Genomic DNA, 57,671 nt, shown 5'->3' with positions numbered 1-57,671 from the left:
TGCTGCCGGTAATAAATTTGCACAGGGTTCCTTCCGTGTAGCCGACATCCGTTCGTATGAAATAAGTGCTGACTTTTTATTAAGATATAATAAGAAAATCTCCAAAGATTTTCAAGTGACCGCTAGTGTAGGCGGTAGCCAAATGAGAAACCAATATAATAAATTAGAGAAAAGAGCCGATGGATTAATTATTCCAAATCTTTATGATTTAACAAATAATCAGAATCCAGTGGTATATGTTCCAGATACAGCGCAATTTAGACTGAACAGTTTTTATGCACTAGCTTCTTTAAGTTATAAGAATTATCTTTTCTTAGATATCACAGCCCGTCAAGATTGGAACAGCACTTTAGCTACTATCACCAGAACTGATAATGTTGGTTTTTTCTATCCATCAGCAAGTTTGGCTTTTATTGCTTCGGATTATTGGAAGCTACCTAAGATGGTAAGTTTTGCCAAGTTAAGAGCTTCAATTGCACAAGTAGGTAGTGGAAGCACTGTTCCTTACAGAACTGCCTATAATTATTTGTATGCAAGCGACGGAATTTATCCGGATAGTGCGATGAACAATCCTCGTGTGTTGCCAAATCCTGATTTAAAACCGCTTATCACTACAACGGTTGAAGTGGGTATGGAAGTAAAACTATTTAATAATAGATTAAATTTTGATTTTGCTGCATACAGCGGGAATACTAAAAACCAAATACTCAGTAGAATTATCGACAAATCTACAGGTTACAACTTGCAGGTTATAAATATAGGTAGAGTAGATAATAAAGGTATAGAGTTGGCTATTAATGGAACACCACTCAAATCAAGAGTTTTTAAATGGGAAGTAAATGCAAATTTTTCGGCCAATAGAAATAAAATTAGAGAGTTAGCGGATAGTTCAGTTGTATTACGCACTGGTGCCCTAGGTGGTGGCCAGGTGGTAGCCAATGTTGGCGGAAGCATGGGAGATATGTATGGAAGAGGTTATTTAAGATCTCCAGACGGTCAAATCGTATTTAACCCGCAAACGGGTGTTGCCCTTGAAAATCCAAACTTATTGTATTTGGGTAATACGTTACCACAATTTAGATTTGGTTTCGGATCAAACATCTCCTACAAGAATTTAAGTCTTGGCGCTCTGTTCGATGCACAGTTAGGTGCAGTTGGGCATTCGTTAACATTTTCTAGAATGGCATCATTGGGTAAGCATACTATCACTTTACCAGGAAGATACAACGGTGTTGTTGGTGACGGCGTTCTTTTAAATCCAGATGGTACTTATAGAAAAAATGATGTAGTGGCTACTGATATGAACGCTTATTACGAATCTATATATGGTAGCGGCCAAGCGGAGGGAAGCGTTTTTAGAACTGATTATTTGAAATTCAGGGAAGCCAATTTAACCTATAATTTTGGGCAAAGAGTGCTTAAAGGTCTTGGTTTTACCAAACTAAGCTTAGGTGTTTATGGCCGTAACTTATTTATTTGGTCGCCTTGGCCTGCATTCGATCCAGAGTTTGGAACTTTAGCAGGATCAGATATTGTTCAGGGATTTGAAACTGGGCAGTTGCCTTCAACCCGTACCTTTGGCGCCCGTTTAGTTGTTGGACTTTAACTTTATTTATCATGAAAAATTATAAACTTAAAATAACGTATACATTTTTGGCCATTATCGGTTTGGCGGTATCATCTTGTACAAAAGATTTTACGGAGGTAAATACTGATCCTATTGGCAAAAGTACAACAAGTGCAAACCAATTACTTGCGCCGGCGCTGGTAGGCGTATTAAATACTAATATGGTCAGAAACTGGAATTTCAACAACCAGTTAATGCAAGTTACCGTTGAGATTAATGATTCTGAGGGTCGGGTTTTTAGGTATGATGTACGCAGAACGCTTGCAGATTATACCTGGAACAATTGGTACCTATATCTTACTGATTTAAAAGATATTTACAATATTGCGAGCAAACCAGAATCACTTAATAAATCTTATCAAGGCATATCATTGATAGCACAAACTTGGGTATATCAATTACTCACCGATACTTATGGAGATATTCCTTTCAGCCAGGCGAATATGGGGAAAGAAGGTAATGTACAACCTGCATTTGATAGGCAAAAAGATATTTATACTGCGATGTTCGCTCAACTGGAGCAAGCAAACCAACTTTTAAAAGAAGGAACTCCTATTGTTGCTACTAGTGATCCTGTTTTTCAGGGAGATGTTTCTAAATGGAGGAGGTTCTGCAATTCTCTATACTTACGGCTTTTGTTAAGAGTATCGGCCAAAAGTGAGGTTTCAACAAGTGTTATTGCTAAGATTAAACAGATTGTGGATACTAATCCTGCAGAATACCCGATTATGCAAGACAATACGCATACCGCTAAAATACTATGGAATGGAACCAATAGCAGCACAGCAGTTTATTCATCGCCATTCATGGTAAATATACGTGCCGCCGACTTTAGAGGTATCCCTATCTGTGATTTCTTTTTAAGTAAATTAGTTAGTTGGGGTGATCCAAGAATGAATGGAAGTTTGGGAACAGGAAATGTTAATCGCTTTTGCATAGATCAAGCTCCAAATGGAGGTTTTGTAGGCGTTCCAAGTGGTTACGCACCTGGTTCTGGTGTTACTGTTTTATCACATTTTAATTCAGATGCTGATTCGAATAAACCAACATTACAAACCGATCGTTTTACAGGAATTATCATGAACACGGCGGAAGTTGATTTCATTTTAGCAGAAGCTGCTGCAAAAGGGTGGATTAGCGGGCCTACTGAAAAATATTACTATAAAGGAATGGTTGATGCCATTAACTATTGGCTGCCAAACTACATCAGTACCCCAACTGATAGTAGATTTATCGATTATATCACCGCTGCCGATTTGGAATGGGACCCAACATTGCCTCTAGATAATACAACTTTAGGCAATACGAGCCAGCTGGAAATGATCCACATTCAAAAATACTATGCCTTGTTTTTGGTAGATATGCAACAGTGGTTTGAGTTTCGAAGAACTGGCCATCCAATTCTACCTAAGGGACCAGGTTTAGTAAATAACCAAAAAATGCCAGCCAGGTTAAATTATCCGTTGGTTACCCAATCTACAAACCCAACAAGCTACAGTAATGCGATAGCCATACAGGGACCTGATGATATTAATACGCTAATGTGGTGGCAAAAGCCATAATCATAAAAAATTCATTTGAAAATTATGAAAAAGATATTAAAAAATGCGCTGTATGCATTAGTTTGCATGGCCGTTATAATAAGTTGCAAAAGAGATTCCGATTACGTAATTTCTACTCCAAGTTCATTTATCCCGAACTTCGATTTGCGGAAGATATATACTAATGCTGATGTAAGTTTAAACCTCGAAAATATGCGTGGAGCAAGTATGGTTAAGGGGCAGGTAATCTCCGATCATTCCACTAGAAATTTACCTTCAGGTTTGCTAATTATTCAAAATACCAGAATTGTTGGAGGAGCAGATTCTTTAAGAGGAATAGCTATTAATATTGGTGCCGATGCGGCTAAATATGTTCCAGGAGATTCAGTTCACGTTAAAATTGAAGGTGGTGTTTTAAAGCGTGTAGATGGCTCGTTGCAAATTACCGGTAAATCGGGTGCAGATGTAACTAAAATCGCTTCAGGGAAAACATTGTTCAATACACGTGGATTCGGAAACTTAATTACCACCTATCCTGATCGATATGACTGTACTTTACTTACGATCTACAAATGTACATTTAACCCTACTTTGTCGAGTTCTGAAACATTGTCTGGTGAAAAAACAATTAATGATGGTACAGCAGATTTGACACTAGCTACCGATCCAAGCGCAACATTTGCGAATGTAAAACCGCCTTATTCTGGCAATTATAGGGGTATTATCATTAATAAAATGGTTAATGATAAGATCGTTCCACAGCATCGTTTGGTCAATCCTAATGATATAAGTCCTTTAAGTTCAACTGTCGATGCTCCTGAATGTATCATTAGTGGTTTTATCAGCGACGTTAATGGAGGCGATGGTAATAATGAATATGTACAGCTTCGGGCAACTAAAGATATTAATTTTGCAGTTACACCTTTCTCGTTAGTTGTAAGCAATAATGCAGGTGCATCTATTCCTACTGGTGTGCCGGCACAAGGTTGGGCAACTGGGCAACAAAGAACTTACAAAATTAATCTTACATCTGGAACAGTTGTAAAAGGAGAATTCTTCTATGTTGGCGGTATTAATAAGCTCATAAATGGTGCAAATTCAACCTCTATTGCATCCTCAAAATGGATAAGAGCTTTAGATTATAATAAGGTAAGCGATAGATTCAATTCATCAAGCACTGTAACCGGAAATGCAACAACTGGGCTATTTGCAAACAGTGGGAACGCGTTTGGTATGGCATTGTTTAGAGGAATTGAAGTTACCCAAGCCACCGCACCTATTGATGTATTATGGGTTCATAGTGGTGGAAGTTTGTATCAAATTGGCGCAGCGCCAAATTATGGTGCTGGTTATAGAATTGGAAACACAGATGTTTACGATATCATCAACCCACAAACCTTGGTGCCTCAACCTTATTACAGAGCAGGAACAAATACTCAATCTTTAACTTATGCATTGCCAGCAGATGCAGGTTTCTTCTACGTGTTGGGTGGTGCTTATGATACAAAATTGAATAAGTGGGTAAAGGCACGTACACAAACCACAATTATCTTAAGCAAAACTTCTACCATAGCCGAAATAGAAGGCGCAAATGCCACTGAGGTTAGGTAGTGGATTTACATAATCTTGAATGAAAGTTAAAATGTTTACGAGAAAATTCCGTTGAATTTTCTCGTAAACATTTTAAAAAGGCAACTTCAAACTCTAAATATCTCCCATTAAATTTTCAAATCACCAATACATATTCATCCCAAATGAACAGAAGATCGTTTATCCAAAAAACTGGATTACTTACCACAACCTTATTTGTAAGCTTAAAATCATACTCAGCTTTTTCTCTTTTAGATATTGATAATAAAATTAGCGGCAGGGTAACCGCTAAAGGGAAAGGTATTGCAAATGTGGTGGTATCAGATGGTTTTAATGTAATCCAAACTGACAAAAATGGCAAGTATACGATCGAAGTAAATCCTTTAGCAAAGTTTATTTGGATTAGCACACCATCAGGTTACGAGTTTACGACCGATAGTCATTTGGCAAAGTATTATGAGCAGCTTAATGCCAAAACAGATTTAAATTTCGAGTTGAAGGCGATGAAACAAGATGATAATCGCCACAATTTTATCATTTGGGCCGATCCGCAGGTGAAGAATAAAAAAGATGTCGAGAAAATGATGACAACATCGGTTCCTGATACTAAAAAGGTAATTCAATCGATGGGAAACATTCCGGTACATGGAATAACGGTTGGCGACATTGTTTGGGATAACCATGAATTATTTGTCGATTATAATCAAGCAGTGAAAGAAATGGGTATTCCATTTTTTCAATGTTTAGGTAACCATGATATGGACTACAGAATGGGTGGCGATGAAACCTCGGATAAGACATTTCAAGAGCATTACGGACCAACTTATTATTCTTTCAATCGCGGTAAAGCACACTATGTAGTAATGGATGATGTACGTTATCTTGGAGAAGAACGTAAATATGACGGCTATATCTCTCAAGCTCAACTAGATTGGTTGGCGAAAGATTTAAAGTTCGTAGATAAAGATGCGCTGGTTATCATCAATTTGCATATTCCAGTGCATAATTCAGTGAAAAACAATACAGATTTATATGCGGCTTTAAATGGTTATACCAATGTTCACATCATGTCTGGCCATACGCATTACATGCGTAATGTTATTATTGATGGAATTTTCGAACACAATCATGGTGCAGTTTGTGGTGCCTGGTGGACTGGCCCAGTTTGTGAGGACGGAACACCAAGAGGTTATGGTGTTTACGAAGTAAATGGAAAAAATTTAAAGTGGTATTATAAATCAACAGGTTTAGATAAAAAGGAGCAAGTACATATTTATGTGGATGAATTGACCAATCAAAAAAGATTGATCGCTAATGTATGGAATTGGGATCCGAAATGGAAGGTGGAGTATTTTCTGGATGGGAAAGCAATGGGAGAGATGGAGAACCAAAAAGGTTATGATCCGCAAACGGTTACTTTATACAAAGGTGCAACGCTACCTGCAGGCAGAACTTTTCCCGAACCGCATTCTACCGAACATTTATTTCTTGCTCATTTTCCACCAGCTGTAAAAGCAGTAAAGGTGGTAGCAACAGATCGTTTCGGCGAAAAATTCGAAGCTGAATTCAAAGCTTAACCTAGAAGGCAGATAAATTATAGCATTCAAAATAATTAATATGAAGTTCAAAGTAGCAGTATCATTTTTTTGCGGCGCAACCTTATTTGCGTCAGTTGGATATTCTCAGCAAGCTAAATTTCCGGAATTCAGCGCAGAAGCTCATCGGGGAGGTCGCGGCCTTTACCCTGAAAACACCATTACGGCCATGTTGCAAACCATGAAAATTGAGGGAGTAACTACTTTGGAGATGGATACGCACATTACTAAAGACGGCAAAGTGGTGGTCACCCATGACGATTATTTAAGTCCGGCGTTTATGCTTACGCCTAAGGGAAAGGAGATTCCTGTTACAGATGCGAAAAAATATCCTGTTTTCGGAATGAATTATGATGAGCTACGAAAATTCGATCTTGGAACTAAATATTTTGATCAGTTTCCAAAGCAGCAAAAATCAAAGCAATATATTCCATTATTAAATAGTTTGATCGATTCTGTTCAAGCCGAAATCAAGAAAACTAAAAACAAGCAATTTTTCTACAACATTGAAACAAAATGTAGTGAAAAAGGCGATGGAGTGACCAATCCAAATCCCGAGGTTTTTGTTAAACTTTTAATGGATGTTATTGAGAAAAAGAAGATCATGCCTTATGTTGTTATTCAATCTTTCGACAAAAGAACGATTCAAATCATCAATAAAAAATATCCGAAGGTGAAGACTTCATTTCTGGTAGCCAATAAAAAAAGTTACGAAGAAAATATAGCTGATTTAGGTTATAAACCGTTTATTCTGAGTCCGGTTTGGCAAATGGTTAACGAAGAAATGGTTGCTAAGGCACATATTGATGGCGTGAAAATTGTGCCATGGACAGCCAATACAGCAGAAGATATTAAAAAGTTGAAAGCTCTTAAAGTTGATGGAATTATTTCTGATTATCCAGATATTTTAGTGCAGACAAAGTTGTAGCTTCAAGCCTTTAAAAATCATTCACTATGAGAAGAAACTATCTCACATTATTAGTTATCATCATTATAACCGCTCTACAAGGATTTAATGTTGCAAATGCCCAAAGCGTTAAATGGGACAGTACTTATCGGCCCGGCAAATATGTAGAACTTGTAAACAGGTTTAAAGCAGATAGCAAATCAAGGAAAGATTTTGTGTTTTTGGGCAATAGCATCACAGCTGGAACAGATTGGGCAAAATTGTTAGATCTACCTCAAGCAAAAAACAGAGGTATTTCTGGTGACATTACCTTCGGCGTACTAGAGCGGCTGCAAGATGTTATAGATGGTAAACCAGCAAAAATCTTTATCCTTATCGGAATAAATGATATTTCGAGAAATATTCCAGATAGCGTGATTTTAAAGAATTATAAAACAATGATTTCCCGGGTTAGAAACGGATCGAAAAGAACTAAAATTTATTTCAATACGCTGCTACCGGTAAATAGTTCTTTTGCTAAGTTCAAAAACCATTATGGTAAAGATGAACACATTCTCTGGTTAAACGAGGAAATTAAAAAGCTTAGTTCTAAAAATGTAACTGTTATTGATTTGTATTCAAATTTTACGGATCAAGATAAGCATTTGCGTGCCGAGCTGACTAAAGATGGACTTCATTTAATACCAGAAGGTTACAAAGTGTGGGCAGACTTTTTGAAAAGCAAAGGCTATCTCAATTAATGGGATTTCGATTTTCATGGAAACGAAAAAAGCGTCCAAATTAATTGGACGCTTTTTTTATTTATCGAATATTTTATTAATTCTTAACCTTGTGAAGGAGGATTTGAAACTACTGGCGCTTTATCTCTTTTGCCTTTACCCATTCCTTTTCTCATTCTATCGCCTTTCTCTCTTGCTTCCGATCTCATGGCTTCCATTTTGGTTTTTTGCTCTGCTGTTAAAATGCCATCTATTTTGGCTTTCTGAGCTTGCATGGCTTCCTTGCGTTCTTTCATCTTGCCTTTCATATCACCTTGATCAGCAGATCTCCAAGTTTCTACCTTTTTAGCATTTTCTAGCTCAACGGCATAAATTTTCGTTTTCTGATCAGCGGTTAAGCTTAATTCTTTCTCTAATCTAGCTGTTGCCTTTTCCGCCCGCTGTTCTGCAGTCATTTTTGGCATTTGTTTTCTGGCTTTTTTAGTAGTGTCCTGAGCAAATGCAGCAGTGAAACCCATTACTGCGATTGCTATTGTTAAAACTGCTTTTTTCATGTCTATGTTTTTTTATGTGTTTGTTTTCTAATAGATATGAAATAAGGCCAACGGTTTAATCGCGATAAGTTAAAAAGTGTTAATTTTTATTAAGCTGAGAAATGGATTTCTGCATTTGCGACATCATTTGGGTTAAGGTTTCCATCGTTGGATCGGGAGTTGGTTCAGGCAATGATGTCGAAATATAGGCCTTTGCTTTCCAGATTTCCAGAATATCATCAGCCGCAATGGTATAAGGGTCGTATACTTTGTTATCTGATATCAACTTTAAATCTTTGTTTTCTTTAAATCGGTTACCCGCTCTCTTATAAACAACGCCTTCGTTTTTACTGATCACGATGTAGGTTTCGCCGGTTTTAACTTCATTCCAATTATCCAAATACTCGCCAATTATTACACTGCCAGGTTGAACAGGCAACATACTATCGCCCATAATTTCAAAAGCACGAAAAGTACCTTGCCTTAAAGCTGGGAGCGGCAGTTGGAATTTTGGAAGATCGCTGATATATTGAGGGTCAGAAAAGCCGTTCAAATAACCTGCACTTGCTTTCACAGGAACCAATTCTATATTTTCTCTGTCGTTCTGGTCAACAGAAATACTTAACACTCTCAAGTTTGAACCAGAACTTTTTGGTTTAGGTTTCCAACTATCACTTATCTTTTCATTGATAAATTCATCAATAGTAAGATCGAAATACTCTGCTATTTTTTTTAGCAAATCGTATTTTGGTTCTGCCCGGTCTTCCTCGTATGCACCAATAAGCGAACGCTTAATCTCCATAACATCGGCGAAATTTTGCTGTGTATGGCCTTTTTTCTTCCTGAGGTACTTTAAATTATTTGAAATATTCGACATAAAAATAAATTTTAAAATAAATTTGGAATTACTAAAATAGTTAGTAATTTTATGCTCATAAAGTTAGTAATATTATTTTGAATTGCAAGAGGGTATACTAAATAGTTTAGTTTTAATGTTTAAATCTATTATAATGAAAAAGTTTGTTTACATCGTTACCGACAGAAATCGCACAAGCATGCATGTAGGCATGAGTTCTGATTTGATTAAGACATTGGATTTTTACAAGCAAATGCCTAACTTATTTTTCGATAATGGAAAGCAGTTAACGCGTTTAGTTTACTTTGAAGAATTTAAAACCGAGCCACAGGCATTAGCTCGTTTTAAGGTAATCAGTCGTTTTACCCGCATGCAAAAAGAAAGATTGGTAAGATCTTGTAATCCGGATTGGATTGATTTAACTATTGGTTTAGATTTCGAAAATATTTTGTTGCACAGAAATATGACTAACCAGGTTAAACTAGCATTTACTAGTTTATCTTAACAGTTATCAAGTTTAGACTAGTTTAATGTCTAAAATTTAGATTCTCTTTAGATGATTACTGCTTAATCTTTTTGAGAAAAATATTTTCCAAATCTTTGATATTTTTAAAATAGGTTGCTTTATCAGCAAATGCATTCGGATTGTAAGCAGCTCCAGATTTACGTTTTTCATGAAGATTGAACTGACTGGCGTGGGAGGCCACCCATAAATCGAAATCGATTTTTTTCATTGCTTGAAAAGTTTTGGCATAATCATTTTGAATGCCCGGATAATCTTTTACTTCAGAAAATTTTCTATCAATAATGATGGATGGAAGATTTGCTATTAATACCCTGTAAGTTTTTTTACCGTCATTTGTGTTGAAAATGAAACTACATGAACCTTTTGTATGCCCAGGCTGATGCAGCATAGTCAAGGTAGTATTGCCTAAAGTTATTTTCTCATTATTCTTGAGCAGACGATTGGATTTGACGGGTTTAAAAGTTATCCCATATTTACCCATTTCGTAATCTGATTTGCCACCTGATATAAGTGCAGCTGCATCTTTTTCATCAATATAAAGCTTAGCGCCTGTTTCAGCTTTGATGTCAGCCATTGCACCCAAATGGTCAAAATGGGCTTGAGTGATTAATAGGATTTTGATTGCTTTATAGTCAAATCCCAGTTTTTTGATATTCTCCTTAATTATCGGAAGCGAATTGGCCAAACCTGTGTTGATTAAAATGTTACCGTTATTGGTCACAATTAAATAGGAGGAAAGATCGTAAGTACCTACATAATATAGGTTTCCGGCAATTCTAAACGGTTCTGTTTTTTCAGACCACTCTTTAGGATTATTCTTCGGCTCATTTACTTTTTGCCCAAAGATTGATCCGCTGAAAAATAATGCAGCGATTAATACGATATACTTAACAGCAGAAATCATTTCAAACTCTTTTAATATTAAGCAAAGTGCTTTACCATCCAGGAGCGAAAGTTAAACCAAATACACCTCCTTTAACATCCTTACGTTGGAAGGGAATTGCATAGTAAGGCTCCAAAACAAAGTATCCAAATACATTCACTCTTAATGAAATTCCAACACTCATTGCAGGTACACGCTCATTTGTAGCTTGATAAGTAACCTGATTTCCTTTGCTATCCAAAACAGGGTTTCCGTTTGTGTCTTTTACCACTTCAGATGTGTAAGTCGGCTCACTCTTGAATTTAACTTTTGTATCATTGGTCCACGCTAACCCGGCATCAAAGAACAAGTTTAAATCACTAAACAATAATCCAGATGGTATCGCCGCTAATTTTTTAGGCCCGGTAAAAGGTAACCGTAATTCAAAATTGAAGACTGCAATCTTGCTTCCTGTTAATTGGTTAATGTCAAAAGACTCTGAAGATTGTGCTGAAGTGGTTTTGTAAATTGAGTTGGATTCGTAACCCCTAATTAAATAAGGATAGCCAACATACATTGGATACAATCGATCGGCATCTTTCCCAATTCTAAAAGTGTTGTAAGACCTCGCTGCAATTGTAATGGGTTTCAATCTCCAGTATTTTCTTAAGTCGGCAGTTGCGCCGGCAAAATTATAAGTACCGAAATACTTCTCACCACTTACGCGATATCTAAAACCATCTAATGGTCCGGTTAAACCGAAAATAGAATTATCGCCAACAAAGCCAGCGTTTAACTGATAAAGTGTAAATGAATTAAACGGAACGCCATAGTCTAAGGTAGCTTGTTCGTTATCGAGGCGTTTTCTATCCGAGCCTATGTAATAACCAGCGGTATTATAGTAATTGCTGTACCGGTCAATTCTATAGCTATATCTGGAGAATGCTCCCCCAACTTCAAACCGGTGTATCTTGCTAAAAGGGTAGGCACCAAAAAGCTGCACCTGATCTTCAAAAGTTCTGATGATATCCGTTCTTTCATTTAATGCATCTACTGTGGTATTATTATCAGCAGGTAGTTTTTCGTACCCGTAAGAACTAAAACCTGATACATAAGGGATATGCGAAATTGCTGCACCCCAATTTATTCGGCTTTTCTGATTGATGTAACCCACCAAACCACCAGCATCGTAAATCTCTCCGTTAACGGAAATGTTGGCAATAATTTGGTTGGTCCCTAAGATGTCACTAAACATGCCCACAATTCCGCCCGAAACTCCGGTTCCAAATCGACTAGTAGAAACTCCAACGCCACTATTGGCCAAATAATCCAACTTGAATTTTGGTCGGTAAGCAACGGTTTTCATAGAGTCGGCAACAATTTTTTCGAAGCGATCAAAGTTGTTCAAATTCGAATTGATGATGTTTACTCCATAATTTTCCATCGGTGGAAGAATGGCGGCATCAAAATTCTCTTCTTGATTGCCAATTCTTTTGGCTTTAAAGCTGCTTAATTTTGCATTGTAAAGGGTGTAGCGTTGGTAACGGTAATAGCTATATACTATATCATCGGTACCAGAAACTGAAATGGCAGGAGAAAATTCTGTGATTCCGCTTATGCCTGTAAAGTAATCGGTTAATTGATCAACCGTATTGCCATCGAAATTGTATTTGTACAAATTCCGAAATCCATCTCTGTTGGATAAAAAGTAGATATTTTGACTGTCAGAAGAAAACTGTGCATTTAAATTATTTGCGCCTGGGAACACATCGAGGTTCTTTACTTCCTTGGCTGAAATGTCGTAAATAGCAAGATTGATTGGTAATGCCGCATTAATGTTTTTATTCTGAATAGCAGCTCTATCTGATGAGAAAACTATTTTCTTTCCATCTGGAGAATAGCTGGGTGCATAATCTGAATAAACATCGTTGGTAATTTGTGTAATTTCTTTCGTATCTAAATTGTATGAAAAAATATCACTTTGCCCTTCAACCATCCCAGAAAATGCAACGTCTTTTCCATTTGGCGACCAAGTTAGGTTACCGAACTGTTGCACTTGATTCATTGCTGTCTGCGAAACTGTTGATCCGTTTGCCACATTGATAATCATCATCTGGTTTTTGCCATGGCTAAAAATACTGAATGCGAACTGTTTACTATCAGGCGACCAAGCTCCTGCAGATTCTATAAAGTTAAAATCGTCGATGTGGCCATTGGATATTTGACTGGTAAGCTTTCGAATAATTCTTCCTGTTTTGGCATCGGCCAGAAATAAATCAATGCCAAACAAATCCTTCTCAGACATGAACGCCACATATTTACCATCGGGACTGATTGCAGGAGCAACGTTCATGTTCCCTGCATTTTTATTATCGATAATTTTAGTTCCAGTTATTTTAATCTGCGAGCTGTCTGCTTTTAACATCGGTTTGTAGTGCGCATCAATCGAGTTTTTCCATAAACCAGATAACGTTTTATCATCATAACCAAAAGTATATCTTATCGCATTTTCATAACCGTATTTAGCTGTATTTTTAAATAGCGGAACTATTGTGGTATCGCCATACTGCGAACCGATGTAAGTCCAAAATGCCTGACCATAACGATAGGGGAAATATTTGTTTGAATTGGTAAGGTCCTTCAACGATGGAATATCTCTATTCAGCATCGCATCACGCATCCACATAGAAGTAAAGGCATCCTTTTTACCAATGGATAAATATTCGGCCATTCCTTCAACCATCCAAAGTGGTGTTTTACCTACGTTTTCTAAACTAATTGAATCTTTTTCCAATAAAACATGGTATTGAAAAGCATGAACTAACTCATGCCCTAAAACATGTCGTGTTTGACTGTTCAATTCCATTACAGGCATAATTACCCTGTTTTTTAATGCTTCAGTAACACCACCGGTTCCAATCCCTATTTCTCCCTGCAATGCCGTAGTTTGTTGAAAATCAGGGTGATTGTTATATAGAATAATAGGATTTTTAGTTAAAAATGTATCTCTAAAAACTTCCTGATGCATTTTATACCAGGTTTCTGCATCCTGAGAAAAATGTTTCAGCATGTTTTCATTTTTCAGATAGTAATAAATCTCAAAATGTGGCGTCTGCAAAACTTTAAAATCAAGCTTTTTGTATCTAACCTTATTTTGGCCAAAGTATTGGGCTTTGGAAGAAAACGAAATCATAATCAAAAGCAATAAAGGGATGTATTGCTTGAAATAAGTAGCGCTTATTTTCATAAATGTGTGTTTTTGATTATTCAAATAATTAATAACGAAGCTTCTATCGAATGGATAAAAATAGCAATTCTTAAAATCACAATAAGGAATTTAACAGTTTTGAAGCAGTGAAATCATGAGTATAAATCACCTTCAAAATCAATTACCGCCGTTTTCATTTTTTTTCTTGTCACGCTCTTCCTGTCTCTGTTTTCTTCTTAATTCACGTTCTTCTTTTTTCGTTAACGGAACCGTTGTTGCAGGTTGGTTTTGAACAGGTTCAGGCTTCTTTTCATCTTTTTTAACCTCTTGCTCGGTCGTTGTTGTTGGTTCTGCTACCTCAGGAGTTTCTGTAGGATTAAAATCTGTAGAATCTACCTCGACACTATCATTTGAACTAGTATCGCGAACATATTGCGGACTAGGACAATTATAAGTTCTGGTAATTTCTACCGTCGCTTTCGGGAAAGGACCATAGGTATATCCTGTTGACGGATCCATGTAAACTTTATCCATAAATTTAGCGAATATTGGCAACGCTGTTCTAGAGCCTTCACCTTGTTCTCCATTTTTAAAATGGGCTGTTCTTTCATCGCATCCTACCCAAACACCTGTTACCAAATCTTTGGTTAAACCCATGTACCAGGCATCAACATAATCTGAGGAAGTACCGGTTTTTCCACCAATCTGGTTATTCTTTTTAAATAGATTTGGCCATTCCCACAAAGCTTGAGAGGTGCCTCTTGGTTCTTCCATGCCTCCACGGAACATGTAGGTCATTAACCAGGCAATCTCTTCAGATAATACTCTTTTGGTTTTTGGCTTAAATTCTTCGATGATGTTATTATCTAAATCGGTAATTTTTTCTACTAAAATAGGGTCAGTTTTTATGCCCTTATTCATGAAGGTAGCATAAGCTTTTACCATTTCATAAACCGTAACATCGTTTGAGCCCAAACTTACAGATGGAACAGATTGTAAGTGACTATCGATACCACATGCATGAGCATACTTCACTACATTATCCCATCCAACTTTTTCAGTTACTTGTGCTGTAATGGTATTTACAGATCTAGCCATTGCCCAACGCAAACTCATTTCCTGGTAAGTTACACTGTAGTCGGCATTTTTGGGCTCCCAATACTTGGTTTCGCCTTTATCTTTATATTCAATTTTAACAGGCTTATCGGTAAATTTATCACAAGGGCTCATTCCTTGCTCTAATGCTGTTAAGTATGCAAATGGTTTAAATGTAGAACCTGCCTGGCGTTTAGCCTGATTAACGTGATCGTATTTGAAAAATTTATGATCGATACCACCCACCCAAACTTTAATTTTTCCACTGGCAGGCTCCATGGTCATCATACCCGTATTTAAAATTTTTCCGTAGTAACGGATAGAATCCAAAGTTGAAAACAAAGTATCGCGATCACCTTTGTAGGTAAAAATTTGCATTCTTTTCTTCTTGTTGAAATAGGCTGCAACCGAATCTGGTTGATTTGGAAACTTTTTCTCAAGCAAGGCATAAATAGGGAGGTTTTTCATCGCCCGGTCCGGATAATCCACTTTTTTCTTTTCAGAGTCGTACCAGGGATCTTCATTGCCCCAAACGCTGTAGAACCTGCGCTGTAAGGTTCTCATTTGCTCTGCAACAGCTTCTTCGGCATATTTTTGCAGTTTCGAATCGATCGTAGTATATATTTTTAAGCCATCTTCATTTAAATCGTATCCATTATCGGTACACCACTTTTCCAGATATTTCGACACAGCAGCACGTAAATAGGAGTCGCCATCGCTTCCGTCTTCCATTTTACCTTCTTTAAGTTTGATGGGCTCTTTTGACAGTATGGCCAAGCTATCTTTGCTTAGCTTATTATTCTTGTTCATTTGGCTCAATACCACATTTCTGCGTACCAAAGCTTTTTCTGGATTCTTGGTTGGGTTGTAAAGGCTGGTTCCTTTCAGCATACCAACAAGCATCGCGGCATCTGTGGTAGCTAAATCTTTGGTTTCCTTATCAAAATAAATTCGAGCAGCGGTTTTAATTCCGTAAGTATTATTACCGAAGGATACCGTGTTCAGGTACATCGTAATGATGTCGTTTTTAGAATAATTCGATTCAATTTTTACAGCAGTTAACCACTCCTTAAGCTTTACAATAAGCGTTCTAACAAGGGGAATTTTCACTAGAAAACCTTGCGATTTATTATACCTGGTTCTGTATAAATTTTTGGCCAGTTGTTGAGTAATGGTACTGGCACCACCATCTTTACCCATTCCAACAACAGCACGCCCAACAGCTTGAGCGTCAATCCCCCAGTGTTTGTAAAAGCGAACATCTTCGGTAGCTACCAAAGCATTAATTACACTTGGCGCAATATCACTAAAACTTACCGGAGTACGGTTTTCCTTAAAATACCGCCCAATCAGTTTTCCATCACTTGTATATAATTCAGACCCTACACGCAATGTAGGCGTTTTGATATCCCGATAACTTGGAGAATAGCCAAACAACCACAAAAAATTGAGTTGAAGGGCAGAAAAGAAAATAATGATAAAGAAAATTAAGATTGTAAAATAACGTAAGTACTTGTTTTTTATCTCTTTGAACATATTGAATGTGCTGATAATTTGGTAAATGCTGTGGCGATAAATATAAAAAACTCTGTATGCAAATTAACGTTTTTAATTTACTAATTTTTTAGTACTATATTTAAAACATTGGTTCTGGATTAATCCGAAACTGTATATTGTGAGATGCTAATCACGATCGAAAATATCGTGAAATTAATATAGGTATTGAATCAATCACCAAAAAAATATGGTATAAAAATGAAAAACGAATTTAAGGAGCTAATTGTACAGGGCGATAAAAAATTTTCGATTAAAAGTGCGAAAACTGATTTTACCGGTGGATATAATAAAGAAACGGCCAAAGATGCATTGATCAACTCAAAAATTGAAGTCAATCATTTACAGGAAAAATTATATGCATCAGCCACACATTCTATACTCATTATTTTTCAGGCGATGGATGCTGCTGGTAAAGATAGCGCTATTGAGCATGTAATGAGTGGATTAAATCCGCAGGGTTGCCAGGTTTTTAGTTTCAAAGTGCCAACATCCGAAGAATATAAACATGATTTTTTGTGGCGGCATATTAAAGCTTTGCCGGAACGTGGACGAATTGGAATTCATAATCGTTCGCACTATGAAAACGTATTGGTTTGTAAGGTTCATCCGAAATATATTTTGAGTGAAAGCCTCCCAGGTTTTGATGAGGTAAAGAAAATCAATAAAAATTTTTGGAAGAAGCGTTATGAAAGCATCAAAAATTTTGAAGAGCATTTAGCTGCAAATGGAACAGTAGTACTTAAATTCTTTTTGAATGTGAGTAAGGATGAACAAAAACAACGGTTTTTGGATAGGATAGAAGACCCTACCAAAAATTGGAAGTTTTCTTCTGGTGATATTGAGGAAAGGGCTTTGTGGGACGAATATATGAAGGCTTATGAAGACGCCATTAACGAAACAAGCACGAAAGAATCGCCATGGCACATTATTCCAGCAGATAAAAAATGGTTTGCCAGATTAGCGATTAGTGAAATAGTTGCCGACAAATTGAAAAGTTTGAACATCAAATTTCCTGTTTTGGACGAAGTTGAACAAGGTAAATTGATGGAAACTAAAACGGCTTTACTTAGCGAATAATTCTACCTGCCTGAACGTGGCAATCTCTTTTTGTTTATAAAATTAACTGAAATGAGGTTGCCATTAAATTAAGAACAGTTGTACATAACAGCTAAATACATTAGCTCATTACTGATAGTTCATCTTAAATTTAGATAAATCTGGATTGTTCTTTTTACGATTGGTTTCCAATTCGTAAATCGTTCGCCCCAAATGTTTCATAAATGGAAAGCAGACCGAATCATATTCATATTTATTGTCGTTATAAATCCCATCTTCGTTACTATGTACAACGGCGGTAAGTAGATATTCAATCCCATTTTTAAAGTCTACGAAATAGGAGTTATCTATAATGTAGCCATAACTGTCGCCATATTTGTTGAAAATTCTAATGTTCGGATCTGGAGTTGCATTTTTCTCTCTACCATAATAAAGCATTTTAGCATATGTTGGCCAAAATTCCTTTTCATCATACTTAGGATAATTACTTTCTGTTGGATATTTGCTCATGTAAGTGTAAATCAATTTATAATCTGCAGCGGTAAGGTTAAATCGTTCTTGAGCCTGTAAAGCTTCGGGAAACATTAGTTTTTGCATTAAACGATGTTGATCATTTATGGCAAATGCATTCTTATTGGCTAAACTAAAAGGTTTATTTATTAGTTTATCTGCGCTATCTAAATAACCTTTACCCATTACCAGGTTAGTTAAGTTCAATTCGTATTCTTTCGAATCGTATTGTGCTTCTTGCTCATATACCAAACAGTCGTTATTATAAAAGCGAATTGGGTTGGTATGTTTAGCGGTTTCTCCCGCATCGCCTATGGCTAAACGGTTCAAAATTCTGCTATCTCTAAAACCGTTTTTTTTAAGTTTATCATTAATTTCAGCACGTCCGATAAACTCAAACAACCTATTGAAGGCATCATTATCGCTGGTAAGCAAAATCTTTTTAATATAATGTTCAAGGGTTGGAAGACCATTTTCTGCACTGCCATCTTTTTCAATTTTAGTTTGTCCCCGGAAAGCGCTATCGGTTATCATAATGCTTTTCACGGTTAAGCCTGTGTTTTTTAATCGGTTCACTTTTTCCAAAGCAAAAATAACAGCCGCAAGTTTTACGGTGCTTGCAGGATAAAAATAATGGTGTGGATCTAAATTAAAACTGTAGCTCTTAAAACTTGGTTTGTTTTTAACATCACGGGTAATCTGGGTGTATAAAATCTGAACCTGATTTTTATCTGGATGGTTAAGCACCAAGCCAAATAATTCTGGCTTTGATTCCATCAACTTTTTAAGCATTATAGTATCAGTTTTTTGAGCCATAACGACAGAATAGTTTATTAGGAGGGTGATCAAAAATAGGTTTCTCATTATTTTGGTTTTGATATTTAAAGTTAAACTTTTGATTGAAGAAATACTTTCTCCATCATCCATTTTACAACCTGTTTAATTTTGTTAGCTTTGCGCCGCTTTTGGTTTTTGTGTTGCCACAGAATTAAAAGGGAATTTGGTGTAAATCCAAAACTGTCCCGCAGCTGTAAGCTCTTTAATGATTTTTAATTCTACGCCACTTTTCTAGTCATGGAATGGGAAGGCTAAAAATCGGGAGTAAGTCAGAAGACCTGCCTTTAGCGTATAATTTCATAGCTTTCGGGGATTGAAGCTTGGATTGAAGTACTTAGCGTTTTCGTATTTTCATTTCCTTTTCTATCTGCTGGCTGTGGGCAAAACTCACAATCAAATGAACAAAACAAAAATCTTAATTGCCGCAGGCTTAGGTTTGGGGCAAATCGTAATTGGTAAATCAGTTAAGGCACAGGATACCTTGAAACTGAAAGATGTGGTAATTTCTGCCACCAAAAATGATCAAAAACAATCACAAACAGGTAAAGTGGTGAGTATCATCAGCAGAGAAGTATTGGATCGCAGTCAGGGCAAATCGCTTCCAGAATTAATCAGCGAACAGGCCGGTATTATTGTAGCTGGTTCAGGAAGTAATCCTGGTGCTAACAAATCAGTTTTTTTCCGCGGAGCGGGAAGTGCTTACGCTGTTGTATTAATTGATGGAATCGTTCAAAATGATCCCTCGGGAAACGGCGGCGCTTTTGATCTTCGCCTTTTTGCTATCGATCAAATCGATCACATTGAAATTCTGCGAGGCGGCCAGTCTACCATTTACGGCTCTGATGCCATTGCTGGGGTAATCAATATTATTACCAAAAAAGGCGGGCCAAAAGGCAACACAATATATGGCGTGGCCAGTGCAGGCAGTTACGAAACTTATAAAGGTACAATTGGCTTAAATGGCAGTGTTGATGCTTTTACCTATAATATAAACTACACCCACCATAAAACCGATGGGATATCTGAAGCAGCTAACCCAGTGGGAAATAATACAGCGTTTGATAAAGATGGCTTTAAAACAGATGGGGTAAATGCAAACTTTGGAATAAAATTGGATCAACATTTTTCTGTTAATCCTTTTATCAGATATTTTGAAGGTGATTACAAAATTGATGAAGCTGCTTTTACTGATGGAATAGCAGCCAACCATTCACTGCTGAAAAATTTTAGCGGGGGTGTAAATTCCAAATACGAGTTTGGAACGGGCAAGATCAATTTAAATTATAGTTACCAAAGCACTTCGAACAATACCTTAAGTAGTTTTGACGGTTTCCCATATGAAAGTGTCGGTGCTGGAAGAATAAGCTTGCTTGATTTATTTTATAACCAAAAGCTTGGAGATAAACTCGATTTATTAGTAGGCATTGATAACAGGGTGATGAGGCTGTCCTCTGCAGGCAACAAACCGGAGAGTAATATTTTTGCCGCTTACAGCTCACTCTTTCTGCATGATTTAAGTATCTTCAATCTCGAAGTTGGCGGTCGCTATAACAAACACGAACAATATGGTGAAAACTACACTTACACCATTACACCGAGTATTAATGTAATTAAAGAATTAAAATTATTCGGTACGGTTTCAACAGCTTTTAAAATTCCAACACTGAATATGCTGTTCGGGCAATATGGATCAAATTTAAACCTGAAACCAGAAAAGTCTCATAACTATGAAGCTGGTTTTAATCTGAGTTTAGCTGATGATAAATTCTCGTTGCGTGGAGCGGCTTTCAAACGCGATTTAACAGATGCAATCATTTACGATTTTGCAGTTGGGTACATCAATCAGGAAAGTCAAAAAGTAAGAGGTTTTGAAATTGAGCCAGGAGTTAAAATATGGAAATTTACCCTTAATGGTTATTATGCTTTTACTGATGGAAACGAATATAACAGTGTAAATAATAAAGTGGAAGATTTTCTTTTTAGAAGACCGAAACACGCTTTTGGCATTACAACAGGGATCCAGGCAACTGATAATTTATTTATTAATGCTAATTTGAGGTACTTTGGTTCACGTACGGATGGTAATTTTACGGGCTATGTTGTAGAAACATTGCCAAGCTATAAGTTGTTAAATGCTTATGCAGAATATGCGTTCGCGAAAAAACGCGTTAAAATCTTTTTTGATGCTAAAAACATTTTGAATGAAAACTATAATGAAATCATCGGTTACAATGCAATGGGTTTCAATTTTAATACAGGCCTAAGTTTTAATATCCGCTAATAAAATTTAACTTTGTGTTGTGATAAAAACTCTAAAATCACAAGCAACTTTTCTTACTAACTAAATACTTTATACCAATTACTATATACTAACTATATGTCTAATTTGAAATTTAATCCACGTAACCTTATTCTGTTACTAATCATCTTGGTAATTACTTTGTTTCGTTTACTGGTAACGTTTAACTCAGATGAGCTTCAGTTTGCAAACTTTTCTTCGATTGGAGCGGTAGCGCTGTTTGGTGGCGCATACTTTAAAGATCATGCAAAAGCTTTTGCTTTTCCATTAGTGAGCTTGTTCTTAAGCGATTTTATTTTAGCCAGTACAATTTTTAGCAAATACAGTAATGGTTTTTTATATGAAGGATGGTATTGGACCTATCTTGCTTTCGCCTTGATGGTTTTGGTAGGAAGAGTATTGTTGAAAAAGATAAATGTAGTCTCATTACTCTCATCTACATTAGCAATTGTTTTTATTCACTGGATTGTAACCGATTTCGGAGTATGGTTTCAAAACCCATCATATCCACAAACTTTAGCTGGATACTGGAGCTGCCTGGTTAAAGCAATACCGTTTGAAATCAGGTTTTTAGAAGGAACTTTAATTTACGGTGCTATTATTTTTGGTGCCTTTGAAATCATGAAATCAAAATATCCAGTCCTTAAAATGCAGAAGCAAAACATTTAATTTCTTAATAATTTTGTTAAATCCTCTTTTGATCTGTTTCAAAAGAGGATTTTTTTTTAACTTTATATTTTCCCGTCGGAGAAGCTCCAGCTAAAGAAAAATGATCCATTCCCATCAAAACACCATACATCCAATGAAAGTCGCTTCTTTTTTACCTGCTGCCACCAAAATGATTTACGATATGGGTTTGCAAGAATACTTGTACGGCGTAACTTTTGAATGTCCGATTGAGGCTGCAGATCAACCTAAAGTAGTAAGATGTGTGTTAGAGGGTAAAAATTATTCCAGTATCGAAATCGATCGTATCTTCTCCGCGTCAAAAGCACAAGGTAAAAGTTTGTATTGGGTTGATGATGAACTTTTAGAGAGCATTGCTCCCGATGTTGTTTTTACACAAGATATATGTGAGGTTTGCAACATTGATACCGTGTGTACAGAAACCGCTGTAATGAAGCTGTCTAAAAAACCGACACTCGTTCCATTGTCGCCAAATAACCTTCAGGATGTTTTTGAATGTGCCATAACTATTGCAAAGGCTTTAGGAAAGGAAGAAGTTGCTTTAAGGTACTTGGCCAATCTTCAACAGAAAACCGACTTTATTTTAGATGAACTACGGGCAAATAAAGCGCCTTTAAAACGGGTGATGCTGATGGAATGGATTGAGCCGATCTACAATTGTGGCCATTGGATTCCTTTTCAAATTGCAGCTGCTGGTGGGGTAGATATGCTTTCCAATCCTGCCGGAGATTCAATTGTAACCCAATGGGACAAAGTCGTGAAATACAATCCTGAAGTATTGGTAATTGCTCCTTGCGGTTTTGATAAAACACGAACTTTGGCCGAAATGGATCTACTTCTAGCAAAAAACAATTGGACAGACTTAGCAGCCGTACAACAAAATCAGGTTTACATTGCAGATTTTGATATGTTTACCCAACCCAGCATCGGTACATTGGTTGAAGGGATAGAAGCGTTGGCCTGTATGTTTCATCCGGAAATATTTAAAGCCGACAAGTCAATCCCAGCGAAATTTATCAATCTTTCCGAGTCAAAGACGTTTCAATCTCCGGTATTTTAAATTTAAACAAATATTCTCCTACGCAGAGAAGAAGCGCTATAAATCATCTAAAGTCGGCCAAATCATTCCAATCCAATAATTTTTAATATTAGTTTATGAAGATAGTTGTTTTAACAGGGGCAGGAATAAGTGCAGAAAGTGGATTAAAAACATTCAGGGATGCTGATGGCTTATGGGAGGGCTATAATGTTTATGATGTTGCAACTCCAGAGGCCTGGGAGCGTAATCCTGAATTGGTGCAGCAATTTTACAACGAGCGAAGAAAGCAGGTAATCGAAGCAAAACCCAACAGAGCGCATCAGCTCTTAGCTGAACTGGAGCAAGATTTTGATATAGAAATTATTACACAAAACATTGATGACTTACATGAGCGAGCCGGTTCAACTAAAGTGCATCATCTTCACGGCATCATCACAAAATCACAATCAGATCTACGGGAAAATCTTACTTATTCTATAGACGGATCTGACTTAAAAATGGGCCAGTTATGCGAATTGGGTTCGCAGCTTCGGCCGCATGTGGTATGGTTTGGCGAAGCAGTGCCTATGATTGAAGTTGCCGCTGATATTTGTCAGCAAGCAGATATCTTCGTCTTGATTGGCACTTCATTGGCAGTTTATCCCGCCGCTGGTTTAATCGATTTTGTTCCCGCCGAAGCTATCAAATATATTATCGATCCCGTAACACCTAATGTTAAAAGGTATAGAAATGTAGTCAAGATTGAAGAGAATGCTGTTCAGGGCGTTACTCAACTAAAGGAGATCCTGACTAATGAACGATAGAAAACTTTGCATTTTTAATTGGAGCGGAGGGAAAGATAGTGCCTTGGCGCTTCATTATGCACTTCAGGATCCTTCCATAGAAGTCAAGTACCTGGTTACAACAGTTACAGAACAATATAACCGCATTTCCATGCATGGTGTTAGAGAATCTTTGCTTATCGCTCAAGCCGAAAGTATTGGCATTCCACTATATCAAATTCGTTTAGGTGAAATGCCTGACATGGAAAGCTACGACCGAGTGATGCATGCTCAACTAACAAAATTCAAGGAAGAAGGTATTACGCATTCCATTTTTGGAGACATCTTTTTGGAAGATCTTCGCCGTTATCGTGAATCAAAACTAGCAGAAGTTGGTTTGAAAGCCATTTTTCCGCTATGGAAAAAAGATACCACTCAACTGATTGATGACTTTCTTAACTTGAGTTATAAAACCATCATTGTTTGCACACAAGAAAATTTAGAAGCTTTTTGTGGAGAAATAATTACCAAAGTTTTAATTTCTAATTTACCACCAGGCATTGACCCCTGTGGCGAAAATGGAGAGTTTCACACTTTTGCTTTTGAAGGACCTATTTTTAAAAAGAAAATACCTTTCGAGCTAGGCGATAAGATATTTAGAACCTATAATGCACCAAAAACAGATGATGTTGATCAAGGATGTGCAGCATCAGAATCTCCGACCATCGGCTTCTGGTACATCGATTTATTAAATTAATTTTTATTAATTAAAACTTTTTGGCATCATTTTTTCTTTAGTACAGGTAATTAACTAAAATACACATCCTATTGAAACCTGTTTTGTGAGGTTAGGTAGCAAAACAAGATTCATATAAACAAAAAGTTATGAAAAAGATATTCGTAGTAATCGCATTGAGTTCAGTAATGTTTGCTTGTAACAATAAAGCAAAAGAAGAAGCTGCTTTAAAACAGCAAGAGGCAGAAAAACAACTTGCCATAAAAGCAGTTAAAGATAGTTTACGTTTAGATAGTTTTAAGAAAGCCGAAACAGCTAAAGTAGAAGCTGAAAAAGAAGCTAAACATCAGGCAGAATTGGCAGAAGCTAGAAGAGCTGGTGCAGCATCATCTAAATCATCAAGATCTTATGCGAGTTCAGGTGGTAGCAGTTCTAGTTCTTACGGTGGTACACAACCAACAGCTAAGAAAAAAGGCTGGAGCGATGGCGCAAAAGGTGCGGTAATTGGTGGTGCAGCTGGTGCAGTTGGTGGTGCTTTAATTGATAAGAAAAAAGGTAGAGGCGCTATTATTGGTGGTTTAGTTGGAGCCGGTGGCGGTTATTTAATCGGTAGAGGTGAAGATAAAAAATCAGGTAGAGTGCAGTAATTTTAAAAATAATATTTACTTTAAAGCGGCTAATCATAGCCGCTTTTTTTATGCCTAAACATTTTAAATTTTAAAATCCCTTTCAAATGATAGAAAATACTCAGCTCAATAAACAAAAAGTTCAACATTTCGTATTGTTTTGGTTGAAGCCACAATTGACAACCGAAGAAATTAATGATTTTGCTAATTTTTTCGAGAGTTTAAAGTCTATCAAATTGATTAAAAGCTTACACTATGGATTATCGGCGAGCACACCCGCAAGATCAGTTACGGATAATTCTTTCACCTACTCATTAACAATTACTTTTGATAGTATCGACGATCATAACGTTTACCAGGAACATGCGACTCACTTAAATGCAGTTGAAAAATTTTCCAAAAACTGGTATAGGGTAGTGGTTCATGATACGATCATTAATTCATGAATTGCTAGGCATAATCTAGTCTTTTTTATGTCCCAAAAGTTCTACATCCAAAGATTACACTGAAGGTTGAATCCCCAGTAATTAACTAAAGTGTTTTTGATTATCATATCGAACATACCGATGATAATGACCGACATCCCAAAAATTTGGCGAAATAACCATTCGAAATATTATTCTGACTGTTTAATTAATTTACTGATAATCAATAAATTATTAAGATTCATATCAACTTTTAATTTACCTCTTTCGTATTATAATAGTTAAAAATTGCCCAATCTTCAGAATATAATTTTGAATATAAAATTAATCTATTAATTATCAGATAGTTATGTGTTAAAATTGATGCCTTTTATAAGCTAAAGTAAAATCAGTTCGCATAATTTTAAACCGATCTACCACCGACGCAATAAACTCTTCGTCTAAGATTTCAAATACATCATTAACGCCACCTCCACTTAAATCTAACTCTGCAAGTTTATAGCTTTGCTCAAAAGTTCCCTGTTCAAATTTTACGATGTATTTTTGATTCATGGCAAAAATGCTAATCTTACATTCCGGATGTGGAAGTTCTGCGATTACTCTCATGTTTAAACGTTATTTATTGTTGCGATTGATAAGCCGTTAAGCGTTCCGTTGGTTTCGATAATTTCAAATCGAGCAAATAACTCTTCTGAGTACCATTGCCGCTCTCTTGTCAATTTGATTACGTCAGAATGATCGTGGGATTTATAAGCATAATTTTTCATGGATTGTGCATCTGTCCAGATGGAAAACGTGGCTTGATCTAAGAGTGGATTTTCACCGACTCCGGCCGATAATATAAAGCCGTCTGCTTTTCTCATTGCCGCTGCTGCTCTTTTAATGTTACTTCTAAAATCTTTAACCTTGCTAAATTTAATGGCCGCTCGGGTAATTACGGCAATTCTATCAGTCGATCTTATTGAATTTTTACTAACGACAAAAGGTTGTTTTCCAGACCATAATCCGTGTGAAGATAAAGGGTTAAGTAATATAGTAAACTCTTCTGATCCAAATAAACGGAACCACTTTATCGGTAAAGATTTTTTGTAAAAAGCGTCGCAATCTTGCCGAGTTTCCCAATTTGTTAAGATCGCCCAATGTCTAAAATCTGGAGGTAAGTCAACCTGTGCATCTTTGCCGCTGCCCATTAATTTCCAGAATTTACATTTGGTGTTTAACCATAAAGGGATTCTTAAAATCGCCATTCCCAAAAATGCGAATGGTATTGTAATCCTATTAAATTTGGTAATGGTTAAGGCAACAATCATACTGAAGGTTTATGTGTTTCAAAACTAACAAAATTAAGATTGTGCTTCATTCAATTTTTTGTCATTATCAATTAATTGAGTAAAAATCAACAAAAACCTCGTTAACTTTGGGTCATGGCAGAAGACTTAACTATCATCAAAACCGCTACGAAAGCTGAACAATATCAATCGTTAATTCCTCAAATCGAAGCTCTTCTTGCGGGAGAAACAGATTTCGTGGCGAATATGGCGAATGTTGCGGCTGCATTAAAGGAACAGTTTAATTGGTTCTGGGTAGGGTTTTACCTAGTTAAAAACGGTGAGCTTGTTTTAGGTCCATTCCAAGGTCCTGTGGCCTGTACCAGAATCAAGAAAGGTAAAGGCGTATGTGGTTCATCATGGGAGAAAAATAAAACCCTAATAGTGCCCAACGTTGATGACTTTCCAGGACACATTGCTTGTGCTTCCGCATCAAAATCAGAAATTGTATTACCACTAATTAAAGGTGATAAAGTAATCGGTGTTCTAGATGTTGATAGTGAATTTTTAAGTCATTTTGATGAAACAGACCAAGCTTATTTAGAGCAGGTAATATCCATTTTGTTAGACAAATAGTTTATTCATATTGAAGCTACCTGAAGAATACTATCTCAATGAAGATGTCATTAAATTAGCAAAAGATTTGCTGGGTAAAGTCTTATTTACTAATGTTAATGGTGATATTTCTGGAGGCATCGTTGTAGAAACTGAAGCTTACTTCGGCATCAAAGATAAAGCGTCGCATGCTTATGGTGGCAGAAGAACGAACCGAACAGAAACGATGTATGCCAAGGGCGGCATTGCATATGTTTATTTATGTTATGGCATACATAACCTGTTTAACGTGGTAAGCGCCAACATTAACGATCCTCACGCAATCTTAATCAGGGCAATTGAGCCTTTAATAGGCAAGGAGATTATGGAAGAACGCCGCAATATGCCGTATACAAAGGCCGCCATATCCTCTGGTCCAGGCTCGGCTGCCAAGGCCCTCGGTATTGACGGTTCTTTCAATGCTAAATATTTAACCGGAGATGATGTTTGGATAGAAGATCATCATAATACTTTTAAAGACGACGAAATTGCAACAACGCCCAGGGTAGGCATTGCGTATGCTGAAGAACATGCTCTACTGCCACTACGATTCTTCGTTAAGGGCAATAAATATGTGAGCAAACCAAATAAGATCTAGCTTCAGTCAAACATTTCATCCTTCCCGCTGTTTTCTTTCAAAGATCTAAAATCATGAAAAACGAAAAAAATATAGCGATATTAAAAGAGATGGCGGAAAGTGTTCGCACTTGTATGTTCACCACTTTTTCTGCTAACGATGAGCTTGGTAGCAGACCAATGGGAACCGCAAAGATTGAAGATGATGGGAGTATTTGGTTCTTTACGAACGAATATTCATTAAAATCTAAAGAAATTTCAAAAGAAAATAATGTGCTACTGGCTTATAGCGATCCGTCCAAAAACACTTATTTAACAGTAAAAGGACAAGCAGAGTTGGTTGATGATCAGGTGCGCAAAGAAGCATACTTTTCCCCGTTTGTTAAGGCTTGGTTCCCCGATGGAGTGGAAGACCCTAGATTGATTCTTATAAAAGTTACACCAGCTGAAGCTGAATATTGGGATTCATCATCTTCAAAAATTGTAGTGCTGTTTAGTATCTTAAAAGCTGCTGTGACGGGAGATACACCGGATTTAGGCAAGCACGACACTATTAAATTCTAGTTTAAGATACATCTATAGAAAGCAGGATTGGAAACAATACCTGCTTTTTTTGTATTATTGAGGCAATGAAATTAGAAAATACATTAGCTTTTGCAAATGCTTTAGATCAGAAAGACCAGCTCAAAGAATTTAGAGCCCAATTTCTTTTTCCAAAGTATAAAAATAAATCATTTATCTACATGTGTGGCAATTCTTTAGGGCTTCAACCTAAAATTGCTAAAAAGGTATTAAACAATCAATTGGATAATTGGGCAAATTATGCGGTAGAAGGTTGGTTTGATGGTGAAGAGCCTTGGATGTTTTATCATAAGGAGCTTAAACGGCTGATGGCACCAATTGTTGGCGCATCGCCAGCAGAGGTTTGTCCGATGAATACCCTTACTGTTAATCTACACTTGTTGATGGTCAGTTTTTATCAACCAAAAGGAAAAAGATTTAAGATCATCATGGAAGGTGGAGCATTTCCCTCTGATCAGTACGCAATAGAGAGTCAGGTGAAATTTCATGGGTTCGATCCTAATGATGCAATTATCGAAGTATTTCCTCGTGAGGGAGAAGATACGCTCAGAACTGAAGATATTTTGGCCAAGATTACCGAAAATGGAGAAGAAATAGCTTTAGTGCTTTTCGGCGGAATAAACTATTACACCGGACAATGGTATAATATGGAAGCCGTTACTAAAACCGGGCATAACGTTGGTGCAATAGTAGGTTGGGATTTAGCACACGCCGCAGGTAATGTTCCTGTTAAACTTCATGATTGGGGAGTAGATTTTGCTTGTTGGTGTTCTTACAAATATCAAAACTCAGGTCCTGGGGGAATTAGCGGGATTTTTGTACATGAAAAACACTTTCAAAACGACAAGCTTAATCGGTTTGCCGGTTGGTGGGGTTATCAGGAAAGTAAGCGTTTTAGAATGGAAAAAGGCTTTATTCCTGAAAGTGGAGCAGATGGATGGCAAGTGAGTTGCACCCAGGTAATGCCTATGGCTTTATACCATGCATCGTTGCAAATATTTGAAAAGGCAGGTTTTATTGATACCCTGAGAAAGAAAAGTATAGATTTAACTAATTACTTAGAATTCGTTATCAATGAGGTGAATAAGGAATTAAATGACGAGCAGTACAAAATAATTACACCGAAGAATTCTAAAGATCGTGGTGCACAGCTTTCTATCATTGCAAAAAATAAGGGAAAGGTAGTTTTTGATGGATTAGTGGACGCCGGTATCTTGGGCGACTGGCGTGAACCAAATGTACTACGCTTAAGCCCGATTCCTTTATATAATTCCTTCGAAGATATTTATTTAACAGGCAAGGCACTCATTGAAGTATCCGAAAAGGTATTAAGAGCTATATAACTTATGATCCACTATAATCCGAAAGATTGGTTTACATTTATTTTTCACATTCATAAGGGTGATACCTTTCGAAAGTTATGGCCCTTAATGATCAGCATGGCTATTTTTTCTGCCTTTGTAGCATTTCTTGAGCTTAACATATTCAAACTTTCAAAAAGTGATTATGTAAGCAATATCGGAATGATGCACAGCTTGTTGGGCTTTGTAATTTCAATGCTTTTGGTATTTCGTACCAACACCTCTTACGATAGATGGTGGGAAGGAAGAAGACTTTTGGGTTCATTAACAAATGTTAGTCGCAACTTTGCAATGAAAATAAAAGCACTCAAGTTGCCAGATGATGAAGTTAGATTTTTTGAATATGGTATTCCCAAATACGCTTTTGCATTAAAAGAACACCTTCGTGAGAAGAAATATTTTGGTAAAAACAGTTTCCTGATTGAGGTAGAGGAAAGCAAGCATATTCCAAATCAAATAGCAAGCAGTATGATCTCCCGACTGTATGACTTAACACGACAAGGGTTGATTACACAAGAACAGCTGATTGTTTTAACCAACGATGTAAACCAATTTACCGATATATGTGGCGGTTGCGAACGTATCAAAAACACACCAATTCCATTTTCTTATAGTGTTTTTATTAAAAAATTCATCTTTGTATACGTGCTCACCATTCCGATAGGTTGGGTTTTTAGTTTAGGATATTATTTGGTGTTAATCGTTCCTTTTATACTCTATGTATTAGCGAGTTTGGAGCTTATAGCTGAAGAAATAGAAGACCCATTTGGTTATGATCCTAATGATTTACCGGTAGATCAAATCTCAAATAATATCGAAAAACATATTGAGGAGATTTTGAGTTAATGATTAAAATTGCCTGGCACCCGCTATATGCTCACCCGCTACCAGAAGGTCATCGGTTTCCAATGCTTAAATACGAATTGATCCCCGAGCAACTGTTACATGAAGGGACGATTGAAAAGGATAATTTATTTTATCCAGAGAAGGTAGCAGAAGACATCATTCTTCTATCACATGAAAAATCGTATTGGGAACAGATTCGAGATTTAACGCTATCTGCGAAAGACCAGAGAAGGGTTGGTTTTCCGTTAAATGCTCAATTGGTTGAGAGAGAATTGCGCATTACACAAGGTACAATTGATGGGACCGGGTTGGCAATGGAAAACGGAATTGCCTTTAACATAGCCGGCGGAACGCATCACGCAGGTAGTAATTGGGGAGAAGGTTTTTGCTTGTTAAATGATCAAGCGATTGCTGCTAATTATCTGTTATGTAATGAGATAGCAAACCGTATATTAATTATTGATTTAGATGTTCATCAGGGTAATGGCACCGCTGAAATTTTTCAGAATAACTCAAATGTATTTACTTTCTCTATGCATGGAGATAAAAATTTTCCCTTCCGCAAAGAAATTTCAGATTTAGATGTACCTCTTGATGATAATATTGAAGACGACGCCTATTTGTCTTTACTAGAAACGAATTTAAAGTCTGCTTTCGAGCGCTCAAAACCGGAATTTGTTTTTTATTTATCTGGAGTTGATGTACTGTCTACAGATAAATTAGGAAAGTTGTCATTAAGTAAAGCTGCTTGTAAAGAACGGGATAAAATGGTACTCATGACCTGTAAAAATAACAACCTCCCCTTACAGGTCAGTATGGGCGGCGGTTATTCTGCCGACATTAAAGATATTGTAGATGCGCATTGCAATACTTATCGTTTAGCTTTTGATTTATTTAGTTAAAGCAATATCCTTATCTTCACCGAATGTTGGAGATAATTTATCAGGATGAACATTTGATTGCCATTAATAAACCTCATGGTTTATTGGTACATCAATCTTCAATTGCCAGAGATGCAACAGAATTTGCGCTGCAAATGCTGCGAGATCAGGTTGGGAAGCACGTTAGTCCTGTGCATAGGTTAGATAGAAAAACAGGCGGTATCTTATTGTTTGCGTTTGATAAAGAATCCGAAATCGCTATGCATCAACAATTTATGAATGCAGAAACTGAAAAAAAATATCTAGCTATTCTTAGGGGTTTCACGCCAGAAGCGATGAATATTGATTATCCTTTGGCTAAGGAGAATGGAACAATGCAAGATGCTTATACCGCATTTAGAACCCTATCACATTCCGAGATTAATGTTCCTTTCGGAAAACATTTAACCTCCAGGTATTCACTGGTAGAGGCGACTCCGAAAACAGGACGAATGCACCAATTGAGAAGACATTTCAGTCACATCCTTCATCCAATAATAGGAGATAGAACCCACGGATGCAACAAGCAAAATAAACTTTTCTTAGAACATTGGAACATGACAACCATGCTGCTACATGCATCAGAATTGAGTTTCATCCATCCTAAAACTTCAACAAAAATCCATTTAAAGGCCAATCTACATGATGAATTTAAAAGAGTGATGAGTTTTATGAAAATGGAACTTTAACACAATTTTTATCCTGAAAAACTGTTTATAAATCATCTATGAATCAATACCTACGTTTAGCTTTCCCAATTTTAGCGCTTTTTGCCAGCAGTTGTTCTTCAGTTTATATGCCCAATGTACCCAATACACCCATGTTAAGCAAGCAAGGTGAATTTAGTGGTGGCGGGCACATTTCCCTAAAGGGCAATGCTAGTATTAACGGCGCTTATGCAGTTTCAAATCATATAGGAGTGCTATTTAGCGGCTCAAGAATGAATAGTGAACGAAAATCAAAAGATTTCGGGCACAAGCTGATTGAAATAGGTGGTGGCTATTTCGATACCTTCGGACCAAATAATAACCGAATTATCGAGATTTATGCAGGTGTTGGCAAGGGTTGGAGCGATATCACCTTTAGGGATTACAAGAATGATGTTTTAGTGAGCAGTGAGTTGCAGGAAGTGGATTATAGGAAGTCGTTTCTTCAGGTTAATTATAGTTCAAAAAAGAAAAATAACTTAAGGTTATTTGGGAAAGAATTTCCGATTAATTATGGAACGGCCCTTCGAATAAGTCACGTTAAGATGGACCGATTCTTCTTGAATGGGGTAGTACAGCCTAAAGAAGATAATGTTTTCTTCGAACCTATCTTTTTCACTAGAATGGGCTTGAACAAAAATATTCAATTACAATATACCACGAGTAGTAATTTTGGCTTAAAGAATAGAGATTACATGTCTGCCGGGAATTCGATTTTTACCATCGGTGTAGTGGTAAATGTTGGGGGTAAATAGTGGTTTTAGTAGGATAGAAGTGATAAAGCTATTATATCAATAACTTATGATCTCAAACATCAGGATATTAACCAGCCAATTGCTTTGTTTTATTTTGAAATCTCCAAAACAATAGGATAGATGCAGTTAGCAATCCGAAGGTTAATCCATACCATATTCCATTTACGCCCAGGCCAAAAGTAAAACCAAGCAAATAACCAATAGGTATCCCGACAACCCAATAGGCTAAAAATGTGATGAGTGTTGGCATATTAACATCGCCAATGCCTCGAAGTATACCCAAACCTACAACCTGAGTTCCATCAAAAAGCTGAAAAAAGCCAGCAATAATAAGCAGTTGACCAGCTATCGCCACAACTTTTAAATCGTTGGTATAAATAAAAGGCATCACCTGGTGTGCAGCCACAAAAATTATTGCTGTCAAGCTCATAAACAACAGAATAACGTGATAACTGGCTATTGCAGATTTACGGAGGTCGTTGAAATTCTTTTTTCCAAAATTATTTCCCGTTTTAATTGTCGCCGCCGATGCGATTCCACTCGCAATCATATAAGTCATTGCAGCCAGGCTAATGGCAATCTGATGAGCGGCCTGTTCAGTTGCGCCGATTGTGCCAATTAATATTGCCGCACCACTAAATGCGCTAATTTCGAACGAATATTGCATGGCCACGGGTGCACCAATTTTTATGATTTTAATAGCGGTAACTTTATTAATAAAAGTAATTTTGAAATTGACCAGATACTTTTTGAAATGAGGAGATCTCAAAACGTAAATACCCATCACTATTGCCATTAAAAAACGATCGATAAAGGTACTTAAACCTACACCGCTAACACCCATTGGCTTTAAGCCAAACATTCCCTTTACGAAAATGATACCCAAGGCAATGTTGAGCGCATTACCCCAGATAGAGACGAACATGGCTTGTTTGGTAAAGCCTAAACCCTCTGCAAACTGTTTAAACGTTTGGAAAATAAGTAATGGAATAATAGATATAGAGAGCCAGCCTAAGTAAGGCTTGGCATAATAAACAACTTCCGGGGTTTGTTTCAAATGATCGATGACAAGCAAAACACCAAAATGCACCAATATATAAAGTACTATACCGACAATTATATTGATGATTAAGCTATTGGACAATAATTTACCACACTCTTCATCATTTTTGCGACCATTTTCCTGGGCAATTAAGGGCGTTAGGCCATAAGATATTCCTAGGCCAATTACCATAATCAAAATGAAAATGCTGTTCACCAATGATACAGCAGCAAGCTGGGTAGTATCGGTAAAGTGCCCAACAATAACACTATCGGCCATGTGTACCAACGTATGGCCAACTTGTGAACCCACAATTGGGAGGGCCAAATGGAGATTTTCTTTATAGTAAGGTTTGTATTTGGCGTAAATTTTAGAAAACATAAGTTTGCAAAGTTCGTCTTTTTAAACTTCAAAAAGAGATCTGTAAGACGTTAATTTATATGATTTGCTCTGCGGTAACAGAGAAATTTAATCAGAGATAAGGTTGAAGGGACAAATTGAAAGTTTCCGGATAGCTTTATACCGCTACAAAATATTCTTCTTTTTCTGATGTGTAAGCTTTTATCACATTCGTAAGTATCAAGTTTACTAGAATTTTCTGTGCCTTCCGATAGGAGCACCTCAAAAGTTTGCTAAATTCTTTTAATGTAATCCTGTCATGATCGGCTAAATATTGTAACAGGACTTTTTCGTTATCAGAATAAGAAATGAGAACGCCCTGATCTTTATGGTCATTTTTTAATACTTCGACAATTATTTTACTTGCCAAAACAGTTTTATCATCTATGCGAATATAAGCCCACCATTTGTTCTGATCATCTAGGGCGTAATGTGGTTTGAGATCACTCTCTGGAATATTGACAATCAAAACTAATTTATCATCAATGTAGATCTCCTCAAAGAAAGGTTCTATTGCTGGTTTGCAAAACTGATGAGCAGCGGTTAAAATCATATATTTCTCTTCTTCTTCTGATTTTACACCCTTGATGGTGCCATCATCAGCCACACCAATCAATAATTTTCCACCCTTATTATTAGCAAAAGCAACTAAGCTTTTAGCGATTTTTTCGGTGTTGGTAATTGTTTTTTTAAAATCGAGCATAACGCCCTCACCCTGTAGAATCAAACTTTTAATACTCGGCATGTCAACAATTAGTAAGCAACTCTTGGCGTTTCGCCTTGGTGCAGGTTTCTGATATAAACTTCATTCATCACGGTAGCACAAAGCTCTCCGTTTTTGTTTGTAATTTCCATAGGATATGCTTTTACAAACTTCCCTATGGTTTTTAAAGCGTGTTCAGCCTCGGCAATCATTTCGTCGTTAACACGGATTGTAAAATACAGATTGCTACGCCCAGGTTTTAAATATTGAATGGACGCACTTTTTAACCAAACTCTAACTTTGAAGCCCCTACGCTGCATTAATTGATCAAATAAAAGTGCATAAAATGGATCGGTTGCGGCATATATTGTTCCCCCAAAGATGGAACCATTATAGTTTTTATTTAAAAAGCTTTTACTTAACTTAACGGTACAGCTTCTAAAATCATTTTCAAATTTTTGAACCCAAATGCGCTGAAAAAATAAAGGGGGATAAAAGCGCATTACCCATTTCAAGGTATTTTGAGAAATAATCATACTTCCTAATATCAGAAAGATTTGGCAGCTTTTAAAGTTTACTGTGCATGTTTTGATAATTATTAGGTAAATAAAGGCAGCACAAGTTTAGTTCGATAGGTTGGATGTGATACAGTTTGATAGCGTCGCTTACTTTAATTTTGCAAAACAACGAAGTTCTTACGCTTAAAAAAAAGAGGCTATCTCACGATATCGCAACGTTTTAGCTAGATATCACTGCTATCTGGTACGAGATTTATGCTACTAGTCATCTACTTTTTCGACCAAATAGCTTGTAATCAGCAACATAAAATCGCATCTTAATGTTTCTGAAGAAAAAAAATAAAACCAAATGATTTCAAGGTTGTTAAGATTACAGATAACATTAAAAAACTATGAAAAAAATAATTTTAAGTCTTGCTTTTGCTGGTACGATAATGATTGCCACATCAGCATGCAATTCATCTAAAAACATGGCTGGATCATCAGACAGTACTACGATGGATTCTACAACAACAGCTCCAATGGATACAACCTCGACAACCACGCCGACAGATACATCCAAAACGATGCCGCCAGATACGACAAAAAAAATGCCTCCTATGTAGGAAAATAAAAGCCGCTCCAGTAAAGCGGCTTTTATTTTTATAAACTATTTTATTTATTTGAGCTTATTTGTACTTTCAGCAGATAAACCAAATATTAAATGAAACCTGAATTAAAAGCGAACAATCGAAATGTAGTTTTTTTAGTTATTGTAGCTGCTCTTGGCTATTTTGTAGATATCTACGATCTTGTTTTATTTTCCGTTGTACGCGTTCAAAGTTTAACTGAAATTGGTGTTTCTGCAGAAAATATGCAGTCTGACGGTTTTTTGATTATTAACTCACAAATGTTCGGGCTATTGCTTGGCGGAATACTATGGGGGGTTCTGGGAGATAAATTGGGCAGAATCAAAGTTCTTTTTGGCTCAATACTTTTATATTCTTTGGCGAACATCGCCAATGGCTTTGTTACCACAGTTAATAGTTATGCAATCATTAGGTTTATTGCAGGTATAGGTTTGGCTGGAGAACTTGGCGCTGGCATTACCCTTGTAGCCGAGACGATGGATAAGGAGAAACGTGGATATGGAACGATGATTGTTGGTGCGATTGGTTTACTTGGAGCAGCGGTAGCAGCAACAGTAGCTTCAAAATATACCTGGCAAACTTCTTATTTTGTTGGTGGGGGAATGGGTTTAATTCTTCTTCTACTACGTGTTGGCACTTTTGAATCTGGAATGTTTAAACATGCAACCAATACAGATGTATCTAAAGGAAACATCTTCATGCTCTTTAATAACAAAAAGCGGTTCTTAAAGTATTTATACTGTATATTAATCGGTATTCCATTGTGGTTTGTTGTAGGCATATTGGTTACGCTGGCTCCAGAATTTGGCAAAGCTCTAGGCGCAACAGAACCATTAAAAGCTGGGACCGGGATTATGTTTACTTATTTCGGCATCGCCATCGGAGATGTAGTTACCGGATTACTCTCGCAGGCACTTAAGTCGCGAAAAAAGACCGTGTTCATTTTTCATTTATTATCAGTTATAAGCGTGGTGGTATATTTAACTAGTTTTGGTTTAACCAGTAGCGCATTTATTTGGATCTGTTTATTTTTGGGTTTTTCAGTTGGATACTGGGCTACTTTTGTAACTATAGCTTCAGAACAATTCGGAACAAATATCAGAGCAACAGTAACCACTACCGCACCTAATTTCGTGCGTGGCGCACTTATTCCAATCACTTTTCTGTTTGAATTTTTAGCGAAAAGATACAGCTTAATCACTGCTGGATATTTAGTGATGGCTATCTTAACCATTATAGCAGTTTTTGGATTAAGTCAGTTAAAAGAGAGTTTTAGCAAAGATTTGGATTACCTGGAAGAATAAATCTTTAAAGGAGCAAATCGGAGAGCTGCTAATAGTTAATGTCAACAAAATGTACTATCTAAACATAAATCCCTTTAGCTATTTCAATAGGGTTAAATTTGTGTGTATTTAATAATTCCACCATGTTTAAAGAAGAAGTAGCAGAACGTTATAAGCAAATACAGGATGAGATTTGTAGAGGTTTGGAGATTGCCGATGGCAAAGGGAAATTTGCAGAAGAGCTTTGGGAAAGAAATGGTGGGGGAGGTGGCCGCACCCGAATTATGCAAAATGGCGCTATTATCGAAAAAGGTGGTGTTAATTTTTCTGCAGTTTACGGAAAACTTCCTGAAGCAGTTAAAAAAGCCTTCCAAGTTACAGAAGATGATTTTTTTGCTACCGGTGTTTCAATCGTAATCCACCCGAATCATCCTTTAGTGCCGATTATTCACATGAATATTCGCTATTTTGAGCTTAATGAAGAAACACGTTGGTTTGGTGGAGGAATAGATTTAACCCCACATTATGTTTTCGAAAATGACGCCCGCTTTTTTCACCATAAACTAAAACAGGCCTGTGACGAGTTTAGCACAGATTTTTATCCAAAATTTAAAAATCATGCTGATGATTACTTCTTTATCAAACATCGAGAAGAAACACGCGGTATAGGTGGTATTTTTTACGATCGGTTAAAGCCAGAAAACACCAATTTATCTTGGGAGGAAATTTTGGATTTTTCGGCTAATGTGGGTGAAACTTTTTTGCCGATCTACACAGAATTGATTGACAGAAATCGGGACAAGGATTTTACAGAAGCACAGAAAAACTGGCAATATCAGCGTCGAAGCCGTTATGTTGAATTTAACCTGGTTTACGATTCAGGAACGAAATTCGGTTTAGAGACTAATGGTAGAATAGAATCGATACTGATGAGTTTGCCACCACAGGCTAACTGGGGCTATAATGTTCAACCTGATGTAGATTCTGATGAATATAAAACACAGCAATTTCTGAAAAAAGGCATTCACTGGGTTTAAAATTGAGGATAATTTATTAAGCATTTAGAGAATCCTCCAATGGAAATTTGTATTTAAATAAATGGTGCCGGATCTTTCAGCAATTAATTCTAGCTCACTACAGTATTAATGCAAATGCTCTAAAATATGTTTCCAGTATTTATTTGTTATTTGATAGATTTCCAGAGTCAATAATGCTATCAAGAACAAAATAGCTGCGCCTTAATTTTTAAAATACAATTTGTCCTATAATTAATATTATGTTAAGTTGATACTTATAACCATCCTACTCTTAGAGCAATTAATTAGGAAAACTAAAGCTCTTGGAGTTTACGATTCAATTCCTGCACCTTATCAATTGCATTCTTTTTGGTATAGATATTAACCAAAAGCTGAACTGTCTTTTTATCGTTAGGATTTATTTCATTAGCACGTTGCAAAGCAAACTGTGCTCGGTTAATTAGATTATTATATTTCGAATCTTTATCTGCCTCATTCTTACTCAATGTTTCATTTGCGCTATTTATGTAAGCCAAACTCATTTGATAAAGTGCATCAAAATAGTTTTGATCTGTATCAAGCGCTTTGTCGTAGGCTAGAATTGCCGTAGAGTTGTTGCCGCCTATTTGTTGCAAATAACCGTAAAGAAAGTATAAAAGTTTATTTCCTTTTTCAACTTTCAAATTACCTTCAATAAGCGCTGCAGCTCTGGTGTAATTTTCGGTATCTAGTAAAAGATTGATGTAATCGTTGGTTAAATTTCTTTGATAAGGATTTTTTACTAAACCATCTTCTAAAGTTTTAATAGCAGTTTCATTATCATATTTGCCTACATAAAGTTGTGCAAGTTTCTGAAACATGGCCGCATTTTGAATTCCGTTCTCTTTAGCTCTTTTGAAGTAGTTGATAGCTTCGTCATAATTCTGGATATTCAAAGCACAAATCCCGGTGTTTAACGCTAAGGTGGTGTCAGCGGGAAAAGCATTGCTTACTTCCTTCAAATCCGTATAGGCTTCGGTAAAATCGTTGTTAAAAAAAGATGCATTAGCTTTCTCTTGTTTTTTAATTAAAATATTATGATGTGATGCCTTTATTAAGCCTGAATTGTCTTCGTACTTATCCAAGCCCCTCGCCTGCTTGATTGCACTGTTGGCAGCATCGTAAAATTTATCAGCATTTGCTTTATCTAAGTCGATTAACGATGCGTAAGATGTAAGGTAAGATTTTATCGCCCAGGTTTCTGCCCAGTTTTTTGTTTTATTGTCTTTTTCTGCAGATTCTATTGATTTTAATCCCTCTGTAATTATGGCCAGTTGTTTTTTTTCGTCTTCTTTATTTGCAATTGAAGCTTGCAATTTTCCAACAGAATTCCTGGCGATTAATATTTGACTTTTCTGAGCTAAAGCATTAAGTGAAGTGAAAAATAAGAATACTAATAATAACTTTGAACCGCTTTGCATAAGATAATTGTTGTATAATTATTGATTAAAAACTGCTAATGCTGTAAAAATAAACAAAAAAAAAAGAGTCCCGATAAAATCGGGACTCTTTTTTAGAATTATGAGATCTTTATTGTTTCGGAAGCGCATCTAAACGTTTCTTGATATCCTCATAATTTTTGGTATCATTTCTAAATCCATAAATAGTTTTTAAGGTCTCCAAAGCACCAACATTTTTGGAATCAATTTCTAAAGCTTTTTTGTAATAAGGCAACGACTTATCTAACAAACCGTTCATTTTGGCAGTTACATCATTAAACTCTTTTACTTTTTTAGCATCAATTTTATTTCTATCATTTTGAAGCTTTAAGGCCTGAGAAAAATAAATGTTTCCTAATAAAACCTGATAACTCGCGTTATTTGGCTCTTTCGAGGCCAAAGAATTTAACATTTGCTCAGATTTTGCTGCATCACCCCTATCTATATAAATTTGGGTTTCAGTTTTAATGAGCTCTACATTTTCAGGATATTTGGCAGCTGCTTCTTTAATTATAGCTAAAGCAGCAGTAGTATCTTTTTGCTTACGTAGAGTGATATCAACCAATTCGTTATACAAATCTGATGATTGTGGCGAATTTAATGAAATTACTTTCTTAAATTGTTGAACTGTCGCAGGCCAGTTTTCAGTATTTCTTGCTGCAATACCAGCATTTAGATACATTGCTGTATCCTGTGGATTGATTTCTGTAGCTTGAACAAATTTAGTGTATGCAGTTTTGTAATCTTTTTTGTTATAAGCCATCACACCAGCATTTCTAACTGCATTAGCGATGTTGGTTTCTGCCAAAGCAAAATTGTCTTTCTCAGCACCTTTAGTATCGATCTTTTTACCCTCAACAATAGCATCTTGAGCTATCTTTAGATTAGCATCTGCGTTAGCAGCATCAACAGTATCGATAATCGCTGCAGATGAAGCAAATAAGGCACGGTAAGACCAAGCTTCCGGCATTATTTTAGACTTTTCGTCGGCTATCGCTTTATCTGTATGCGCTAACCCAGCTTTAATCGCTTCCATCTTTTTTGGTAATGGCGTGCTAGCACCTTGCGAGGTTAACTGGAAAATACCCCACTTCTTTTTTGCTTCGTTAACTTCGCTTTTCTGAGCAAATACAGAGCTTACTGCTCCTGCTAAAATTATACCTAGAAATACTCTTTTCATAATATTTATTCTAATCGTTATTTAGTTAATTTTCTTCTTCCGTTTCATCCTCTGAGTCCGTTTCATCGTCATCTGTTTCTTCAGCTTCGGCAGTATCTGGCTCTATTTCTTCACCATCTGTTACCACTACATCAGCTAAATCTACTGTTTCTTCCTCATCTTCCTCGTGGTCGATTTTTGTTACAGATGCTATTTCATCATCACCCTTAAGTGAAATTAAACGAACACCTTGAGTAGCTCTGCCCATCACCCTCAATGCAGAAACAGGAATTCTGATTACAATTCCAGATCTGTTGATGATCATTAAATCTTCGCTATCCGTAACGTCTTTAATCGATACTAATTGTCCTGTCTTTTCAGTAACGTTAATGGTTTTTACTCCTTTACCGCCACGGTTAGTCACACGATAATCTTCAATATCGGTCCGTTTTCCGTATCCTTTTTCTGATACTACTAACACTGTAACCTCTGGATTGTTTACAGCAATCATGCCAACAACTTCATCTTTGTCGTGAGCCAATCTAACACCGCGAACACCGGTTGCCGTTCTACCCATCGGACGAACAGTACTTTCGTTAAAGCGAATTGCTCTTCCTGAACGTAAAGCCATAACAATTTCGCTTTGTCCGTTGGTTAAACATGCTTCTAGTAAAACATCACCTTCGTTAATGTTTATCGCATTAATACCGTTAACACGCGGACGAGAATATGCTTCAAGAGAAGTTTTCTTAATGGTACCTTTTTTAGTACACATGATGATGAAGTTATTCTCTAGGTATTCCTGATCTTTAAGGTTCTTAACTTTGATATAAGCCTTAATTTTTTCGTCTTTTGGAATATTGATGATGTTTTGAATGGCTCTTCCTTTACTGGTTCTTGATCCTTCAGGAATTTCGTAAACCCTCAACCAGAAACATCTTCCGGCTTCGGTAAAGAATAACATATAGTTGTGGTTGGTAGCTACCAGCATGTGCTCAATGAAATCTTCATTTCTAGAGGTACTGCCTTTTGATCCTTTTCCACCTCTGCCCTGCGCTCTAAATTCTGTTGCTGGTGTACGTTTAACATAACCCTCATGAGAGATTGTGATCACTACTTCCTCATCATCGATGAAATCTTCCATGCTCATGTCCTCCGCAGAGTGAACAATGGTCGTTTTACGTTCATCACCAAATTTCTGTTTTACTTCTTCTAATTCATCCTTGATAATTTGCATACGCAAACCTTCATCAGCTAAGATAGATTGCAAATATTCGATGGTTTTCATCAATTCAGCATACTCTTCTTTAATCTTATCACGCTCTAGTCCTGTTAACCGACGCAATGTCATATCCAGAATAGCACGGGCTTGAATATCGCTTAAGCCAAATTTCTCCATTAAACCTACGCGGGCTTCTTCTGGAGTTTCCGATGCACGAATTAATTTGATTACTTCATCTAAATGGTCTAAAGCAATTAAATAACCCTCTAAGATATGAGCACGTTTTTCAGCTTCTGCTAGTTCATATTTCGTACGGCGAACAACAACATCATGGCGGTGATCTACGAAATGTACAATCAGGTCTTTTAGATTGAGCATTTGCGGACGACCTTTTACCAAGGCAATATTATTTACACTGAAAGATGTTTGTAGAGCGGTGTACTTGTATAGATTGTTCAAAACAATCGACGCATTTGCATCGCGTTTTATTTCGTAAACGATCCGGATACCATCTTTGTTAGATTCATCTTTGATGTTTGAAATACCTTCCAGTTTTTTCTCGCCTACTAATTCAGCCGTACGCTCAATCATTTGGGCCTTATTAACCTGGTAAGGAATTTCGGTAACAATGATTACTTCTCGGTCTCGAAGGTTCTCAATCTCAGCTTTAGCACGCATTACAATACGTCCACGACCAGTTTCAAAAGCCTCTTTAACACCAGTATAGCCATAAATAATACCACCTGTCGGGAAATCTGGAGCTTTTACAAACTTCATTAATTCCTCAATGGTAATGTCTCTGTTATCAATGTAATTTACAATACCTTCAATACATTCGGTTAAGTTATGTGGCGCCATGTTAGTGGCCATACCCACCGCAATACCACTAGATCCGTTAACCAAAAGGTTAGGGATTTTTGCGGGTAAAACTGTTGGTTCCTGTAAAGTATCATCAAAGTTTAACTGAAAATCTACCGTATCTTTGTTGATATCAGCAAGCATTTCTTCGGCAATTTTTGAAAAACGTGCCTCCGTATAACGCATTGCTGCAGGTGAATCTCCATCAATGTGGCCAAAGTTTCCTTGTCCATCTACCATTGGGTAACGTAAGCTCCAATCTTGAGCCATACGAACCATGGTAAAATATACAGATGCATCACCATGTGGGTGATACTTACCCAAAACCTCACCCACAATACGGGCAGATTTTTTATGTGGTTTGTTACTGGTTACACCAAGATCGAGCATACCGTAAAGCACCCTGCGGTGAACCGGTTTTAATCCATCGCGTACATCAGGCAAAGCCCTTGATACGATTACCGACATTGAATAGTCAATGTAGGCCGATTTCATCTGCTCCTCTATATTAATTTGGATGATTTTGTCGTTTTGTTGATTCTCTAAATCTTCTGCCATAAATTATTATTCTCGTTATCAAAAACGATATTTAAAAAAGCTATTGTTATAACCTTGCGAATTTAGCAAAAATATGCCGAAATAAGGCATTGTGGAAAAGTTTTGGCCTTTAGTTCGGCTCATCAAGTCATTAAATGTTTTTAATTCTTTTAAGCGTAGTTTAAATTGATTTGTCTTTGATTAAATCAATTGTATTATCAATAGATAATCTCAACAGCTCATCTATTTAATCTGCCCTGTCGGTTTTAACTTAATTATAAGCGGAGATACTGCATTCAAAATTATATTTTTGTGCTAAATCAATCTTAACATGGCCAAGGAAAGAAAATCTGCAATAAGTTTTATCATGATTACCCTACTCATTGATTTTACGGGTTTTGGAATAATTATTCCTGTTTTGCCAAAATTAATCCAGGATTTTACAGGTGGTGGCTATGGTTTAGCAGCAGAATATGGTGGATGGCTTACACTCGCATATGCTTCGGTACAGTTCATATCCTCTCCTATTATCGGGGCCTTAAGTGATCGTTTTGGTAGGAGGCCAATTTTATTAAGTTCGTTATTCGGATTAGGGATTGACTATATTTTTCTGGCGTTTGCACCATCAATCGTTTGGTTATTTGTTGGAAGAATCATCGCTGGGATTACTGGTGCGAGTTTTACCACAGCACAAGCTTACATTGCAGACATATCTTCACCCGAAAAAAGAGCTCAGAATTTTGGTTTGGTAGGTGCAGCTTTCGGAGTTGGCTTTATTCTGGGTCCTGTTTTAGGTGGTATCTTTAGCCATTTTGGAACACGGGTTCCATTCATGATTGCGGCAGGTTTGTCGCTCATTAATTGGCTTTATGGATATTTCATCTTACCAGAATCTTTGCCATTGGATAAAAGAAGACCGTTTGAATGGAAAAGAGCGAACCCAGTTGGGTCTCTGATCAGCATTGGGAAATATCCTGCCTTACTCGGTTTAATGGTCACATTATTCCTTTTGTATTTTTCGAGTCATTCAGTTCAATCGAACTGGACATTTTATACGATGGAAAAATTTAATTGGGATGCCGCCTGGGTTGGCTACTCTCTGGGCTTCGTTGGTCTTGTCATCGGTATTGTTCAGGGTGGCCTGATTAGAATTATCCTTCCGAAAATTGGTGAAAAGCGGGCGGTTTATATAGGTCTGTTACTTTACGTAGTTGGATTTACGGCTTTTGCATTTGCCTCTAAAGGTTGGATGATGTTTGCTTTTATGCTTCCTTACGGATTGGCAGGAATTGGCGGACCGGCAATGCAGGGAATTATTTCCAATCAGGTGGCAGGAAATGCTCAAGGAGAGATGCAAGGTGTTTTAACTGGATTGCAAAGTTTGGCTGCCATTATTGCCCCGTGGGTGATGACTCATATTTTTGCTTATTTTATTGAAGGAAATGCTCCGGTATATTTTCCTGGTGCGCCTTTCATTTTAAGTGCAGTGCTTACCCTGATTGGGTTTTTTATTGCACTTCGGTCTTTACAGAAATATCATTAGTTACGAGCCTGTAATACTTTGAATTCGTTTACCACCATCACAACATTATATATAAGCAGTACAACAGCTTCGATGTTAGCTACTTTTTCAAGCGCTTTGTTAAAGGCTGATGAAATGATCAGTCCGAAAACGATTAACACAATTGATATGAAAAATGATAATTTGATGGATCGATAAAGCATTGATAACCTGAAAACGGTCTTCTTTTTAAAAAGCACCGGATCTTTGATCAACTCAAAAATATTTCCAAATACGAAAAATAAGATCAAAATTACAGCGACACCCGAAAGTGTACCTTGATTGAAATTAGGAATGACCAGATAGCCCTGATAAATAAAATAGGCAACGATGAGAATACAGGCCAGTGCCTTAAGTAGTTGCCAGTTTTTTCCTTTTGTAAGCCAAGATAACCAGGGTGCTTTCGTGGCTTCTGCCCCATCTTCAATCTTCATTCTCAATTCAGGCGATAAATTTACAAAGGGATTTATGATGCTGATAATCAAAATTAAAACGGTACTAACAAACTGGAAAATACCATCTGAGATCAAGACATGCACTTTCTCTTGATCTAAAACAGCTGGGGAAAAAAAGGATATTAGTATTAATAGAATAATCACAGAGTGAAAAAATAGCGGGTAATAATTTTGAATTGGATTATTTTCTATTCCAGAATTTTCGGGGATAGTTAGTTTATTGGCATCACTATCAAGGTATCTGTTTAACCACTGAATGCCAAAAAAGAGAACGAAGATGGAGAACATTGTTGTTTTAGTTAATTTAGAGTAACAGGTTTGCTAAGTTTGCCAATTCACTGCGTTCGCCCTTTTGTAGCGTAATGTGCGCATAAAGAGGATGGTTTTTTGCGTTCTCAATGAGGTACGATAATCCATTACTTTCTGAATCCAAATAAGGCGTGTCTATTTGATAAATATCGCCTGTAAAAACAATTTTGGTATTTTCGCCAGCTCTGGAAATAATGGTTTTAACTTCATGAGGGGTTAAATTCTGGGCCTCATCGATAATGAAGAAGATTTTGGTTAGCGTTCTACCTCTAATAAACGCCAGTGGTGCTATGGCAATCTTCTCTGTTGTGATCAGTTCATCAATTTTCGCCGCCATTTTATCATCACCAACAAACTGATCTTTAATAAAGCGTAGGTTGTCCCAAATTGGGGCCATGAACGGGTCTGTTTTCGATTTTGCATCTCCAGGTAAAAAACCAATATCTTTATTACTAAGAGATACAATGGGACGGGTAATATAAATTTGTCTAAAGTCTCTGCGTTGTTCAAGTGCACTGGCAAGCGCTAAAAGTGTTTTGCCTGTGCCGGCATTTCCCTGGATGCTAACGAGCTTAATATTTTCATCTAATAAAGCGTGAATGGCAAACGCCTGTTCGATGTTTTTGGGTTTTATTCCGAAAATCGGATCTGTAGAAACTAAAGAAATGGTTTGATTACTATGGTTAAAAAAAACGTTCGCGGTTTTTCTTTTATTTTTTAAAACGAAGAAATGATTACCTTCTTTAGCTGTCAGGCCAATATTTGCTGACCCTAACATTTTATCCTTTTTTACTGACTCAATTATTGACTCATCGAAGTTAAGGAGCTCTGTTTTACCAGCATAAAGTTCATCTACATTCTTAATTTTACCTGTTTCGTAGTCCTCTGCAAATAAATCAAGAGCTTTTGCTTTTAATCTCAAGCAGATATCTTTCGAAACCAATACTACTTTTTTCTCCGGATTTTCTTCGCGTAAGCTTAAAGCTGCATTCAAGATTTTATGGTCGGTTTTACCCTTTCCAAAAATTTCTTCTGCATTTATTTTTAGCGGCTGTTCGTTTAATATTACTTTAAACTTGCCAGTGTTCTGTGCTTTCAGTGCCACCCAATCGCTGATCAGTTTTTCCTTCGATGTTTGATCGATCAATCGGATAAAACTTCGGGCTTCGAAATTTCTGGTATCGTTACCACTTTTAAAGTTATCGAGTTCTTCTAAAACCTGGATAGGAATAGCCACGTCGTGTTCGTGAAAATTATTGATAGCATCATGGTCATATAAAATGACAGACGTATCTAAAACAAAAATCTTTTTCTTGGGGTCAGCAGTTAATTTACCTTTTGTGGCCATTTGGTAAATTTAGCGTTTTAGCAAAATAATAGCCGAAAGATTGATCATTCTTTTTAACTGATTTTTAAAATTGGCCAAAATAAAAACGGGGTTCTTCTTCTTTCGATTCAGTTCCCCGTTTTACCCTTAAAATCAACCGTAGTTGTGTTTTAAAGCATCTAATTCTTGTTACTTTAATTTTTCCGTTTTCGCTAGGTTTTGCAACTTTTACGATTCGTGAAAATTTATTTCCAACTATTCTGTCCGTAAACTTCATAGTTTTCAATAAGCTCTGTTCGGGCCTGTGCAATTTTCGTAATAGCGATCTTTCGATGAGGTTATTATATATTCATACTCAGTTTAACCCTTTCTGAAATTAATTGTTTTCCCTGTAAACTTATCCGAAACAATTCCCTTTTCAGTTCCTTGTCTCTTTTGGATTGTTTTATCAGAATTCAAAGTACTTCGTATTTGATATAATCTAATTTAGCAGGAAAACACATTCTTGTCAAGAGAAATCTGAAATAAATTATCAACAAAATTATCAACGTAAAACTACTGTTTATCAACATGATGAACTCAGATAATTGGCGATTTTACCTATAAGAACAACGAAACAGAAGGTTTATGAACATTTATAACAATCAAGTTTAGAAACAATAGACAAATATTTGAGAACCAAAGGGCTAAGGAAATTCTGCTTAAAAAATAAATTTTTTGTGAAAACTTAATTTTACAGGTAACAAAAAACTTCTGTATTATGTTATTTTTGTACATGCAGATTAGGCAACCCATCAGAAATATTCAAGACTTTTTATTGAGTAACTATTTTGCTGATGGTTTACGAATTACCATTGGCGTGCTTCTCCCCTCGCTTATTCTGGCACAATTTAGCCTGTTAACTTACGGCATGACGCTTTCCCTTGGCGCTTTGTGCGTAAGCGTAGTGGATAGTCCGGGGCCGATGGTTCACAGGAGAAACGCCATGTTGGTTACCACTGTATTAATATTTCTCTTTTCCATAATTACGGGCTTAACAAACAAAAGCCACTATTTTATCGGCTTTTTACTAGCTATTTCGAGTTTCATATTCTCCATGTTTTATATCTATGGCGTTCGAGCGGCGTCGGTTGGAACTGCGGTTTTATTAATCATGGTGTTGAGTATTGATGATGTTCGCCCATGGCAGGAGGTGATTATTCACGCATTAATGGTTTTGGCAGGCAGTTTATGGTATACGGGCTTAAGTTATTTTGTGTACCGTCTTCGCCCCTTCAGGCTTGTACAGCAATCGTTAAGCGATTCTATTTTAGAAGTAGCGGAGTTTTTAAGAGAGAAGGCTAAATTCTATCACCAGAATAATAATTATGATAAAACTTATGCGGACTTACTGCAGCTCCAGGTTTCTGTTCATGAAAAACAAGACGCAGTAAGAGAATTACTTTTCAGAACAAGGGAAATTGTAAGAGACTCTAGTCCGGAGGGGCGTTTTCTTTTACTGGTTTTTGTAGATATGGTTGATTTATTTGAGCAGGTAATGTCTACCTATTACAATTATCAACAGTTGCATGATCAATTTGATAAGGCAGGAATTCTATCAGATTACGAAATGGCCATCAAACGGATTTCTTACGCACTGGATGATATTGCTTTCGCCTTAAAAAGTGGTGGCAAGCCCGTAATCTCCAAAAGGTTATTAATAGAAATTGAGCGTTTAAAAATTAAAATCAACAATCTGGAAAAAAATAATGTCAATCAGGAATATAGCACTATTGGCATCATCGCTTTGAAGAACATTGAAGTGAATATTGAGAATATTCTGGCAAGAGTGAAAACAATATTTAGTTATTTCAAAGTACGTACCAACAAAGATCTTCGAAGAGCGGAAGTTGATACAGAGAAGTTTATTAAGCGCCAAAAATTTGATTTTGATCTTTTTAAAGAAAACTTAACATACAGTTCTTCTACTTTTAGACACTCCTTACGGGTTACTGTTGTAATGACGTTAGGATTTATCGTTTCGCAGCTACTTGATTTTTCCCATAGCTACTGGATTTTATTAACCATATTGGTGATTTCAAAGCCAGGTTTTAGCTTAACTAAAGAGCGTAACTATCAACGCTTAATCGGAACTACGGTAGGCGCTTTCATAGGGATGGCTGTAGTCAGTTATATTCATGATAAAAACGCCTTATTTACCATCTTGCTCATCTGCATGATTGGCAGTTATAGTTTTCAACGTAAAAATTACGTAGTAAGCGTGCTTTTTATGACTCCTTATATTCTTATCCTTTTCGATTTTCTGGGTATGGGTTCTATTGCATTGGCTCGAGAAAGGATTTATGATACTTTCATTGGATCAGGCATTGCATTATTAGCCAGTTATTCTCTGTTTCCAACATGGGAACATGAAAAATTAAAAGAAGCCATGACTGATATCATAAAAGCTAACAAAGCCTATTATGAGCAAGTGGTGAAATTGTATTTTGAAAAAGTATATAACAGAACGGATTATAAATTGGCTAGGAAAGAAGTGTATGTAGCCACAGCTAATCTAGCTTCCTTATTTCAAAGAATGTTTTCTGAGCCAAAAAGCAAGCAGCTTTACATAAAAGAAGTTCATCAATTTACTGCATTAAGTCATTTATTGTCTTCGTATGTAGCTACGCTTTCTTTGTATAATAAAGAGCATGAATTTATATTTGAGAATTTCGATGCATTAAAACCAATGGCACAAAACACTAATTATTTGCTCGATACTTCGATCAATAATTTAGTTGAGGGAAACGATGCTATAGGAAACGTTCCGTTAATTAGGTTGGCTGATACCGGCGTAACAATTAACGAAGGTAAAGATCTGGTTCCTGAACAATTTGATTTGATACAAAAAGTGGCTTATGATATTTACAAACTAACTTTACAAGTCAAAATCTAATTCTTTTTCATAAACTCGATGATATTACAATTATTTAAAGGCAATGTATATTGAAGTCCGTTGTCGAGTTTAAAAATGATCTGCGTTTCACAGGGTAATTTCATAGCTACCAAATCATCTCCATTGAAAATAATTGGGAAAAATTTCTGTTCTGGATTATCTGTTTTGACCGTTTCTTCCCTTTCTTTAAATTTCATTTTAAACTCAATATCTTTCGATTTAATGTAGATTTTATCGACTTTTTTATAGTTAACATTGACAGAAAAATTAATCATCAATTGATTATTCTTTTCTGCATCATTGTTTTTGAACAGTTCATAAGCGTAATAGCTATTCTCGTTGCGAAAATATTGATAATCTATTGTGCGCTTGGTTTGTTGGCTATAAGCCCATCCGCTTGTCAGAATAAAAACAACTGTTAAAAAAAATTTTTTCATCATCTAAAATTTTGGACAAGGAACTTTGAAGCCTTTGAAATTGTTATGTCGATAAATGAGCGATAACTCATAGGTCCGTGGCGTTGCATTCAATACTTTGTTTCCATAAACGGTATAATTTAAGCCAGCGCTCACATCGCCCATTGTAACGCCTAGATAGGGATAAAACGAAGCCTCATTAAACTTAAACCACATTCCGAAATTTAATTTCAATCGAGTTTCGTCATTGGGTTTTAATCCCACAACAGTACCCAAAATAGTGTCTTTATTATTTCGTTGAACATTATAAACGCCAGTTACATTTAAATCGACATAATTATTAAGCAAATAAAGCATCCCTAAATTTACTGTTTGCCTGGATGGAACATATTGGGTTGTGTTATTTAGGAGTGTTTCCTGAGGCTTTGTGAGGTGATAATGCGCATACCCCAAAACGAAACTAACATGATCAAAAGTAGCTGAAAAATTACAGCCAATGTTTAAGTCGAAGTATGATGTTTTATCATTTTTTAAATCCAGGTAATTCGGTAGCGAGTTGTCGAAGCCCCCATCAGTATATTGCGATGCAAAAGTTAGTTTATTATAGTCTAAAAACCTAGAAACATAAGACACTTGTGGCGCCAAACCAAACTTAAACCGGTGATCTACATCAAGATATTGATAATACGACATACTTGCACTGATATACTGGGACTTTAAAGCTTTGTTAAACGATTCGTCAAACAACCCGCTTAAACCTAAACTGAATACGCTGTTGGTGAAATTTTCGTCTTCCACAAGCTTAACATCGCCAGAAACACTATAAGTATTGTAAGGATCGCCTAAATTTCCCCATTGCTGGCGTGTGTTTACTGCGAGGCGATACTCTCCATCAAAAAATCCTGTAAAAGCTGGATTCAAAGATAGCGGAGCAGCAAAGTATTGTGAAAACTTAGGATCCTGCGCAGAACAACATGATGTAACCAAGCACAAAAATGAAAGAATAAGCGATTTGTACATTATAATATCAATATGGTTTTACCTGTAGTTTGAAATTTTCCGCCAAAGGTGTCAATCCCTTCTGCAAACCATGAAAATGTTTCTAATGGTTGCATTTTGCTTTTAAATTGACCATCCCAACCATTTGCGGCTAAATCAGTCTGAAAAACGAGAATCCCCCATTTATTGAAGACTTTGAAACTTGTCAACTTTTGAATACTTACCAGAAATGGATACAATCGGTTATTTGTATCCTTATTTGGTGTAAACGCTGTTGGAACAACAATTTTAGGCTGAGGTAAAATGTTAAGTTCTATCGATGCCGAAACCGAACATCCCTTGTCATTTTGAAGGGAGATATAATAAATGCCAGCTTTATTAATTCTCGTAGGATCAACAATTGGCCGACTTAACGATGCATCATGAAAATAGCCAACCTTCACATAATCTTTGCTCCCCTTTAAAATATCTGCTGAAGTAAGATCAATAAAATCTTTATCAAAAATAGGCCTTGGTTTATTGAGAACAATGGTTGGCAATGGATTAACGGTTACTTTTAGCTTACTATAAACGAAGCAACCAGATGGGTTTGTAGCCTTAACAAAGTAGATCCCCGATTTAGATACCGTTTTTGGATTCACCAGTTTATCAGTCAACGCCTCGTTAGTATAAAATGAAAAACTTAATTGCTCAGAACTTCCTTCGAAAAGATTGGGGTTAGTTAAATCGATTTTTTCGGGATAACACACTTCAGATGGGTCTTTAACAACCAAAACCGGCAGATCATTAATCATAACGTCAATTTTGTTGTTTACCAAACAACCTTGTGCATTAGTAGCAGTTACGTAGTAAGTTCCGGTTTTAGCAACGTTTTCGGGATTAGCAAGAGGAATTGTTAGGGCTGCATCTTCGAAGAATTTGTACTGGAAGGAATCATCGCTACCAGCAAAAATACTTGGAGATGAAATGTTAACCTTATTTGGAAAACATACTGCAGTGGGATTACTAATTTTTAATAAAGGTTTTGGACTTATTTCAACTTCAATCGCGAGAATTTTATTGCAACCGAAATTATTAGAAAAATTAACATAATAAATGCCAGAGGCGTTTACTGCATTAGGATTTGGCAAAACTTTAGTGGCTTTTTCATCTTTAAAATAAGTTCTGGAGATACCATCTAGCTTTGAATACAGGAGATTGCTTGTAATATCAACGGTTTCGTTATAACAAACTGCCGGAGGATTTTTAACAGTGATATTAGCAATATCGAATAAAGCAACATCAATCGTCGCAAAGCTTTCACAGCCTTTGTAATTAGTAGCCTTAATATAATATTTACTGTTTTGTTTTATCTTAACTAAGCCAGTAACTTGTTGTGTTAAATCCTTATCCTGATAAACCAGATAGGTAAATCCCTCATTTTTGTTCAAAATATAATTAGCACTGGTAAAATCAATTTCATCGTTTTCGCATACTGTGTTTTTCTCTTGGACCATGACCTGATAATCGACACTATGCACTACTGCTTCTACGGAGCTCGGACATCCAAATCCATCATATGGCATTAAATCCAGAATAATTTTTGATCCTTCGGTGGGTGTGGGTTTTAACGTAATTGATTGGCCCGAACCATATTTCACAGATCTATCTGCATTATACCAATTGTAGTTTTTGAAGCCGCTAGGTCCAGATATATTTAGCTCGTCGGCACTTTTACAATAGGTATTGCCTACAATTAAATCGCCACAAAGATTATTTACATCTACATAAGCGTAGCCGAAATGACCACCTAGCGCACAATCTGCACTAATAAATTCTATCAATAATTTTTTGCCCTGATAGCCAGATAAGTTAATGGTAACTGGTGTCCAGTCTTTATAAATTACGGAGTTGTTGACCTTCGATTTTGTGAAACCTGGCAATGACGATGTTGCTACATACTCGAAGGATGCACATGGGATATAAGCGTTTTTTTCAAGGTCTTTAACTCTGGCTATAAATCTTGGCTGCTCCTCCAAAGGGTGATTTGGATCTTCCAAAACCACAGCATATTGATAGGTTAAAGTGAATTCCGGCCTGTCTGCTGGCACGTTTAATAAATAAGATATGCCATCAACCTGGGCTCCCGTACCATTGTTTCCCAACTTTACGGTAAAGTTGCCGCCACTTTTTGGGATCAGCGAAAAGCCTCCATAAAAGTCTTTCTCCGTTTTAGCAGAGATTAGCGTATGTCTACCAGAGGCCGGATTATTAACTTCATTGGTATAAATTACATTCTTGTTTTTATCAATACTTGAAAGCCCCGTAAAAAGCTTCCAGTTCGAAAAATTTCCATTTTCGAAACCGATATTTTCCGGACAGGTTTGAGCACTCAATTTTGATGGAATAGCAATTACTGCTATCAGCAACATCAACAACAATTTATTAATCAACGGGACGATAATTAAAAAGTGATATTGTAAAAATATTATTTTAGTATCTGCTTAACATTTCGGTACCCCTTACAATGCCTTTTATTACACGAAATTTGATGTCCGCTAAGTGGGAAAGATCTTTATCTCTATCAGTATTAACAAAGAAAATAAATATAAATTATTGATAAATAGAGATTTAATATTGTTTAATGATTTTTGTACCAGTTGGAGTACATTACTTACCTCTCGGAAAACCTTGATTTTTTTGCGCTTTTTTACACAAACTCATTTTTTCCCATCTATTTTAGTTAAAAAATGAGATATAATTGCGTTTAACTGCTATTATGCTAAGCTTGTAGTGATTGCAAACAATGCCGGATAGTGTTTGTTTATCTAGTTAAATAAATTATTATGGAAAAGCTATATACAGCTGAAGTTACAGCTACCGGAGGAAGAGATGGACACATTAAATCGAGCGATGGAATTTTAGATTTGGAACTTAGGAAGCCAAAAGAACTTGGCGGACAAGGCGGAGCTACTAATCCCGAAGAATTGTTTGCTGCGGCTTGGGGCCCTTGTTACTTAGGTGCATTAGGTTCGGTTGCAGAGCGTGAAGGCGTTGATGTGAGCGAAGCGAATGTGAAAGTGTTGGTTTCTTTCAATAAAGATGGAAATTCATTTGTATTATCTGCAGATTTAGATGTACATATTCCTGGAATATCTCATGAAGAAGCGCAGGCCATTGCTGATAAAGCACAAAGAGCTTGCCCTTATTCGAAAGCTGTTAAAGGTAATATAGCCGTTAGAGTAACGGCAGTTTAAGCAACTGCAATTTTGATTATAAGTCGGAGGATTAAATTCTTCCGACTTTTTTGTTTAATATTTTTAGAGTAATAACTTGCTGGCTAAACCGAGAATGAGGAGGAAGCCAAAAACATCGGTAAAGGTGGTTATAATGATGGATGATGCAATAGCTGGATCAATCCCAACACGTTTTAATATCAACGGAATCCCCGCTCCTGTTACCCCGGCTATTAAAAGATTTCCTGTCATGGCTAAAAATATAACCAAACCTAACATAGGGTTTCCATCAAAGAAAAAAGCAAAAATAAATACGATTATTCCGTTTACAGCTCCGTTTATTAAACCTACTGTAAATTCTTTCAAAACCGTTCTGTAAGCCTGCTTATCCGTTAAATCGTAAAGTGAAATACGCCTAACGGTTACCGCAAGCGCCTGTGTTGCTGCGTTCCCGCCCATCCCGGCAATGATAGTCATGTAAGCGGCAAGCGATGGAATTAATTTAATGGTGGGATCAAAATATCGTACAACAGAGGAAGCTAAAAATGCAGTGCCGAGGTTAATGATTAACCAAGGCAGACGTGATTTTACTGCCTCAACCCAATTCCCACTCAGTTCTTCATCTTCCGATACCCCGGAAATTTTCAAGATATCTTCAGTGCTCTCTGCTTCCATTACATCAATCACGTCATCGAATGTAACCCTGCCTAATAATTTTTGGTTGTCATCTATTACAGGAATACTGGTTAAATTATACTGCGAAATTAGATTTGCTACTTCTTCCTGGTCGGTATCGGGATGAACATAAACGGCATCCATTTTAACCAGTTCGGTAATTTGAGCGTTATGTTTCGCTTTAATGATGTCTTTTAATGATACAATTCCTTTGAATATTTTTTCGTCGTCCACCACATAAATGGTATAAAACTCTTCCATTTCTTCACTCTGGCGAATGATTTCTTCAATGGCATCTTTTTTAGTGAGATTAATATTAACACAGATAATTTCTGTATTCATTAAACCACCTGCAGTTTTTTCGTCGTAGGTTAAAAGGTTCCGAATTTCTGATGCATGTTCATCCTGCAAATCTTCAAGGATTTCTGCCTGCTCGTGATCCTCGAGTTGAGAAATAATATCGGTTGCATCATCATAGTCTAGTTCTTCAACAATTTCTGTACGCTTATCAGGATGAAGTTCAAATAGCAAATCCTCTGGATGGGATTCTTCATCCATTTCAGAAATAATCTCTGACGCAATTTCAGCAGGAAGGATATTAATGATATGTCTTTGCTCAGATTTGTCTAATCTTTCGAATAAAATGGCAATTTCCGAAGCATGATATTCCTCTAAAACCTCTTTTAAGATTTCATCACAAGCTAAAATAGCATTTTTTACCTTTAGTACATCGCTTTTATCTATTTCGAATGACTGCATCGCTCCTTTGACCTAACCAATATGTGTTTGAAGCTACTAAGGTATAAAAAGCAAATAGAATTTACTTACTTAAACCAGCCCTTGCGCCAAAAATAAATCACTTGTACCACAGCAATTATGCCCATTACAATCCAGGTATAGGTGTAACCATGCGGACTATAGAGTTCGGGCATATTGTATGGCATTACTTTGCCAGTTACGGGATCTTCCCGGCTAAAATTCATTCCATAAATACCTGCAATGAATGTTAAAGGAATGAATATAGAAGAAATGATGGTCAGCACTTTCATAATCTCGTTCATCCTGTTGCTGATGATTGAGAGATTCATATCGATATTGGCTGAAGCAATTTCCTTTAACGACTCAATAAAATCAATGATTTGGATGCAATGATCGTAGGCGTCTTTCATATATGTTTTGGTCAGATCAGAAATCAGCGGACTATCTGTTCTAATAATGTCGTTCAGCTTATCCCGTTCTGGCCAGGCAATTTTCCTAATGGTAATTAATGATCTTTTAATGGCTTGGGTATCGTACATGATTCTCTTATCGGGCCGATCATAAAGTCTATCTTCAATAGCGTCAAGCTCTTCTCCCCAAAAGTTCAACAGTGAAAAATAATTGTCGACAATTACATCCATTATCGCATACATCAAATAACTGCTGCCCCCGATGCGGATATTACCCTTGCCGATCTCCAATCGCTTCCTTACTGGCTCAAAGCAATCAGAATAGGTTTCCTGAAATGTAATTAAGGTTCTTTCTGATAATATGAAAGAGATTTGATCATTGCATAAAACGCCGTCCTCACCTAAATAGAGATGTCTGCTTACAGAAAAAATATAGTTATCATTGTCATATTCATCCAATTTTGGTCTCTGATAACCACTTGTAATGTCTTCCAAAACCAACCTG

At 36.6% G+C, this 57,671-nt stretch carries 50 protein-coding genes and 1 riboswitch (2 of these 51 cut by a window edge); of the genes, 29 read left to right on the top strand and 21 right to left on the bottom strand.

Going from position 1 to position 57,671, the window contains the following annotated elements:
* The 6 genes from ASE92_RS05495 to ASE92_RS05470 form a co-directional block, all read left to right on the top strand.
* Positions 1-1,606, top strand: partial view of a SusC/RagA family TonB-linked outer membrane protein gene (locus tag ASE92_RS05495; RefSeq protein WP_235527284.1) — the 3' portion only. It extends 1,718 nt beyond the left edge of the window; the window shows 1,606 of its 3,324 coding nt (coding positions 1,719-3,324); its start codon lies off the left edge, out of view; it ends in the stop codon at positions 1,604-1,606.
* A gap of 11 nt (positions 1,607-1,617) precedes the next feature.
* Positions 1,618-3,189: a SusD/RagB family nutrient-binding outer membrane lipoprotein gene (locus ASE92_RS05490; protein WP_056849040.1), complete on the top strand. Its 1,572-nt coding sequence runs from the start codon at positions 1,618-1,620 to the stop codon at positions 3,187-3,189.
* A 24-nt stretch (positions 3,190-3,213) separates the two neighbouring features.
* Positions 3,214-4,779: a DUF5689 domain-containing protein gene (locus ASE92_RS05485; protein WP_235527283.1), complete on the top strand. Its 1,566-nt coding sequence runs from the start codon at positions 3,214-3,216 to the stop codon at positions 4,777-4,779.
* A 143-nt stretch (positions 4,780-4,922) separates the two neighbouring features.
* Positions 4,923-6,335, top strand: a complete 1,413-nt coding sequence (locus ASE92_RS05480; protein WP_056849039.1) for a calcineurin-like phosphoesterase family protein — start codon at positions 4,923-4,925, stop codon at positions 6,333-6,335.
* A 40-nt stretch (positions 6,336-6,375) separates the two neighbouring features.
* On the top strand, positions 6,376-7,281 hold the full coding sequence (locus ASE92_RS05475) for a glycerophosphodiester phosphodiesterase family protein (RefSeq protein ID WP_056849038.1): 906 nt from the start codon (positions 6,376-6,378) through the stop codon (positions 7,279-7,281).
* A 26-nt stretch (positions 7,282-7,307) separates the two neighbouring features.
* Positions 7,308-8,000: a GDSL-type esterase/lipase family protein gene (locus ASE92_RS05470; protein WP_056849037.1), complete on the top strand. Its 693-nt coding sequence runs from the start codon at positions 7,308-7,310 to the stop codon at positions 7,998-8,000.
* An 83-nt stretch (positions 8,001-8,083) separates the two neighbouring features.
* Here the strand turns inward: ASE92_RS05470 and ASE92_RS05465 are convergent, their stop codons facing one another.
* Both ASE92_RS05465 and ASE92_RS05460 read right to left on the bottom strand, forming a co-directional pair.
* Entirely contained in the window at positions 8,084-8,533 is a 450-nt protein-coding gene (locus ASE92_RS05465; RefSeq protein ID WP_056849036.1) for a hypothetical protein, read from the bottom strand.
* A 79-nt stretch (positions 8,534-8,612) separates the two neighbouring features.
* On the bottom strand, positions 8,613-9,389 hold the full coding sequence (locus ASE92_RS05460) for a LexA family transcriptional regulator (protein WP_056849035.1): 777 nt from the start codon (positions 9,387-9,389) through the stop codon (positions 8,613-8,615).
* 133 nt (positions 9,390-9,522) lie between these two features.
* Between ASE92_RS05460 and ASE92_RS05455 the strand changes: the two genes are divergently transcribed.
* Complete coding sequence (locus ASE92_RS05455) at positions 9,523-9,873, top strand: GIY-YIG nuclease family protein (RefSeq protein WP_056849298.1); 351 nt, start codon at positions 9,523-9,525, stop codon at positions 9,871-9,873.
* 55 nt (positions 9,874-9,928) lie between these two features.
* Here the strand turns inward: ASE92_RS05455 and bla are convergent, their stop codons facing one another.
* The 3 genes from bla to ASE92_RS05440 form a co-directional block, all read right to left on the bottom strand.
* The gene (bla, locus tag ASE92_RS05450; protein ID WP_056849034.1) at positions 9,929-10,798 is read right to left on the bottom strand and encodes a subclass B3 metallo-beta-lactamase; all 870 of its coding nucleotides are present in this window, start codon (positions 10,796-10,798) and stop codon (positions 9,929-9,931) included.
* Between the two features lie 31 nt (positions 10,799-10,829).
* Entirely contained in the window at positions 10,830-14,003 is a 3,174-nt protein-coding gene (locus ASE92_RS05445; RefSeq protein ID WP_056849033.1) for a basic secretory protein-like protein, read from the bottom strand.
* A 138-nt stretch (positions 14,004-14,141) separates the two neighbouring features.
* The gene (locus ASE92_RS05440) at positions 14,142-16,595 is read right to left on the bottom strand and encodes a transglycosylase domain-containing protein (protein ID WP_056849032.1); all 2,454 of its coding nucleotides are present in this window, start codon (positions 16,593-16,595) and stop codon (positions 14,142-14,144) included.
* Between the two features lie 219 nt (positions 16,596-16,814).
* Between ASE92_RS05440 and ASE92_RS05435 the strand changes: the two genes are divergently transcribed.
* Positions 16,815-17,693 (top strand): polyphosphate kinase 2 family protein, encoded by an 879-nt coding sequence (locus tag ASE92_RS05435; RefSeq protein WP_056849031.1) that lies wholly within the window; start codon positions 16,815-16,817, stop codon positions 17,691-17,693.
* Positions 17,694-17,801: 108 nt separating this feature from the next.
* Here the strand turns inward: ASE92_RS05435 and ASE92_RS05430 are convergent, their stop codons facing one another.
* On the bottom strand, positions 17,802-19,046 hold the full coding sequence (locus tag ASE92_RS05430; protein WP_056849297.1) for a serine hydrolase: 1,245 nt from the start codon (positions 19,044-19,046) through the stop codon (positions 17,802-17,804).
* Between the two features lie 85 nt (positions 19,047-19,131).
* Positions 19,132-19,320, top strand: a riboswitch (cobalamin riboswitch).
* Between the two features lie 96 nt (positions 19,321-19,416).
* Here ASE92_RS05430 and ASE92_RS05425 point away from each other — a divergent pair.
* From ASE92_RS05425 to ASE92_RS05395, 7 genes are all read left to right on the top strand, one after another.
* The gene (locus ASE92_RS05425; RefSeq protein ID WP_056849030.1) at positions 19,417-21,300 is read left to right on the top strand and encodes a TonB-dependent siderophore receptor; all 1,884 of its coding nucleotides are present in this window, start codon (positions 19,417-19,419) and stop codon (positions 21,298-21,300) included.
* 96 nt (positions 21,301-21,396) lie between these two features.
* Positions 21,397-21,987, top strand: a complete 591-nt coding sequence (locus tag ASE92_RS05420) for a DUF6580 family putative transport protein (RefSeq protein WP_056849029.1) — start codon at positions 21,397-21,399, stop codon at positions 21,985-21,987.
* Between the two features lie 133 nt (positions 21,988-22,120).
* A complete protein-coding gene (locus ASE92_RS05415; RefSeq protein ID WP_056849296.1) occupies positions 22,121-23,065 on the top strand; it encodes an ABC transporter substrate-binding protein in 945 nt (314 codons plus the stop codon).
* Between the two features lie 95 nt (positions 23,066-23,160).
* A complete protein-coding gene (locus ASE92_RS05410) occupies positions 23,161-23,847 on the top strand; it encodes a Sir2 family NAD-dependent protein deacetylase (protein WP_056849028.1) in 687 nt (228 codons plus the stop codon).
* Entirely contained in the window at positions 23,837-24,562 is a 726-nt protein-coding gene (locus ASE92_RS05405; protein ID WP_056849027.1) for a diphthine--ammonia ligase, read from the top strand. The genes ASE92_RS05410 and ASE92_RS05405 overlap by 11 nt, the downstream gene beginning before the upstream one ends.
* Positions 24,563-24,690: 128 nt before the next feature.
* Positions 24,691-25,188: a YMGG-like glycine zipper-containing protein gene (locus tag ASE92_RS05400; RefSeq protein WP_056849026.1), complete on the top strand. Its 498-nt coding sequence runs from the start codon at positions 24,691-24,693 to the stop codon at positions 25,186-25,188.
* 86 nt (positions 25,189-25,274) lie between these two features.
* Positions 25,275-25,613, top strand: coding sequence for a Dabb family protein (locus tag ASE92_RS05395; protein ID WP_056849025.1), 339 nt, complete (start codon positions 25,275-25,277; stop codon positions 25,611-25,613).
* A 333-nt stretch (positions 25,614-25,946) separates the two neighbouring features.
* On the opposite strand, the gene ASE92_RS05390 is transcribed toward ASE92_RS05395, so the two are convergent.
* Positions 25,947-26,198 carry a hypothetical protein gene (locus tag ASE92_RS05390; RefSeq protein WP_056849024.1) on the bottom strand — a complete coding sequence of 84 codons (252 nt, stop codon included), beginning with the start codon at positions 26,196-26,198 and terminating at the stop codon, positions 25,947-25,949.
* A 2-nt stretch (positions 26,199-26,200) separates the two neighbouring features.
* Positions 26,201-26,902, bottom strand: a complete 702-nt coding sequence (locus ASE92_RS05385; RefSeq protein ID WP_056849023.1) for a DUF3291 domain-containing protein — start codon at positions 26,900-26,902, stop codon at positions 26,201-26,203.
* 114 nt (positions 26,903-27,016) lie between these two features.
* Between ASE92_RS05385 and ASE92_RS05380 the strand changes: the two genes are divergently transcribed.
* The 8 genes from ASE92_RS05380 to ASE92_RS05345 all read left to right on the top strand — a co-directional run bounded on the left by ASE92_RS05380 (position 27,017) and on the right by ASE92_RS05345 (position 33,261).
* Positions 27,017-27,496: a GAF domain-containing protein gene (locus ASE92_RS05380; protein WP_056849022.1), complete on the top strand. Its 480-nt coding sequence runs from the start codon at positions 27,017-27,019 to the stop codon at positions 27,494-27,496.
* Positions 27,497-27,506: 10 nt separating this feature from the next.
* Positions 27,507-28,112, top strand: coding sequence for a DNA-3-methyladenine glycosylase (locus tag ASE92_RS05375; protein WP_056849021.1), 606 nt, complete (start codon positions 27,507-27,509; stop codon positions 28,110-28,112).
* A gap of 53 nt (positions 28,113-28,165) precedes the next feature.
* On the top strand, positions 28,166-28,654 hold the full coding sequence (locus ASE92_RS05370) for a pyridoxamine 5'-phosphate oxidase family protein (protein WP_056849020.1): 489 nt from the start codon (positions 28,166-28,168) through the stop codon (positions 28,652-28,654).
* Between the two features lie 65 nt (positions 28,655-28,719).
* The gene (gene kynU / locus ASE92_RS05365) at positions 28,720-30,015 is read left to right on the top strand and encodes a kynureninase (protein WP_056849019.1); all 1,296 of its coding nucleotides are present in this window, start codon (positions 28,720-28,722) and stop codon (positions 30,013-30,015) included.
* A 3-nt stretch (positions 30,016-30,018) separates the two neighbouring features.
* Positions 30,019-30,879: a bestrophin family protein gene (locus ASE92_RS05360; protein WP_056849018.1), complete on the top strand. Its 861-nt coding sequence runs from the start codon at positions 30,019-30,021 to the stop codon at positions 30,877-30,879.
* Complete coding sequence (locus tag ASE92_RS05355) at positions 30,879-31,781, top strand: histone deacetylase (RefSeq protein WP_056849017.1); 903 nt, start codon at positions 30,879-30,881, stop codon at positions 31,779-31,781. Before ASE92_RS05360 ends, ASE92_RS05355 begins: the two co-directional genes overlap by 1 nt.
* 23 nt (positions 31,782-31,804) lie before the next feature.
* Complete coding sequence (locus ASE92_RS05350; RefSeq protein ID WP_056849016.1) at positions 31,805-32,488, top strand: pseudouridine synthase; 684 nt, start codon at positions 31,805-31,807, stop codon at positions 32,486-32,488.
* 38 nt (positions 32,489-32,526) lie between these two features.
* Positions 32,527-33,261, top strand: coding sequence for a hypothetical protein (locus ASE92_RS05345; RefSeq protein WP_056849015.1), 735 nt, complete (start codon positions 32,527-32,529; stop codon positions 33,259-33,261).
* Between the two features lie 67 nt (positions 33,262-33,328).
* Here the strand turns inward: ASE92_RS05345 and ASE92_RS05340 are convergent, their stop codons facing one another.
* From ASE92_RS05340 to ASE92_RS05330, 3 genes are all read right to left on the bottom strand, one after another.
* The gene (locus ASE92_RS05340) at positions 33,329-34,684 is read right to left on the bottom strand and encodes an MATE family efflux transporter (protein ID WP_056849014.1); all 1,356 of its coding nucleotides are present in this window, start codon (positions 34,682-34,684) and stop codon (positions 33,329-33,331) included.
* Between the two features lie 136 nt (positions 34,685-34,820).
* Positions 34,821-35,447: an RNA-binding domain-containing protein gene (locus ASE92_RS05335; RefSeq protein WP_056849013.1), complete on the bottom strand. Its 627-nt coding sequence runs from the start codon at positions 35,445-35,447 to the stop codon at positions 34,821-34,823.
* 8 nt (positions 35,448-35,455) lie between these two features.
* On the bottom strand, positions 35,456-35,941 hold the full coding sequence (locus ASE92_RS05330; RefSeq protein ID WP_056849012.1) for a PaaI family thioesterase: 486 nt from the start codon (positions 35,939-35,941) through the stop codon (positions 35,456-35,458).
* A 374-nt stretch (positions 35,942-36,315) separates the two neighbouring features.
* On the opposite strand from ASE92_RS05330, the gene ASE92_RS20720 reads away from it, so the two are divergent.
* From ASE92_RS20720 to hemF, 3 genes are all read left to right on the top strand, one after another.
* Positions 36,316-36,528: a coproporphyrinogen III oxidase gene (locus ASE92_RS20720; RefSeq protein WP_082454911.1), complete on the top strand. Its 213-nt coding sequence runs from the start codon at positions 36,316-36,318 to the stop codon at positions 36,526-36,528.
* Positions 36,529-36,626: 98 nt separating this feature from the next.
* Positions 36,627-37,856 carry an MFS transporter gene (locus ASE92_RS05320; RefSeq protein WP_056849010.1) on the top strand — a complete coding sequence of 410 codons (1,230 nt, stop codon included), beginning with the start codon at positions 36,627-36,629 and terminating at the stop codon, positions 37,854-37,856.
* A 122-nt stretch (positions 37,857-37,978) separates the two neighbouring features.
* A complete protein-coding gene (hemF, locus tag ASE92_RS05315) occupies positions 37,979-38,872 on the top strand; it encodes an oxygen-dependent coproporphyrinogen oxidase (RefSeq protein WP_056849009.1) in 894 nt (297 codons plus the stop codon).
* A gap of 293 nt (positions 38,873-39,165) precedes the next feature.
* Here the strand turns inward: hemF and ASE92_RS05310 are convergent, their stop codons facing one another.
* The 3 genes from ASE92_RS05310 to gyrA form a co-directional block, all read right to left on the bottom strand.
* Positions 39,166-40,311 carry a lipopolysaccharide assembly protein LapB gene (locus ASE92_RS05310; protein WP_056849008.1) on the bottom strand — a complete coding sequence of 382 codons (1,146 nt, stop codon included), beginning with the start codon at positions 40,309-40,311 and terminating at the stop codon, positions 39,166-39,168.
* Positions 40,312-40,420: 109 nt separating this feature from the next.
* Positions 40,421-41,509, bottom strand: coding sequence for a lipopolysaccharide assembly protein LapB (locus ASE92_RS05305; protein WP_056849007.1), 1,089 nt, complete (start codon positions 41,507-41,509; stop codon positions 40,421-40,423).
* A 25-nt stretch (positions 41,510-41,534) separates the two neighbouring features.
* A complete protein-coding gene (gene gyrA / locus ASE92_RS05300) occupies positions 41,535-44,126 on the bottom strand; it encodes a DNA gyrase subunit A (protein ID WP_056849006.1) in 2,592 nt (863 codons plus the stop codon).
* Between the two features lie 310 nt (positions 44,127-44,436).
* Here gyrA and ASE92_RS05295 point away from each other — a divergent pair, with 310 nt between their 5' ends.
* The gene (locus ASE92_RS05295) at positions 44,437-45,648 is read left to right on the top strand and encodes a TCR/Tet family MFS transporter (RefSeq protein ID WP_056849005.1); all 1,212 of its coding nucleotides are present in this window, start codon (positions 44,437-44,439) and stop codon (positions 45,646-45,648) included.
* Here the strand turns inward: ASE92_RS05295 and ASE92_RS05290 are convergent.
* Positions 45,645-46,409, bottom strand: a complete 765-nt coding sequence (locus tag ASE92_RS05290; protein ID WP_056849004.1) for a hypothetical protein — start codon at positions 46,407-46,409, stop codon at positions 45,645-45,647. The genes ASE92_RS05295 and ASE92_RS05290 overlap by 4 nt on opposite strands.
* A 16-nt stretch (positions 46,410-46,425) precedes the next feature.
* Positions 46,426-47,778 (bottom strand): PhoH family protein, encoded by a 1,353-nt coding sequence (locus ASE92_RS05285; RefSeq protein ID WP_056849003.1) that lies wholly within the window; start codon positions 47,776-47,778, stop codon positions 46,426-46,428.
* 739 nt (positions 47,779-48,517) lie between these two features.
* Here ASE92_RS05285 and ASE92_RS05275 point away from each other — a divergent pair.
* Positions 48,518-50,692, top strand: a complete 2,175-nt coding sequence (locus tag ASE92_RS05275) for an FUSC family membrane protein (protein WP_056849001.1) — start codon at positions 48,518-48,520, stop codon at positions 50,690-50,692.
* On the opposite strand, the gene ASE92_RS05270 is transcribed toward ASE92_RS05275, so the two are convergent.
* The 3 genes from ASE92_RS05270 to ASE92_RS05260 are packed head-to-tail and all read right to left on the bottom strand — an operon-like array spanning position 50,689 to position 54,518.
* Complete coding sequence (locus ASE92_RS05270; protein WP_157255635.1) at positions 50,689-51,129, bottom strand: hypothetical protein; 441 nt, start codon at positions 51,127-51,129, stop codon at positions 50,689-50,691. The genes ASE92_RS05275 and ASE92_RS05270 overlap by 4 nt on opposite strands.
* Before the next feature lie 3 nt (positions 51,130-51,132).
* A complete protein-coding gene (locus ASE92_RS05265; protein WP_056848999.1) occupies positions 51,133-52,128 on the bottom strand; it encodes a PorP/SprF family type IX secretion system membrane protein in 996 nt (331 codons plus the stop codon).
* Positions 52,128-54,518, bottom strand: coding sequence for a gliding motility-associated C-terminal domain-containing protein (locus ASE92_RS05260; protein ID WP_056848998.1), 2,391 nt, complete (start codon positions 54,516-54,518; stop codon positions 52,128-52,130). Before ASE92_RS05260 ends, ASE92_RS05265 begins: the two co-directional genes overlap by 1 nt.
* Positions 54,519-54,932: 414 nt before the next feature.
* On the opposite strand from ASE92_RS05260, the gene ASE92_RS05255 reads away from it, so the two are divergent.
* Positions 54,933-55,343, top strand: a complete 411-nt coding sequence (locus tag ASE92_RS05255; protein ID WP_056848997.1) for an organic hydroperoxide resistance protein — start codon at positions 54,933-54,935, stop codon at positions 55,341-55,343.
* 63 nt (positions 55,344-55,406) lie between these two features.
* Here the strand turns inward: ASE92_RS05255 and mgtE are convergent, their stop codons facing one another.
* Positions 55,407-56,756: a magnesium transporter gene (mgtE, locus tag ASE92_RS05250; RefSeq protein ID WP_056848996.1), complete on the bottom strand. Its 1,350-nt coding sequence runs from the start codon at positions 56,754-56,756 to the stop codon at positions 55,407-55,409.
* A gap of 65 nt (positions 56,757-56,821) precedes the next feature.
* Positions 56,822-57,671, bottom strand: the 3' portion of a protein-coding gene (gene corA / locus ASE92_RS05245) for a magnesium/cobalt transporter CorA (protein ID WP_056848995.1). The gene runs 272 nt beyond the window's last position; only the last 850 of its 1,122 coding nucleotides appear in the window; its start codon lies beyond the right edge, outside the window; it ends in the stop codon at positions 56,822-56,824.

Origin of the sequence: Pedobacter sp. Leaf41, assembly GCF_001422545.1 — a bacterium.
Taxonomy (GTDB): Bacteria; Bacteroidota; Bacteroidia; order Sphingobacteriales; family Sphingobacteriaceae; genus Pedobacter.
The sequence above is the reverse complement of the archived record's forward strand: the minus strand, read 5'-3'. Positions and strand labels throughout refer to the sequence as shown.

Coding starts and splice junctions, on each gene's coding strand:
- ASE92_RS05490 (WP_056849040.1), top strand. CDS start 1,618: ATGAAAAATTATAAACTTAAAATAACGTATACATTTTTGGCCATTATC.
- ASE92_RS05485 (WP_235527283.1), top strand. CDS start 3,214: ATGAAAAAGATATTAAAAAATGCGCTGTATGCATTAGTTTGCATGGCC.
- ASE92_RS05480 (WP_056849039.1), top strand. CDS start 4,923: ATGAACAGAAGATCGTTTATCCAAAAAACTGGATTACTTACCACAACC.
- ASE92_RS05475 (WP_056849038.1), top strand. CDS start 6,376: ATGAAGTTCAAAGTAGCAGTATCATTTTTTTGCGGCGCAACCTTATTT.
- ASE92_RS05470 (WP_056849037.1), top strand. CDS start 7,308: ATGAGAAGAAACTATCTCACATTATTAGTTATCATCATTATAACCGCT.
- ASE92_RS05465 (WP_056849036.1), bottom strand. CDS start 8,533: ATGAAAAAAGCAGTTTTAACAATAGCAATCGCAGTAATGGGTTTCACT.
- ASE92_RS05460 (WP_056849035.1), bottom strand. CDS start 9,389: ATGTCGAATATTTCAAATAATTTAAAGTACCTCAGGAAGAAAAAAGGC.
- ASE92_RS05455 (WP_056849298.1), top strand. CDS start 9,523: ATGAAAAAGTTTGTTTACATCGTTACCGACAGAAATCGCACAAGCATG.
- bla (WP_056849034.1), bottom strand. CDS start 10,798: ATGATTTCTGCTGTTAAGTATATCGTATTAATCGCTGCATTATTTTTC.
- ASE92_RS05445 (WP_056849033.1), bottom strand. CDS start 14,003: ATGAAAATAAGCGCTACTTATTTCAAGCAATACATCCCTTTATTGCTT.
- ASE92_RS05440 (WP_056849032.1), bottom strand. CDS start 16,595: ATGTTCAAAGAGATAAAAAACAAGTACTTACGTTATTTTACAATCTTA.
- ASE92_RS05435 (WP_056849031.1), top strand. CDS start 16,815: ATGAAAAACGAATTTAAGGAGCTAATTGTACAGGGCGATAAAAAATTT.
- ASE92_RS05430 (WP_056849297.1), bottom strand. CDS start 19,046: ATGAGAAACCTATTTTTGATCACCCTCCTAATAAACTATTCTGTCGTT.
- ASE92_RS05425 (WP_056849030.1), top strand. CDS start 19,417: ATGAACAAAACAAAAATCTTAATTGCCGCAGGCTTAGGTTTGGGGCAA.
- ASE92_RS05420 (WP_056849029.1), top strand. CDS start 21,397: ATGTCTAATTTGAAATTTAATCCACGTAACCTTATTCTGTTACTAATC.
- ASE92_RS05415 (WP_056849296.1), top strand. CDS start 22,121: ATGAAAGTCGCTTCTTTTTTACCTGCTGCCACCAAAATGATTTACGAT.
- ASE92_RS05410 (WP_056849028.1), top strand. CDS start 23,161: ATGAAGATAGTTGTTTTAACAGGGGCAGGAATAAGTGCAGAAAGTGGA.
- ASE92_RS05405 (WP_056849027.1), top strand. CDS start 23,837: ATGAACGATAGAAAACTTTGCATTTTTAATTGGAGCGGAGGGAAAGAT.
- ASE92_RS05400 (WP_056849026.1), top strand. CDS start 24,691: ATGAAAAAGATATTCGTAGTAATCGCATTGAGTTCAGTAATGTTTGCT.
- ASE92_RS05395 (WP_056849025.1), top strand. CDS start 25,275: ATGATAGAAAATACTCAGCTCAATAAACAAAAAGTTCAACATTTCGTA.
- ASE92_RS05390 (WP_056849024.1), bottom strand. CDS start 26,198: ATGAGAGTAATCGCAGAACTTCCACATCCGGAATGTAAGATTAGCATT.
- ASE92_RS05385 (WP_056849023.1), bottom strand. CDS start 26,902: ATGATTGTTGCCTTAACCATTACCAAATTTAATAGGATTACAATACCA.
- ASE92_RS05380 (WP_056849022.1), top strand. CDS start 27,017: ATGGCAGAAGACTTAACTATCATCAAAACCGCTACGAAAGCTGAACAA.
- ASE92_RS05370 (WP_056849020.1), top strand. CDS start 28,166: ATGAAAAACGAAAAAAATATAGCGATATTAAAAGAGATGGCGGAAAGT.
- kynU (WP_056849019.1), top strand. CDS start 28,720: ATGAAATTAGAAAATACATTAGCTTTTGCAAATGCTTTAGATCAGAAA.
- ASE92_RS05360 (WP_056849018.1), top strand. CDS start 30,019: ATGATCCACTATAATCCGAAAGATTGGTTTACATTTATTTTTCACATT.
- ASE92_RS05355 (WP_056849017.1), top strand. CDS start 30,879: ATGATTAAAATTGCCTGGCACCCGCTATATGCTCACCCGCTACCAGAA.
- ASE92_RS05350 (WP_056849016.1), top strand. CDS start 31,805: ATGTTGGAGATAATTTATCAGGATGAACATTTGATTGCCATTAATAAA.
- ASE92_RS05345 (WP_056849015.1), top strand. CDS start 32,527: ATGAATCAATACCTACGTTTAGCTTTCCCAATTTTAGCGCTTTTTGCC.
- ASE92_RS05340 (WP_056849014.1), bottom strand. CDS start 34,684: ATGTTTTCTAAAATTTACGCCAAATACAAACCTTACTATAAAGAAAAT.
- ASE92_RS05335 (WP_056849013.1), bottom strand. CDS start 35,447: ATGCCGAGTATTAAAAGTTTGATTCTACAGGGTGAGGGCGTTATGCTC.
- ASE92_RS05330 (WP_056849012.1), bottom strand. CDS start 35,941: ATGATTATTTCTCAAAATACCTTGAAATGGGTAATGCGCTTTTATCCC.
- ASE92_RS20720 (WP_082454911.1), top strand. CDS start 36,316: ATGAAAAAAATAATTTTAAGTCTTGCTTTTGCTGGTACGATAATGATT.
- ASE92_RS05320 (WP_056849010.1), top strand. CDS start 36,627: ATGAAACCTGAATTAAAAGCGAACAATCGAAATGTAGTTTTTTTAGTT.
- hemF (WP_056849009.1), top strand. CDS start 37,979: ATGTTTAAAGAAGAAGTAGCAGAACGTTATAAGCAAATACAGGATGAG.
- ASE92_RS05310 (WP_056849008.1), bottom strand. CDS start 40,311: ATGCAAAGCGGTTCAAAGTTATTATTAGTATTCTTATTTTTCACTTCA.
- ASE92_RS05305 (WP_056849007.1), bottom strand. CDS start 41,509: ATGAAAAGAGTATTTCTAGGTATAATTTTAGCAGGAGCAGTAAGCTCT.
- gyrA (WP_056849006.1), bottom strand. CDS start 44,126: ATGGCAGAAGATTTAGAGAATCAACAAAACGACAAAATCATCCAAATT.
- ASE92_RS05295 (WP_056849005.1), top strand. CDS start 44,437: ATGGCCAAGGAAAGAAAATCTGCAATAAGTTTTATCATGATTACCCTA.
- ASE92_RS05290 (WP_056849004.1), bottom strand. CDS start 46,409: ATGTTCTCCATCTTCGTTCTCTTTTTTGGCATTCAGTGGTTAAACAGA.
- ASE92_RS05285 (WP_056849003.1), bottom strand. CDS start 47,778: ATGGCCACAAAAGGTAAATTAACTGCTGACCCCAAGAAAAAGATTTTT.
- ASE92_RS05275 (WP_056849001.1), top strand. CDS start 48,518: ATGTTATTTTTGTACATGCAGATTAGGCAACCCATCAGAAATATTCAA.
- ASE92_RS05270 (WP_157255635.1), bottom strand. CDS start 51,129: ATGAAAAAATTTTTTTTAACAGTTGTTTTTATTCTGACAAGCGGATGG.
- ASE92_RS05265 (WP_056848999.1), bottom strand. CDS start 52,128: ATGTACAAATCGCTTATTCTTTCATTTTTGTGCTTGGTTACATCATGT.
- ASE92_RS05260 (WP_056848998.1), bottom strand. CDS start 54,518: ATGTTGCTGATAGCAGTAATTGCTATTCCATCAAAATTGAGTGCTCAA.
- ASE92_RS05255 (WP_056848997.1), top strand. CDS start 54,933: ATGGAAAAGCTATATACAGCTGAAGTTACAGCTACCGGAGGAAGAGAT.
- mgtE (WP_056848996.1), bottom strand. CDS start 56,756: ATGCAGTCATTCGAAATAGATAAAAGCGATGTACTAAAGGTAAAAAAT.